The sequence below is a fragment of the Nocardiopsis sp. FR4 genome (assembly GCF_009830945.1).
Taxonomy (GTDB): Bacteria; Actinomycetota; Actinomycetes; order Streptosporangiales; family Streptosporangiaceae; genus Nocardiopsis.
Window position 1 is genome coordinate 57672 of the sequence record NZ_VWVV01000012.1, and the last position, 56285, is coordinate 113956.

General features: G+C 71.8%; 52 protein-coding genes and 1 pseudogene (2 of these 53 cut by a window edge). 27 read left to right on the forward strand and 26 right to left on the reverse strand.

All coding sequences use genetic code 11. The features are described from left to right. Together FYW95_RS13405 and FYW95_RS13410 are read left to right on the forward strand one after the other, a co-directional pair. On the forward strand, positions 1-100 hold the 3' end of the coding sequence (locus FYW95_RS13405; protein WP_159940909.1) for an HD-GYP domain-containing protein. Its footprint begins 1235 nt before the window's first position; 100 of the gene's 1335 nt are visible here — the last part of the coding sequence; the start codon falls outside the window, past its left edge; it ends in the stop codon at positions 98-100. Between the two features lie 141 nt (positions 101-241). Next, the gene (locus FYW95_RS13410) at positions 242-454 is read left to right on the forward strand and encodes a biotin/lipoyl-binding carrier protein (protein ID WP_159940676.1); all 213 of its coding nucleotides are present in this window, start codon (positions 242-244) and stop codon (positions 452-454) included. A gap of 81 nt (positions 455-535) precedes the next feature. On the opposite strand, the gene FYW95_RS13415 is transcribed toward FYW95_RS13410, so the two are convergent. After that, positions 536-1276 carry a GntR family transcriptional regulator gene (locus tag FYW95_RS13415; protein ID WP_159940678.1) on the reverse strand — a complete coding sequence of 247 codons (741 nt, stop codon included), beginning with the start codon at positions 1274-1276 and terminating at the stop codon, positions 536-538. A gap of 143 nt (positions 1277-1419) precedes the next feature. Here FYW95_RS13415 and FYW95_RS13420 point away from each other — a divergent pair, with 143 nt between their 5' ends. Next, positions 1420-2964 carry a sensor histidine kinase gene (locus tag FYW95_RS13420; protein ID WP_159940680.1) on the forward strand — a complete coding sequence of 515 codons (1545 nt, stop codon included), beginning with the start codon at positions 1420-1422 and terminating at the stop codon, positions 2962-2964. Between the two features lie 89 nt (positions 2965-3053). Here the strand turns inward: FYW95_RS13420 and FYW95_RS13425 are convergent, their stop codons facing one another. Both FYW95_RS13425 and FYW95_RS13430 read right to left on the reverse strand, forming a co-directional pair. Next, positions 3054-3311 carry a WhiB family transcriptional regulator gene (locus FYW95_RS13425; protein ID WP_159940682.1) on the reverse strand — a complete coding sequence of 86 codons (258 nt, stop codon included), beginning with the start codon at positions 3309-3311 and terminating at the stop codon, positions 3054-3056. Between the two features lie 305 nt (positions 3312-3616). Next, positions 3617-4549 carry a diacylglycerol/lipid kinase family protein gene (locus tag FYW95_RS13430; protein ID WP_159940684.1) on the reverse strand — a complete coding sequence of 311 codons (933 nt, stop codon included), beginning with the start codon at positions 4547-4549 and terminating at the stop codon, positions 3617-3619. A 130-nt stretch (positions 4550-4679) separates the two neighbouring features. Between FYW95_RS13430 and FYW95_RS13435 the strand changes: the two genes are divergently transcribed. Then, positions 4680-5069: a hypothetical protein gene (locus FYW95_RS13435; RefSeq protein WP_159940686.1), complete on the forward strand. Its 390-nt coding sequence runs from the start codon at positions 4680-4682 to the stop codon at positions 5067-5069. Between the two features lie 25 nt (positions 5070-5094). Here FYW95_RS13435 and FYW95_RS13440 read toward each other — a convergent pair whose 3' ends face one another. From FYW95_RS13440 to FYW95_RS13470, 7 genes are all read right to left on the reverse strand, one after another. Next, on the reverse strand, positions 5095-5826 hold the full coding sequence (locus FYW95_RS13440) for an RNA polymerase sigma factor SigF (RefSeq protein ID WP_159940911.1): 732 nt from the start codon (positions 5824-5826) through the stop codon (positions 5095-5097). Between the two features lie 68 nt (positions 5827-5894). Further along, complete coding sequence (locus FYW95_RS13445; RefSeq protein ID WP_159940688.1) at positions 5895-6320, reverse strand: ATP-binding protein; 426 nt, start codon at positions 6318-6320, stop codon at positions 5895-5897. Between the two features lie 165 nt (positions 6321-6485). Beyond that, positions 6486-6965 (reverse strand): GNAT family N-acetyltransferase, encoded by a 480-nt coding sequence (locus tag FYW95_RS13450; RefSeq protein WP_160050377.1) that lies wholly within the window; start codon positions 6963-6965, stop codon positions 6486-6488. 100 nt (positions 6966-7065) lie between these two features. After that, positions 7066-7653: a class I SAM-dependent methyltransferase gene (locus FYW95_RS13455; protein ID WP_159940692.1), complete on the reverse strand. Its 588-nt coding sequence runs from the start codon at positions 7651-7653 to the stop codon at positions 7066-7068. A gap of 219 nt (positions 7654-7872) precedes the next feature. Then, positions 7873-8694 (reverse strand): amino acid ABC transporter ATP-binding protein, encoded by an 822-nt coding sequence (locus tag FYW95_RS13460; RefSeq protein WP_159940694.1) that lies wholly within the window; start codon positions 8692-8694, stop codon positions 7873-7875. Then, on the reverse strand, positions 8691-9656 hold the full coding sequence (locus FYW95_RS13465) for an amino acid ABC transporter permease (protein WP_159940696.1): 966 nt from the start codon (positions 9654-9656) through the stop codon (positions 8691-8693). The genes FYW95_RS13460 and FYW95_RS13465 overlap by 4 nt, the downstream gene beginning before the upstream one ends. A gap of 33 nt (positions 9657-9689) precedes the next feature. Next, the gene (locus FYW95_RS13470; protein ID WP_159940698.1) at positions 9690-10610 is read right to left on the reverse strand and encodes an ABC transporter substrate-binding protein; all 921 of its coding nucleotides are present in this window, start codon (positions 10608-10610) and stop codon (positions 9690-9692) included. Between the two features lie 389 nt (positions 10611-10999). Here FYW95_RS13470 and FYW95_RS13475 point away from each other — a divergent pair, with 389 nt between their 5' ends. Then, a complete protein-coding gene (locus tag FYW95_RS13475; protein WP_159940700.1) occupies positions 11000-12181 on the forward strand; it encodes an NAD(P)-dependent malic enzyme in 1182 nt (393 codons plus the stop codon). An 80-nt stretch (positions 12182-12261) separates the two neighbouring features. Here the strand turns inward: FYW95_RS13475 and FYW95_RS13480 are convergent, their stop codons facing one another. Both FYW95_RS13480 and FYW95_RS13485 read right to left on the reverse strand, forming a co-directional pair. Beyond that, positions 12262-13242: a PadR family transcriptional regulator gene (locus FYW95_RS13480; RefSeq protein WP_160050378.1), complete on the reverse strand. Its 981-nt coding sequence runs from the start codon at positions 13240-13242 to the stop codon at positions 12262-12264. Next, positions 13243-14094, reverse strand: a complete 852-nt coding sequence (locus tag FYW95_RS13485) for a DUF4097 family beta strand repeat-containing protein (RefSeq protein WP_159940704.1) — start codon at positions 14092-14094, stop codon at positions 13243-13245. Positions 14095-14284: 190 nt separating this feature from the next. Between FYW95_RS13485 and FYW95_RS13490 the strand changes: the two genes are divergently transcribed. Continuing rightward, positions 14285-14806: a hypothetical protein gene (locus FYW95_RS13490; RefSeq protein WP_236567610.1), complete on the forward strand. Its 522-nt coding sequence runs from the start codon at positions 14285-14287 to the stop codon at positions 14804-14806. A gap of 54 nt (positions 14807-14860) precedes the next feature. Here FYW95_RS13490 and FYW95_RS13495 read toward each other — a convergent pair whose 3' ends face one another. Together FYW95_RS13495 and FYW95_RS13500 are read right to left on the reverse strand one after the other, a co-directional pair. Beyond that, a complete protein-coding gene (locus FYW95_RS13495) occupies positions 14861-15040 on the reverse strand; it encodes a DUF6104 family protein (RefSeq protein WP_159940706.1) in 180 nt (59 codons plus the stop codon). A gap of 269 nt (positions 15041-15309) precedes the next feature. After that, positions 15310-18954 carry a multifunctional oxoglutarate decarboxylase/oxoglutarate dehydrogenase thiamine pyrophosphate-binding subunit/dihydrolipoyllysine-residue succinyltransferase subunit gene (locus FYW95_RS13500; RefSeq protein WP_159940708.1) on the reverse strand — a complete coding sequence of 1215 codons (3645 nt, stop codon included), beginning with the start codon at positions 18952-18954 and terminating at the stop codon, positions 15310-15312. A 656-nt stretch (positions 18955-19610) separates the two neighbouring features. Here FYW95_RS13500 and FYW95_RS13505 point away from each other — a divergent pair. Then, a complete protein-coding gene (locus tag FYW95_RS13505) occupies positions 19611-19985 on the forward strand; it encodes a BlaI/MecI/CopY family transcriptional regulator (RefSeq protein WP_159940710.1) in 375 nt (124 codons plus the stop codon). Positions 19986-20110: 125 nt separating this feature from the next. Here the strand turns inward: FYW95_RS13505 and FYW95_RS13510 are convergent, their stop codons facing one another. Both FYW95_RS13510 and FYW95_RS13515 read right to left on the reverse strand, forming a co-directional pair. After that, the gene (locus FYW95_RS13510; RefSeq protein WP_236572185.1) at positions 20111-21253 is read right to left on the reverse strand and encodes an MFS transporter; all 1143 of its coding nucleotides are present in this window, start codon (positions 21251-21253) and stop codon (positions 20111-20113) included. A gap of 138 nt (positions 21254-21391) precedes the next feature. Continuing rightward, positions 21392-22477, reverse strand: a complete 1086-nt coding sequence (locus tag FYW95_RS13515; RefSeq protein ID WP_160050380.1) for a suppressor of fused domain protein — start codon at positions 22475-22477, stop codon at positions 21392-21394. A gap of 198 nt (positions 22478-22675) precedes the next feature. On the opposite strand from FYW95_RS13515, the gene rlmN reads away from it, so the two are divergent. Together rlmN and FYW95_RS13525 are read left to right on the forward strand one after the other, a co-directional pair. After that, positions 22676-23773, forward strand: coding sequence for a dual-specificity RNA methyltransferase RlmN (gene rlmN, locus FYW95_RS13520; RefSeq protein WP_159940716.1), 1098 nt, complete (start codon positions 22676-22678; stop codon positions 23771-23773). 31 nt (positions 23774-23804) lie between these two features. Continuing rightward, positions 23805-24275, forward strand: a complete 471-nt coding sequence (locus FYW95_RS13525) for a YqaA family protein (RefSeq protein ID WP_159940718.1) — start codon at positions 23805-23807, stop codon at positions 24273-24275. Positions 24276-24278: 3 nt separating this feature from the next. Here the strand turns inward: FYW95_RS13525 and FYW95_RS13530 are convergent, their stop codons facing one another. After that, positions 24279-25130, reverse strand: a complete 852-nt coding sequence (locus tag FYW95_RS13530; RefSeq protein ID WP_201294848.1) for an alpha/beta hydrolase — start codon at positions 25128-25130, stop codon at positions 24279-24281. Positions 25131-25271: 141 nt separating this feature from the next. On the opposite strand from FYW95_RS13530, the gene FYW95_RS13535 reads away from it, so the two are divergent. After that, a complete protein-coding gene (locus FYW95_RS13535) occupies positions 25272-25715 on the forward strand; it encodes a hypothetical protein (RefSeq protein WP_159940720.1) in 444 nt (147 codons plus the stop codon). Between the two features lie 27 nt (positions 25716-25742). Then, positions 25743-25871, forward strand: a pseudogene (locus FYW95_RS28180) (transcriptional regulator); the annotation flags it as partial. Positions 25872-26108: 237 nt separating this feature from the next. Here FYW95_RS28180 and FYW95_RS13545 read toward each other — a convergent pair. Genes FYW95_RS13545 through FYW95_RS13555 form a run of 3 tightly spaced genes read right to left on the reverse strand, consistent with a single transcriptional unit; the run spans position 26109 to position 29331 of the window. Then, positions 26109-27707 (reverse strand): ABC transporter permease, encoded by a 1599-nt coding sequence (locus FYW95_RS13545; RefSeq protein ID WP_159940722.1) that lies wholly within the window; start codon positions 27705-27707, stop codon positions 26109-26111. Then, complete coding sequence (locus FYW95_RS13550) at positions 27704-28627, reverse strand: ABC transporter ATP-binding protein (protein WP_159940724.1); 924 nt, start codon at positions 28625-28627, stop codon at positions 27704-27706. Before FYW95_RS13550 ends, FYW95_RS13545 begins: the two co-directional genes overlap by 4 nt. Further along, complete coding sequence (locus tag FYW95_RS13555) at positions 28624-29331, reverse strand: TetR/AcrR family transcriptional regulator (protein ID WP_159940726.1); 708 nt, start codon at positions 29329-29331, stop codon at positions 28624-28626. Before FYW95_RS13555 ends, FYW95_RS13550 begins: the two co-directional genes overlap by 4 nt. 129 nt (positions 29332-29460) lie before the next feature. On the opposite strand from FYW95_RS13555, the gene FYW95_RS13560 reads away from it, so the two are divergent. Both FYW95_RS13560 and FYW95_RS13565 read left to right on the forward strand, forming a co-directional pair. Further along, positions 29461-30273 (forward strand): carbon-nitrogen hydrolase family protein, encoded by an 813-nt coding sequence (locus FYW95_RS13560; RefSeq protein ID WP_160050381.1) that lies wholly within the window; start codon positions 29461-29463, stop codon positions 30271-30273. Between the two features lie 239 nt (positions 30274-30512). Then, entirely contained in the window at positions 30513-30755 is a 243-nt protein-coding gene (locus tag FYW95_RS13565) for a hypothetical protein (RefSeq protein ID WP_370462348.1), read from the forward strand. A 242-nt stretch (positions 30756-30997) separates the two neighbouring features. Here FYW95_RS13565 and FYW95_RS13570 read toward each other — a convergent pair whose 3' ends face one another. Next, on the reverse strand, positions 30998-32506 hold the full coding sequence (locus FYW95_RS13570; RefSeq protein WP_160050382.1) for a CoA-acylating methylmalonate-semialdehyde dehydrogenase: 1509 nt from the start codon (positions 32504-32506) through the stop codon (positions 30998-31000). 17 nt (positions 32507-32523) lie between these two features. After that, positions 32524-33813 carry an aspartate aminotransferase family protein gene (locus FYW95_RS13575; RefSeq protein ID WP_159940732.1) on the reverse strand — a complete coding sequence of 430 codons (1290 nt, stop codon included), beginning with the start codon at positions 33811-33813 and terminating at the stop codon, positions 32524-32526. Positions 33814-34009: 196 nt separating this feature from the next. Between FYW95_RS13575 and FYW95_RS13580 the strand changes: the two genes are divergently transcribed. Then, entirely contained in the window at positions 34010-35614 is a 1605-nt protein-coding gene (locus FYW95_RS13580) for a PucR family transcriptional regulator (RefSeq protein WP_159940734.1), read from the forward strand. 230 nt (positions 35615-35844) lie between these two features. Further along, positions 35845-36333: an Lrp/AsnC family transcriptional regulator gene (locus FYW95_RS13585; protein ID WP_159940736.1), complete on the forward strand. Its 489-nt coding sequence runs from the start codon at positions 35845-35847 to the stop codon at positions 36331-36333. A gap of 46 nt (positions 36334-36379) precedes the next feature. Here FYW95_RS13585 and gabT read toward each other — a convergent pair whose 3' ends face one another. Continuing rightward, a complete protein-coding gene (gabT, locus tag FYW95_RS13590; RefSeq protein ID WP_159940738.1) occupies positions 36380-37717 on the reverse strand; it encodes a 4-aminobutyrate--2-oxoglutarate transaminase in 1338 nt (445 codons plus the stop codon). A gap of 171 nt (positions 37718-37888) precedes the next feature. Between gabT and FYW95_RS13595 the strand changes: the two genes are divergently transcribed. From FYW95_RS13595 to FYW95_RS13640, 10 genes are all read left to right on the forward strand, one after another. Next, a complete protein-coding gene (locus tag FYW95_RS13595; protein WP_159940740.1) occupies positions 37889-39328 on the forward strand; it encodes a PucR family transcriptional regulator in 1440 nt (479 codons plus the stop codon). Between the two features lie 111 nt (positions 39329-39439). After that, a complete protein-coding gene (locus FYW95_RS13600; protein ID WP_159940742.1) occupies positions 39440-42541 on the forward strand; it encodes a DEAD/DEAH box helicase family protein in 3102 nt (1033 codons plus the stop codon). A gap of 125 nt (positions 42542-42666) precedes the next feature. Continuing rightward, a complete protein-coding gene (locus FYW95_RS13605; RefSeq protein ID WP_160050383.1) occupies positions 42667-43560 on the forward strand; it encodes an Fpg/Nei family DNA glycosylase in 894 nt (297 codons plus the stop codon). Positions 43561-43661: 101 nt separating this feature from the next. After that, positions 43662-44681, forward strand: coding sequence for a LacI family DNA-binding transcriptional regulator (locus FYW95_RS13610; protein ID WP_159940746.1), 1020 nt, complete (start codon positions 43662-43664; stop codon positions 44679-44681). Between the two features lie 491 nt (positions 44682-45172). Continuing rightward, positions 45173-46885: an ABC transporter substrate-binding protein gene (locus tag FYW95_RS13615; RefSeq protein ID WP_159940748.1), complete on the forward strand. Its 1713-nt coding sequence runs from the start codon at positions 45173-45175 to the stop codon at positions 46883-46885. Between the two features lie 179 nt (positions 46886-47064). Continuing rightward, on the forward strand, positions 47065-48060 hold the full coding sequence (locus tag FYW95_RS13620) for an ABC transporter permease (RefSeq protein ID WP_159940750.1): 996 nt from the start codon (positions 47065-47067) through the stop codon (positions 48058-48060). After that, positions 48057-48968, forward strand: coding sequence for an ABC transporter permease (locus tag FYW95_RS13625; protein ID WP_159940752.1), 912 nt, complete (start codon positions 48057-48059; stop codon positions 48966-48968). The genes FYW95_RS13620 and FYW95_RS13625 overlap by 4 nt, the downstream gene beginning before the upstream one ends. Further along, entirely contained in the window at positions 48968-49918 is a 951-nt protein-coding gene (locus FYW95_RS13630; RefSeq protein ID WP_159940754.1) for an ABC transporter ATP-binding protein, read from the forward strand. The genes FYW95_RS13625 and FYW95_RS13630 overlap by 1 nt, the downstream gene beginning before the upstream one ends. A gap of 8 nt (positions 49919-49926) precedes the next feature. Beyond that, the gene (locus FYW95_RS13635; RefSeq protein WP_159940756.1) at positions 49927-50835 is read left to right on the forward strand and encodes an ATP-binding cassette domain-containing protein; all 909 of its coding nucleotides are present in this window, start codon (positions 49927-49929) and stop codon (positions 50833-50835) included. A 689-nt stretch (positions 50836-51524) separates the two neighbouring features. Then, positions 51525-51728: a cold-shock protein gene (locus FYW95_RS13640; RefSeq protein ID WP_159940758.1), complete on the forward strand. Its 204-nt coding sequence runs from the start codon at positions 51525-51527 to the stop codon at positions 51726-51728. 133 nt (positions 51729-51861) lie between these two features. Here the strand turns inward: FYW95_RS13640 and FYW95_RS13645 are convergent, their stop codons facing one another. Next, positions 51862-53427 carry a glycerol-3-phosphate dehydrogenase/oxidase gene (locus tag FYW95_RS13645; protein WP_159940760.1) on the reverse strand — a complete coding sequence of 522 codons (1566 nt, stop codon included), beginning with the start codon at positions 53425-53427 and terminating at the stop codon, positions 51862-51864. 448 nt (positions 53428-53875) lie between these two features. On the opposite strand from FYW95_RS13645, the gene FYW95_RS13650 reads away from it, so the two are divergent. Together FYW95_RS13650 and FYW95_RS13655 are read left to right on the forward strand one after the other, a co-directional pair. Continuing rightward, on the forward strand, positions 53876-54730 hold the full coding sequence (locus tag FYW95_RS13650) for a helix-turn-helix domain-containing protein (protein ID WP_159940762.1): 855 nt from the start codon (positions 53876-53878) through the stop codon (positions 54728-54730). Between the two features lies 1 nt (position 54731). Then, positions 54732-54932, forward strand: coding sequence for a DUF397 domain-containing protein (locus FYW95_RS13655; RefSeq protein ID WP_159940764.1), 201 nt, complete (start codon positions 54732-54734; stop codon positions 54930-54932). 59 nt (positions 54933-54991) lie between these two features. Here FYW95_RS13655 and FYW95_RS13660 read toward each other — a convergent pair whose 3' ends face one another. Both FYW95_RS13660 and glpK read right to left on the reverse strand, forming a co-directional pair. Further along, positions 54992-55744, reverse strand: coding sequence for an MIP/aquaporin family protein (locus FYW95_RS13660; RefSeq protein ID WP_159940766.1), 753 nt, complete (start codon positions 55742-55744; stop codon positions 54992-54994). Positions 55745-55960: 216 nt separating this feature from the next. Next, positions 55961-56285: the final stretch of a glycerol kinase GlpK gene (gene glpK, locus FYW95_RS13665; RefSeq protein ID WP_159940768.1), read on the reverse strand. Its footprint extends 1175 nt past the window's final position; the window shows 325 of its 1500 coding nt (coding positions 1176-1500); its start codon lies beyond the right edge, outside the window; the stop codon is at positions 55961-55963.

Below are 56285 nucleotides of genomic sequence, written 5' to 3' on the forward strand. Positions count from 1 at the left end.
GCGCCGCGCCGCCGTCCTGGGGCGCCTGCGCATGGACACCGACAGCGAGTACGACCCCCGGGTGGTGGACGCGTTGGCCACCGTGCTCTCCCGGCTCTGAACACCGGAGCAACGTGTCCGAGCGCGCCGGTGAACCGGTGCGGTTACTTGCAAGTACTGGCTTAGGATCGGCTCGTCAGCCCCGGAAAATCCCCATTAGCGGACGAACCGGGCAGGTATTCGGTTGGAAGGGGCACACCCGATGGCGCAGATCCACGCCGAGATGGTCGCCAGTATCTTCGAGATCCAGGTCGCCGAGGGCGACCGGGTCGAGGCGGGGGACACCCTGCTGCTGCTGGAGTCCATGAAGATGGAGATCCCGGTCCTGGCCGAGGAGGCCGGCACCGTGTCCCGTCTGGCCGTCGCCAAGGGCGACGTCGTCCAGGAGGGCGACCTCCTGGCCGTCGTCGAGTAGCGGCGGCGGGGAGGCGGACCGCCCGGGGCCTCGGCCACCCCGGGTCGACTCCGTATCCTCGCCCGGCACGGCCCGGACCCCTCAGTCCGCGGGGGGACGCAGCCGTGTGACGAACTTGTAGCGGTCGCCCCGGTACAGCGAGCGCACCCACTCCACCGGGTGTCCGTCCCCGTCGAAGCTGTGCTGGCAGTGCAGCACCAGGGGCAGGCCCACGTCCACGCCCAGCAGGCGCGCCTCGTTGGGGGTGGCCAGGACCGTCTCGATCGAGGCCTCCGCCTCGGCCAGGGAGACCTCGTAGGCGCTCGCCAGGGCCTCGTAGAGCGAGGCGTAGCGGTCCAGCTGGCGCCGCAGGCCCGGAAAGCGCCGCGCGGCCAGGTGGGCGGTCTCCACGGCCATCGGCTCGCCGTTGGCCAGCCGCAGCCGCTCGATGCGCAGGACGCGCCCGCCCGACCGGATCGCCAGGAGCTCGGCGAGCTGGTCGTCGGCGTTGATGTAGCTCACGTCCAGGATGCGGGTGGCGGGGTGCAGCCCGTGCGCGCGCATCTCCTGCGTGTAGCTGGTCAGCTGCAGGACCTGCGCGACCTTGGGCTTGGCCACGAAGGTGCCCTTGCCCTGGATGCGGAGCAGGCGGCCCTCGACCACCATCTCGGTCAGTGCCTGGCGCACCGTGGTCCGCGAGGTCCCGAACTGCGTCGCCAGAGCCCGTTCCGGGGGGACCGGGTTGCCCGCGGGCATCGCCTCGATCAGCTCCAGGAGCTGCTTCTTCACTTGGTAGTACTTCGGCACCCGGGGGTTGCCGTCCAGTGTGCGCTGACCAGTCATCGGTCTCCTTCGCCCAAACGCGCGCTTGCCACACGCCCCTCCGGTGTGGTCGGCACGGCGGGTCCGCGGACCCCCGATTGGTGTGGACCACTGGTCGAGTGCGTATCCCTTGAGTATGCACGCCTTCATGGGATGATTTGTGAGTGCCTCACCTCAGTGATCTCATCAGACGTCACACGTCACTCAAGCCAGCCGATCTCGAATGGATCCACTCGCTGGTCTCGGACTGGCAGCTCCTGGCCGACCTGTCCTTCGCCGATCTCGTGCTGTGGGTGCGCCTGCGCGAGGACGACGGCTGGGTGGCGGTCGCCCAGATGCGTCCCACCACCGGACCCACGGCCTTCCAGGACGACCTGGTGGAGACCGTCCTGCGGGACGACATGACCGACGTCACGTCCCGATCGGTGCCGCGCGTGGTCGGACGACGGGCGCTGATCGACCGCGCCTGGGCCGAGGGGCGCATCTGCCGCGACGGCGACCCGGACTGGTCGGGTGGCGTTCCGGTGCGCGAGGAGACCATCCCGGTGCGCCGCCAGGACCGCCTCATCGGGGTCATCCAGCGCAGCACCAACCTCAGCTCCGCCCGCACCCCGAGCCGCCTGGAGCTGACCTACCTCCAGAGCGCGGGGGACCTCGCGCAGATGATCGCCGAGGGAGCCTTCCCGTTCAGCGACCAGGAACCGCTGATGGTGCGCTCGCCGCGGGTGGGGGACGGGTTACTGCGCCTGGACCAGAACGGTGAGGTGGTCTACGCCAGCCCCAACGCCCTGTCGGCCTACCGCAGGCTCGGCCTGACCGCCGACCTGGTGGGCGCCCGGCTGGACCGCACCACGCTGGAGCTGGCCGCCCCGGGGGAGGCGCGAGACGAGGCGCTCAACTACACCGCCAGCGGCCGGGCGCCCCAGGAGGCGGAGGTGGAGGCGCGCGGGGTGACCGTGCAGCTGCGGGCCATACCCCTGGTCATCGACGGGACGCGCATCGGCGCGCTGGTGATGGTACGCGACGTCACCGAGCTGCGCCGCCGTGAGCGCGAGCTCCTGACCAAGGACGCCACCATCCGGGAGATCCACCACCGGGTGAAGAACAACCTGCAGACGGTCGCGGCGCTGCTGCGCCTGCAGGCCCGGCGCCTGGACGTGCCCGAGGCGCGGGCGGCGCTGGACGAGGCCGTCGGGCGGGTGGGCTCCATCGCGATCGTGCACGAGATGCTCTCGCACACGCCCGACGAGGTGGTCGACTTCGACGACATCGCCGACCGGGTGATGCAGATGGCCGCCGAGGTGTCCTCCACCGGCACCGCGGTGCTGCCGCGCCGGGTCGGCGGTTTCGGCCTGCTCAACGCGCTGGTGGCCACGCCGCTGTCGATGGTCCTGGCCGAACTGGTGCAGAACGCCGTGGAACACGGGCTGGGGCAGGGGCCGGGCCAGATCGAGGTGCGGGTACGCCGGTTCGACGCCGGACCCGGGTACCCGGGCTCGGGCAGTCTGGAGCTGGCCGTGTCCGACGACGGCGGGGGGCTGCCGGAGGACTTCGACCTGGAGGGCACCACGAGCCTGGGCCTGCAGATCGTGCGGACCCTCATCGTGGGGGAGTTGGGGGGGACCCTGGCGATCAAGCCCAAGGAGAGCGGCGGAACCGAGGTGGCGATCACCCTGCCGCTGGAGCACGAGGAGGGGGCGCTGCCCTGAGGGCCGCTCCGGCCGAGGGCCGGGGACGGCCGCGTACGGGCCCGGGCGCCGGGGCGGGGCCCGTCAGGGGCGGTGCCGCGATCCGGCCGTCAGCTGCGCACCATGGTGCGGTAGGCGCTGCCGCGGCGCTTCTTGATCATGCGGCGCTCGTCCTCGCTGGTGCCGCCCCAGACGCCGCCGTCCTGGCCGCTCTCCAGGGCCCACTGCAGGCAGGCGGAGCTGACGGGACACCGACCGCAGACGGCCTTGGCCTCCTCGATCTGGATCAGTGCGGGGCCGAAATTGCCGATGGGGAAGAAGAGTTCGGGGTCTTCGTCACGGCAGGCAGCGTCGTGGCGCCAGTCCATGCGGTCCACTCCTCACAGTGAGGCGATCGGGGGCTTGTGAAGCTTTTCACGATCAGGCGCGCGCGGTTACGTTGCGAAGGCCGCCCGGCGGGGAGGTCTCCCACCGGGTGTCCTCCGCCGGGCCGAGGTCCCTCAGACGTCATCCCACGGCCACGTGGGAAGCCCCTGATTAACCCGCCCGTAACTCGCGGCGATAACTTGAGCGTGACAGGATCGAACGGCCCATGCAAGAGCTCCCGAGGCCAAAGGTCCTGATCGGCGTGTCGGGTGCGTCACAGTGGCTGTGAATACGCTCTTCCGCGGAATTAACAGATGATTCGTAATGCCTTCGGTACAGAGTGGAAGTTGACCTGTTCGCGCTCTCCCAGGTATTCACCGTCGATTTGGAACGCCCTGGGGTGGGACGACGTGATCTCCATGTGGTCCTGGTCATGCCAGGTCACGTAGCCGTCGCCGTGTGCGGGCAGGCCTTTGGGAAAGAACATCTGCGAAAGGATCCACCCCGTCAGCGGGGGTGAGGAGTGGGTCAGCGCGAAAGCGTCCAGGCCCAGCTCGAAACGCGAGGAGGGGGTCGGCTGAAGCGGCAGCGCACCCGCGTAGGTCCACGGCGTGGTGTTGGTGACCAGCGCGAAATAGGCGCCCACAAGCGATCTTCCGGGTGTGACCACGCTTAGTGACGGGTCCCGGATATCGCCCTGGAAGAAGAGCTTTACCGCCACTTCCGCGTACAGCGCCGGGGTCGCCCTGCGGCCGTTGGCCCGCTCGTTCTCCACCTGCTGGACCACGTCGGCGTCCCACCCGAACCCGGCACAGAACGTGAAGTACCGGTCGTCCCGGTCGCTGGTGATCCGTCCGAGGTTGATCTCGCGCTCGCGGCCCTCGCGCAGGGCCTCCAGCACCACGCCGGTGGCCTCGACCGGGTCTCCCGGGACGCCCAGCGAGCGGATGAAGACGTTGGCGCTGCCGCCGGGGATCACGGCGTACCGGGGGCGCTTGAGCTCGTCCGGGGTGCTCAGCAGACCGTTGACCACCTCGTTGACGGTGCCGTCGCCGCCGAGGCTCAGCACCAGGTCGTAGCCGTCGTCCGCCGCCGCCCGGGCCAGTTCGCCCGCGTGGTCGCGGTACTCGGTCGCGGCGACGGTGACGTCCAGCTCCGAGGCCAGGGCGCCCAGGATCACCTCACGCGTGCGTGACGTGGTCGTGGTCGCCTGCGGATTCACGATGAAAAGGGCGCGCACCAGGCCAGTGTAGGGCGTGTTCGGTGCGCGGGCCCGGCGGTCGGGGCGTGCGCCCCGCCGCATCGGGGCCGGGTGCGCGGAGGGAGCGGGCCCGGAGCCGGTCCGCGCGGGGCGCGTATAGGCTCGTCGGGTGCCTTCTCGTCCTATCACCATCGTCATCGCCGCCGCGCTGGAGGCCCTGGTCGGGCTGGCCGCGGCGGTCGGCGGGCTCTACAGCCTCTTCAACACCGTCACCGGACGGGCCTCCGAGCTGACCAGCGCCCTGTCCCTGACCGCGCTGGGACTCGGAGTGGGCGCCCTGCTGGTCTTCGTCGCCCGCGGCCTCTGGCAGCTGCGGGACTGGGCGCGCACGCCGGTGTTCGTCACGCAGATCTTCCTCGCCGTGGTCGCCTACTACATGTTCACCAGCGGGCAGTACCTGTACGGCGCGGTGCTCCTGGTCGTGGCGGTGTGCGCCTCGGCGGCGGTCCTGTCGCCGCCGACGACCGCGGCGCTCTTCCCCGAGGAACGGGGGAAGTAGCGCCACGGTCGCCCGCGGCGGCGGGTCAGTCGTCCGTGGTCAGCGCCTGGCGCAGCTGCGCCAGGGTTCGGGCCAGCAGACGGGACACGTGCATCTGCGAGATCCCCAGCTCCTGGGCGATCTGGGACTGCGTCATGTTGCCGAAGAAGCGCAGCAGCAGGATGCGCTTCTCCCGGGGCGGGAGCTGTTCCAGGAGCGGCTTGAGCGACTCCCGGTACTCCACGCCCTCCAGGGACTCGTCCACGATGCCCAGGGAGTCGGCCACCGCGGGGGCGTCCTCGTCCCCGCTGTCGGGCGCGTCCAGGGACACGGTGGAGTAGGCGTTGGCGGACTCCAGGCCCTCCAGCACCTCCTCCTCCGACATCTGCAGGTGCGCGGCGAGCTCGGCGACGGTCGGGGAGCGCCCCTCCCGCTGGGACAGGTCGCTCACCGCCTTGGTCAGCGAGAGCTTGAGCTCCTGCAGGCGGCGGGGTACGCGGACCGCCCAGCCCTTGTCGCGGAAGTGCCGCTTGATCTCACCGACGATCGTCGGGGTCGCGTACGTGGAGAACTCCACCCCGCGCTCCAGGTCGAACCGGTCGATCGACTTGATCAGTCCGATCGTGGCCACCTGGGTGAGGTCGTCCAGCCACTCGCCGCGGTTGCGGAAGCGGCGGGCGAGGTACTCCACCAAGGGCAGGTGCAGCTCCACCAGTTCGTCGCGGATCCGCCGGCGCTCCTCGGAGTCGGCGTCGAGTTCCTTCAGGCGCTCGAACAACTCCCTGGCGCGGGCCCGGTCGGGTACCGCGTGCTCGGTCTTCGCTGTCAGAGCGGGCCCCCTTTCGCTCACACCGACTCCAGGGTGCCGCGGCGCTTGTACAGGACGATGTGGACGCGGTCGTCGGGGCCGACCCCCGCGTCGACCTCCCCTGCGAGGGCGGACAGCACGGTCCAGGCGAAGGTGTCGCGTGCGGGGAGGCGTCCGTCGGCGGTGAGTACCGAGACGGAGATGCGCATCCCCTCAGGGGTGAGTTCGAACTCGGTGGTCAGTTCCGTGCCGGGCAGAGCCTGGGAGAGGAGCATGGCGCAGGCCTCGTCGACACCGATCCTCAGGTCCTCGATCTCGTCGAGGGTGAAGTCGAGTCGCGCGGCCAGTCCCGCCGTCGCCGTTCGCAAGACGGACAGATAGGCGCTGTCCGCGGGCATGTTGACGGTGACAGCGTCCCGAACGCCGATGGCGTCGGCCGTGGGCACAGCGGTTTCTTCGGTCACGTCCCTCCTTCGGGGCGGGGTTGCCGCTTGAGAGCAATGTATCTCGTTTCACCACTGGGCAGCGAGGATGCGCGAAGGCCCGCGCCGGAACGGAACCCGTTCCACGGCGCCGCGGCGCGCGCCCGCCCTCCCGTGGCGTGGACCGACGCCGGTCCCGGTGGAGCCTCAGGCCTCGGCCGAGCCCAGCGCGGCGAGCGCGTCGCCGTCCAGGCGCCGGACCGTCCAGCCGTCCATGGGCCGCGAGCCCAGGGCCTCGTAGAACCGGATCGAGGGCTCGTTCCAGTCGAGCACCGACCACTCCAGCCGCCGGTAACCGCGTTCCACGCAGATCCGCGCCAGGGCCCGCAGCAGCGCCAGCCCGTGCCCGGAGCCGCGCGCCTCGGGGCGCACGAACAGGTCCTCCAGGTAGACGCCGTGCCGACCGGTCCAGGTGGAGTAGTTGCGAAACCACAGGGCGAACCCGACCACCCCGCTCCCGTCCTCCTCGGCGACGTGCGCGAACACCGCGGGCTGGGGACCGAACAGGGCCTCGCGCAGGTCCCGCTCGGTGGCCACGACCGCCTCCGGCTCCTTCTCGTACTCGGCGAGCTCACCGATCATCGCGTGGATGACGGGAACGTCGTCGGGCAGGGCGGGACGGATCATCGGACCACCTCAGGAGCGGGAACGGGGGCTCGGTCCCCTCCAGGGTATGCGCTGGCCGCAGGGGGCGTCCCGGCGCCGAGGCCGGGGAACGGGGCCCGCGTCAGGGGCGGTGGGCGACCACGCGCTCGACCATGCCGAGGAAGAGCCGGTCGTGGTGGCCGACCTCGAAGCCGGCCTCGACGGCCACCTCCCGGGGAAGGCGCCGCGGGTGCTCGCGCAGCCGTTCCACGAGCCGTCCGGGCAGGCGGGCGTACTCGATGTGGTCGACCATCAGGAGTCTTCCGCCGGGGACCAGCACCCGGTACATCTCCGACAGCGCCCGGCGCTGGTCGGCCACGGCGCACATCGCCAGGGTGCACAGCACGGTGTCGAAGCTCTGGTCGGGGAACTCCAGGTTCTGCGCGTCGCCCTCCAGGAAGCGGGCGACCACGCCCAGCCGCCGGGCCCGCTCCCGGGCGCGGTCGAGCATCTCCGGGCTGGTGTCGATGGCGGTGAGGCGGATCTGCGGCGGGTAGTGGGGCAGGTTCGCCCCGGTACCCACCGCCACCTCCAGGGTGTCGCCGCGGGCCCCGGCGCACAGGATCTCGCGGGTGCGGCGCATGACCGGGCTCTGGAACCGCTCGCTGTGCTCCACGTGGGAGGCCACGCGGTCCCAGCGCCGGCGGGTGTGCTCTGTGCGCGCGTCCATCTCTCTCCCCACGGGCGGGTTCCTACCCCACGAATGTGGGTGTACGCCGCCGCGCGGTCAAGAGGTTCGGACCGCGTTTCCTCACGGCCGCCGCGGCCGGTACGGGACGCCCGCGGGCCCGCACCCGCGGAAATCCGGACGGTCGCCGCCACCGGATCCGGACGACCGGTGCCCCGCGCTCCGGGGGAGTGCGGGGCACCGGTCCCGGCCCGGGAGCGCTCAGAGCACCTTGGACAGGAAGGCCTGGGTGCGTGCCTGGCTCGGGCGGGAGAGCACCTCGGCGGGCACGCCCGACTCCACCACCATGCCGTCGTCCATGAACACCAGGGAGTCTCCGACCTCGCGGGCGAAGCCCATCTCGTGTGTGACGACCATCATCGTCATACCGCCCCGGGCCAGATCGCGCATGACGTCCAGGACCTCGCCGACCAGCTCCGGGTCCAGGGCGCTGGTGGGCTCGTCGAACAGCATCAGGGACGGCTCCATGGCCAGCGCCCGGGCGATGGCCACGCGCTGCTGCTGGCCACCGGAGAGCTGGTCGGGATAGGCCTTCGCCTTGTCCGGCAGGCCCACCCGCTCCAGCAGCTCCATGGCCTTGGCGGTGGCCTCGGCCCGCGGCATCCGCTTGACCTGCACGGGCGCCTCGATGACGTTGCCCAGCACGCTCAGGTGCGGGAACAGGTTGAAGCGCTGGAAGACCATGCCGATGTCGCTGCGCTGCAGGGCGATCTCGTTGTCGCGCAGCTCGTAGAGCCGCCCGCGCTTCTGCCGGTACCCCATCAGCTCGCCGTTGACCCACAGGCGGCCCGCGGTGAGCTTCTCCAGGTGGTTGACACAGCGCAGGAAGGTGGACTTGCCCGACCCCGACGGGCCGATGATGCACATCACCTCGCCCCGCCTGACCTGGAGGTCGATCCCCTTGAGGACCTCCAGGCGTCCGAAGCTCTTGTGCACGTTCTCGGCCACGACCAGCGCGTCCGCGGGCAGTTCGGTGCCCTCGGCGGTCTCCACCACGCCCGTGGCCTCGGTCCGCTCGCTCATCTGTGCGCCCCTCCGACGATGCGGTCCCGGATGCTGCCGTACTGCCCGGGGTTGAACCTGCGCTCGATGAAGTACTGGCCGACCATCAGCACGCTGGTGATGGCCAGGTACCACAGGCACGCCGCGACGAGCATCGGGAAGATCTGGTAGGTGCGGGCGCCGATCGCCTGGAGCTGGTAGAAGAGCTCGATGGTGACCGGCACGTAGGCCAGCAGCGCGGTGTCCTTGAGCATGGCGATGGTCTCGTTGCCCGTGGGCGGGATGACCACGCGCATCGCCTGGGGGAGCGTGATCCGGCGCAGGACCTTGCCCCGGCTCATGCCCAGCGCCTGCGCGGCCTCGGTCTGGCCCTTGTTGACCGACTGCAGGCCCGCGCGGATGATCTCGGCCATGTAGGCGCCCTCGGACAGCGACAGGGCCAGCAGGCCCGCCGTGTAGCCGCTCAGCATGGTGCGGGCGTCGATCTCGAAGAAGCGGGCGTCGCCGTCCAGGCCCAGCCAGGGCATCCAGTAGTTGTCGAACGGCAGGCCGATCTCGATCGTCGTGTACAGGATGGCGAGGTTGCCGAAGAGCACCGCCAGCACCAGGCGGGGCACGCCGCGGAAGAACCAGGTGTACAGCCAGGAGACCGTCACCAGCACGGGGTTCCCGGACAGCCGCATCACCGCCAGGACGATGCCCAGCACGACGCCGATGATCATCGACAGCACGGTGGCGCTGAGGGTGATCCACACGCCGCGCACGACCGGTTCCGAGAACATGTGCTCGTACATGAACGGCCAGTTGAACGCGTCGTTCGTGAACAGCATGTGCACGAACATGGCGGCGAGGACGAGGATGAACCCCGCGGCGATCCACCGTTCGGGGTAGCGCACGGGGACGGCGGTCACGGGTTCGGCCGAGCGGTCCGGGGCCGCCTTGGGCGCTTCCGGACCGCTCGCCGGTGCGGTCTGTGGGGACAACGGGTCAGTCTTTCGCTCGGTGGGTGGCGGGCACTACTCCGAGAGGGAGGGGTTCACCTCGGCGCTCTCCAGGCTGCCGGCGTCCACGCCCCACTCCTGGAGGATCTCGTCGTAGGTGCCGTCCTCCATCAGGGCGTTGAAGGCGGCGGCGACGGCCTCGGCCAGCTCCTCGTTCTCCTTGTGGGTGAGGATGCCGTACGGGGCGGCGTCGTACTGCTCGCCGACGAACTCCAGGACGCCCTCGCCGGTCTGCTCCAGCGCGTAGGCCGCGGTGGGCATGTCGGCGAGCGAGGCGTCGTTGACGCCGGACACGACGGTCTCGGTGGCCAGCGGCTGGTTCTCGAACTTCTGGATGGTGATGGGCTCCTCGCCCGCCTCCTCGCAGGCCGCGCTGCGCGCCTCGATGTCCTCGTCGTGCGTGGTGTCGGCCTGCACCGCGACCCGCAGGCCGCAGGCGTTGTCGGGGTCCACGTTCTCGGGGTTGCCCGCCTTGGTGAACCACTGCGTGCCCGAGGAAAAGTAGCTCACCATGTTGACCTGCTCCATGCGCTCCTCGGTCACGGTGAAGGAGGAGGAGCCGAGGTCGTAGGTGCCGGTGTCCACGCCGATGATGATGGAGTCGAACGCGGTGGGCTCCCACTCGCCCTCCAGGCCCAGCTTGGCCAGGGCGGCGTTGAGCAGGTCCACGTTGAAGCCGAGGACGGTCTCGCCGTCCTCGTCCAGGAACTCGCCGGGCGGGTAGGAGGCCTCGACGCCGACCTTGACGCTTCCGGCCTCGGCGATGTCGTCGGGGACGAGCGCGGCCAGCTCCTCGTCGGCCTCGACGCTGGGAGCCTCCGGGGCCGCGGTCTCCTCCGTGCTCCCGCCACCGCCGCAGGCGGACAGCGCCAGGACGCCGGCGAGGGACAGCGCGCCGAGGGCGAACGGCGCGGTCTGGTGCTTGTGCAGGACCATCGTGGGGTCTCCTTCAGGGGCACGGAGTGCCTGGTCGGAGGCGGGTTCGTGACCTCGCCGGCCGAGCCAAAACGACATTCAGGACATTATGCTTCAAAGGTTCATAAGCCGGTGCCGTCCCATGGTGCCGACCCGCGATTTTCCTGCGGTCACCGTTGTGAGAGGATTGCGTAACGGGTCATCCCCGTGAGAGCGACCGCGCAGCAACTCGCATAGGAGTCCGGCGAAGACCGACTCTCCCGGCGACACCACCGGTCATGGCCGACCGGCGCCAGGAGGAGTCCCCCTAGCACCGTCACGTCTTCGCGCGCGGCCCGCGCCCACCGCCGATCCGCCCGTCGTCATGGCCGACGCCGAGCGGAACACGCAAGACCTGAGGGGTTTCAGCAGTGACCACCGTTTCGCGTACCCAGAACCTGGACGAGGATCCCGCCTTCGCGCTGCACCGCGGCGGCAAGCTCCACGTCACCTCCTCCGTCGACGTCCACGACCACGAGGGGCTCTCCCTCGCCTACACCCCCGGCGTCGCCCGCGTCTGCGACGCCATCGCCGAGTCCCCCGAGCTCGTCGGCACCTACACCTGGAAGAACAACCTGGTCGCCGTCGTCACCGACGGCACCGCCGTGCTGGGCCTGGGCGACATCGGCCCCGAGGCCTCGCTGCCGGTCATGGAGGGCAAGTCGCTGCTGTTCAAGCAGTTCGGCGACGTCGACTCCGTGCCGATCGCGCTGGGCTGCACCGGGGTCGACGAGATCGTCGAGACCGTCGTGCGCATGGCACCCTCCTTCGGCGGCATCAACCTGGAGGACATCGCCGCGCCGCGCTGCTTCGAGATCGAGCGCCAGCTGCGCGAACGCCTGGACATCCCGGTCTTCCACGACGACCAGCACGGCACCGCCATCGTCACCGTCGCCGCGCTGCACAACGCCGCCCGCCTGACCGGGCGCACCCTGGGCGACCTGCGCGCCGTGGTCTCCGGCGCGGGTGCCGCGGGCGTGGCCGTCACCAAGATGCTCGTGGACGGCGGGATCGGCGACATCGCCGTGGCCGACTCCAAGGGCATGATCCACGAGGGCCGCGAGGGCCTGACCCCGGTCAAGCGCGAGCTGGCCGCGATCAGCAACAAGGCCGGCCTGAGCGGCTCCATCGAGAGCGCCCTGGAGGGCGCGGACGTGTTCATCGGCCTGTCCGCGGGCGAGGTCCCCGAGCCCGTGGTCGCCACCATGGCCGAGAACGCGATCATCTTCGCCATGGCCAACCCCAACCCCGAGGTGCACCCCGACGTCGCCCGCAGGCACGCGAGCGTCGTCGCCACCGGGCGCAGCGACTTCCCCAACCAGATCAACAACGTGCTGGCCTTCCCCGGCGTGTTCCGGGGCGCCTTCGACGCGGGCGCCACGGACATCACCGAGAACATGAAGCTGGCCGCCGCCACCGCGCTGGCCGACCTGGTCGGCGACGACCTGTCCGCCGACTACATCATCCCCAGCTCCTTCGACGAGCGGGTGGTGCCGGCCGTGGCCGCCGCGGTCGCCGCCCAGGCCCGCGAGGACGGCGTCGTGCGCGGCTAGTACCCCGCACGCGCCGGTCGGACCGCGACGAGGCCCCGGAGGACGCGCCCCTGCGGCGCCCTCCGGGGCCTCTCCCGTCGCTACCTGCCGTCGCCGGGGTCGTCGACCGCCCGGCTCCAGGGGTCACCGCCCGCGGGCGGCCCCGGACGCGGCTTCGGCTCCTCGGCGGGACCGTCCCCGGGAGCGGCCTCCTGGTCCCGGGCCGCCTCCGGCGCGCTGGCGGGCTTCTCCCCGGACTCCGGGGACTCGCCCTCGGCGGGTTCGGCGCGCTCGCTTCCGGCGGGCGGGCCCCAGTGCCGCATGTCCCGGCGGATCACCTCGACCGTGTCGTCCAGGATGCGCCGCAGGTCGGTGGCGGCGGCCTCGCCCACGTGGCCCGCCTCGCGGACCACGTCGCGCACCCGGTCGCCGAAGTCGTGCAGCGCCCGCTCGAACTCGGTGGCCTGTCCGGTCCGCTCGGACTCGCCCCGGCCCCACACGGAGCCGAACGCGCCGAAGCCGTGCGCGAAGCGCTCCCACTCGCGGGCCCACCGCGGGCCGTCCTCGCAGCCGTGCCCGCCCTTGGCGGCGCGCTCCTCCTCGGAGCCCCTCCCGGCCTCCTCCGAGTCCGCCGCCGGGGCGCCCTCGTCCGCGGGCTCGGACTTCCGGCCCGGCGCCTCCTCGGCACCGGGACGGCGCGCGCTGCCGGAGCCGAACTTCAGCTCCTCGCGCAGCGAGCTGATCGTGGCGCGCACGTCCTGTTTGACCGCGCGGGCGATGTCACGCACCGAGTCGGTGATCTCGCGCTCCAGGTCGTCCAGGTCGCCCTCGCGCTCGCGCAGCTCCTCCCGGCCCTTGTCGGTGAGGCGGTAGACCTTGCGCCCGCCCTCCTCGGTGTGGGTGACCAGCCCCTCCTCCTCCAGCCGCGCCAGCCGGGGGTAGATGGTCCCGGGGGAGGGCGAGTACACCCCGAGGAAGCGGTCGCGCAGCAGGCTGATGATCTCGTAACCGTGCCGCGGGCTCTCGTCCAGCAGCTTGAGCAGGTAGAGCCGGAGTCGTCCGTGGCCGAAGATGGTGCTCATTCAGGCCCCCTCGGGGATCGCGGCCGGAGCCTCGGGCGCGCGCCGCAGCAGCGCGGTCCGACCGGACGCGGAGTTGGTGGTGATGGACGCGGGGTCGACGCCGCTGCCGATCTTCCCGCTCAGGATGGTCCTGGCCGGCGCGCTGCGGCGTTCCAGGCCGAAGTCAGACTCCACCGGGGCCTTGGCGGTGCGCAGCTCGACGGTGGCGGAGGTGTCGGCGGGCACCCGCAGCGCGATCTCGCCGGCGACCGAGTTGAGCCGGACCCGGCCGGCCGGGGTGATGTCGGTGTCGGCCAGCAGCTGTCCGGACACCGTCTTGGCGCGCAGCGCCGAGAGCCGGCCGCCCGCCACGGCCAGCTGGCCGCTGACGCTGGTGAACCTCAGGCTGCCCTGGGCGCCCCGCACGGCGGTGCTGCCCGAGACGGTGTTGATGTCGGTTTCGCCTGAAGTGTCGTCGAGGGTGATCTCGCCCGTGGCGGTCCGCAGCTGGCTGCGCGCGCTGAGCCCGGCGGCCACGATCGAGGCGCTGACCGTGGTGACCTCGACCGGGCAGTCCCTGGGCACCCGCAGGTTCACGGTGGCGCTGCGGTGCTGCACGCGCTTGTAGCCGCTGAGCTGGACCGGGCGCAGCCGCTCCAGCAGGCCCTGGCTGGTGAGGTCCTCGTAGTGGATGGTGAGGATGCCCGCCTCCTGGGTGACCAGGAGGGGTTCGCCGACGATGTCGGCGACCTCGAAGGTGACCGGGTCGTCGGTCGGCAGGATGTTGACGTGGCCGCCGATGATCCGGACCCGCAACGCGACAATGCCGTCCAGTGTCTGGGTCATCGGCCTGTCGATGGTCCAACGCGCCATCGTGGTGGCCCCTTTCGCTCGCTCCGTGGTTTCACGATATGTCGCGTCTTCGGCGAACTCAAGATATGTCGCGGGTTTGCGGGGTGTTTCAGGGAGCGGTCGGGGCAAACCCCGAGGCGGGGCAGCCTCGGCCGTGCGCTTCAATGAGTCCGGCCCGACCGGGCCGTTCCCCCGCACGGAGGACCCGAGGATGCGGCATCCCCCGGAACCGATCCTCCTCCAGCCGCCGGAGGCGGCCGGAGCCCCGCGTATGCCGCTCGCCCTGCGGGCCCTGCGCGTGCTGTTCAGCCTGTCGGGCACCTTCTCCGCGATAGCCGCCCTCTACTACGTGTTCCTGCTGCTCATCCGCTACGTGTACCCGTACCCCGGGCTGGAGGAGTGGCTCGCGGCCCAGGGGCACTTCACCGCCGAACTCTCGGCCATGCCGCTCATACACGGCCTGCGGACCGTCTTCTACGGCCTAGGGGCGGTCCGGCTCGGCCGGGGCGGACGCTTCGGCCGCATGCGGGCGCGCGTCGCCCTGGGCGTCGAGGCGGGTGCGCTCGTGGCCGGGTCCCTCCTGGGGACCGCACTGATCCTTCCCGAGGAGGGCCTGCTCATCGCGGTGGAGGCCATGCTGCTCGAGCTCGTCGTGGCCGCGGTCTTCCCCGGGCTCCCCCTGCTGCTGTGCGTGCGCTCCAGCCGGGAGTGGTCCCGCGCGACCGGGGCCTGACCGGCACACGCGAGGGGCCCGGGCCGCGATTGACCCGGGCCCCTCGCGGTGGACCTACTCTTCGTCCTCGTCGTCCAGCCGCGCAAGCCAGGTGGCGAGCCGGTCGACCGGAGTCTCGAACTCGGGGTGCATATCGGTGAACGCCCTCAGCTGCTCGGCGAGCCAGGCGAAGCTGACCTCCTCCTCGCCGCGGCGGTTCTCCAGCTCCTCGATTCCGCGATCGGTGTAGTACATGCTGTTCCTTTGCGTGCTCGCAGGCTCGCAACGGGGCTCGGAGCGCGGGGTACCGGGCCCTTCGTCGTCGCTGGCGCCTGGCTCGTTCCTCGCTGGCGGCGCCGACTCCTCCTGCAGGGCCCGGTGCGCTCCTCGCTGTTCCTTTGCGTGCTCGCAGGCCTGGAACGGGGCTCGGAGCGCGGGGTACCGGGCCCTTCGTCGTCGCTGGCGCCTGGCTCGTTCCTCGCTGGCGGCGCCGACTCCTCCTGCAGGGCCCGGTGCGCTCCTCGCTAGTCGGCGGGCGGGAACACCGTGTCCACCAGGGCCCGCTGCTCGGCCTCGTGGCGCTTGGCCGAACCGGCCGCGGGCGCGGAGGAGGCCGGACGCGAGATCCGGGTGAACGGACGGTCGAGCTGCTCGGAGAAGACCAGCGCGACGAAGGGCCACGGGCCCATGTTCGCGGGCTCCTCCTGGACCCACAGGACCTCGCCCGCGTTCGGGTAGGCCTTGAGCTGCTCGCGGATCTCCTCGATCGGCAGCGGGTAGAGCCGCTCCGCCCGGATGATCGCGGTGTGCTTGTCACCGCTCTTGCGGCGCGCCGCGTCCAGGTCGTAGTAGATCTTGCCCGAGCACAGCACCACCCGGCGCACCTTCTCCGGCGCGATCGAGTCGTCGGTGATCAGCGGCCGGAAGTGGCCCGAGGTGAAGTCCGCCGCGGCCGAGGCGGCGGCCTTCAGGCGCAGCAGCGACTTGGGCGTGAACACCACCAGCGGACGCTGGAGCGGCGACTTGGCCTGCCAGCGCAGCAGGTGGAAGTAGCTCGCCGGGGTGCTGGGGTTGGCCACCGTCATGTTCTCCTGCGCGCACAGCTGCAGGAACCGCTCGATACGGGCGGAGGAGTGGTCGGGCCCCTGGCCCTCGTAGCCGTGCGGCAGCAGCAGGGTCACGCTGGAGCGCTGCCCCCACTTCTGCTCACCCGCGCTGATGTACTCGTCGATGACGGTCTGGGCGCCGTTGACGAAGTCGCCGAACTGGGCCTCCCACATCACCAGCGCGTCGGGGCGGGTGAGCGAGTAGCCGTACTCGAAGCCCAGCGCCGCGTACTCGCTCAGCAGGGAGTCGTGCACGTGGAACCGGGTGATGCCGTCGTCGAACTGCTTCAGCGGCGTGTAGGTCTCGCCGGTCTCGCGGTCCATCAGCGTGGCGTGGCGCTGGCCGAAGGTGCCGCGGCGGCTGTCCTGACCGATCAGGCGGACCGGGTGGCCGTCCAGCAGCAGCGAACCGAAGGCGAGCAGCTCACCGGTGGCCCAGTCGATGGCGTCGGACTCCACCATCGACACGCGGCGGGCCAGCTGGGGCGCCAGTCTCGGGTGCGGCGTGAAGCCCTCGGGCAGGGACACCTGGGTGTCCACGACCCGCTTGACCGTCTCGGTGCTGATCGCGGTCTCGACCGCGGAGTGGTCCAGGCGGCTCTCGGTGAACACCTCGGGCTTGACCACGGCGCCCGGCTCGATCGGCTTCTTCTCGACCTCGCGGGTCTCGGTGAAGGCGCGCTCCAGCTCGTTCTGGTAGTCGCGCAGCGCCGACTCGGCCTCCTCCACGGTGATGTCGCCGCGGCCGATGAGGGCCTCGGTGTACAGCTTGCGCGTGGAGCGCTTGGCGTCGATGACGTCGTACATCAGCGGCTGGGTGAAGGCGGGGTTGTCGCCCTCGTTGTGGCCGCGGCGGCGGTAGCACACCAGGTCGATGACGACGTCCTTGTTGAACGCCTGGCGGTAGGCGAAGGCCAGGTGCGCGACCCGGACCACGGCCTCGGGGTCGTCCCCGTTGACGTGGAAGATCGGCGCCTGCACCATCCGGGCCACGTCCGTGGCGTAGACGCTGGAGCGGCTGTCGGAGGGCGAGGTGGTGAAGCCCACCTGGTTGTTGACGATGACGTGCACCGTGCCGCCGGTGCGGTAACCGCGCAGCTGCGACAGGTTCAGCGTCTCGGCGACCACGCCCTGACCGGCGAAGGCGGCGTCACCGTGGATCAGGATCGGCAGCACCGTGAAGCCCTGCGGGCCCTTGTTCAGCACGTCCTGCTTGGCGCGCACGATGCCCTCGGCGACCGGGTTGACCGTCTCCAGGTGGGACGGGTTGGCCGCCAGCGAGATGTTGATCTTGTCGCCGTCGCGGGTCTGGAAGACGCCCTCGGTACCCAGGTGGTACTTGACGTCGCCCGAGCCGTGCGCGCTGCGCGGGTCGAGGTTGCCCTCGAACTCACCGAAGATCTGCGCGTAGGACTTGCCGCAGATGTTGGCCAGCACGTTCAGGCGGCCGCGGTGGGCCATGCCGATGACGGCCTCGTCCAGCTCGGCCTTGGCCGCCCGGGAGATCACGCCGTCCAGCAGCGGGATCAGCGACTCGCCGCCCTCCAGGGAGAAGCGCTTCTGACCCACGTACTTGGTCTGCAGGAAGGTCTCGAAGGCCTCGGCGCTGTTGAGCCGGTGCAGGATGTGCAGCTGCTCGTCGCGGTCGAGCTTCTCGTGCTCGCGCTCGACGTGCGACTGGATCCACTCCCGCTCCTCCGGGCTCTGGATGTGCATGTACTCGATACCCACCGTGCGGCAGTAGGTGTCGCGGAGCACGCCCAGGACCTCGCGCAGCTTCATGACCTGCTTGCCGCCGAAGCCCCCGGTCGGGAACTCGCGGTCCAGGTCCCACAGGGTCAGGCCGTGCTCCAGCACGTCCAGGTCCGGGTGCTTGCGCTGCTCGTGGTCGAGCGGGTTGGTGTCGGCCATCAGGTGGCCGCGCACGCGGTAGGCGTGGATCAGCTCCTGGACCCGGGTGGTCTTGTCGAGCTGGGTGGCCTTGTTGACGTGGATGTCCTGCACCCAGCGCACCGGCTCGTAGGGGATGCGCAGGGAGTGGAAGATCTCGTCGTAGAAGCCGTCCTCGCCCAGCAGCAGCTGGTGGATCCGGCGCAGGAACTCGCCCGACTGCGCACCCTGGATGATGCGGTGGTCGTAGGTCGAGGTCAGCGTCATGACCTTGCTGATGCCCAGCTCGGCCAGTGTGTCCGAGGAGGCGCCCTGGAACTCGGCCGGGTACTCCATCGCGCCCACGCCCAGGATCGTGCCCTGGCCCGGCATCAGGCGCGGGACCGAGTGCACTGTGCCGATACCGCCGGGGTTGGTGAGGCTGATGGTGGTGCCCTGGAAGTCCGGCACGCCCAGCTTGTTGTTGCGGGCCTTGCGGACCAGGTCCTCGTAGCCGCTCCAGAACTCCTTGAAGTCCATCTCGTCGGACTTCTTGATGGAGGGGACCACGAGCTGGCGCGATCCGTCCGGCTTCTGCAGGTCGATCGCCAGGCCGAAGTTCACGTGTTCGGGCTTGGCGACGCCGGGCTTGCCGTCGATCTCCACGTAGGAGTAGTTCATCTCCGGCATGGCCTTGAGGGCCTTGACCATCGCGTAGCCGATGAGGTGGGTGAAGGAGACCTTCCCGCCTCGGCCGCGCCGGAGGTGGTTGTTGATGACGATCCGGTTGTCGAAGAGCAGCTTGACCGGCACCGCGCGCACACTCGTGGCGGTGGGCAGCTCCAGGCTCGACTCCATGTTCGTCGCGGTCCGCGCGGGTGCCCCGCGCAGGCGCTCCTGCTTGACCTGGAGGGCGTCGTCGCCCTCCTTCTTGCCGCTGTCCTTCGACGCCGGGGCGGCGGGGGCAGTCGGCTTCTTCTTCGGTGCGGAGGGTGCGGGGGCCTTGTCGCTTCGCGCCTTCGCACCGCCCCCGCCCTTCGCGTCAGTGCTCTCCGCGGGCTTGTAGTCCGCGAAGAAGTTCCACCAGGCCTTGTCAACGGAGTTCGGGTCGTTCAGGTACTTCTGATAAAGCTCCTCGACCAACCACTCGTTGGGACCGAAATCTGTCAGGGGTTGAGACGCCTCAGACGACACGGCGGAGATCGCCCACTTCCGCAGCTCGCTTGTGAATGTGTATGAAGACGGGTGGCTGCTGGCAAGGCGGGCTCAAGGAACGTGGGAGCAGTCCCGCGCACGCGGGAAGCATCTGGCCTGGCCAGCACTCGTCGGGTACAAGGCTACTTGTAGCCGCCTCCCCACGGGGAACACGGGCGTTGGTGAAACTAGGAGATAGGTAACAATCTTTCACATCTTCGTTGCCTCTACGTGTAGGTAACCAAGCACTGCGTACTTAGAGTGACTGGTTTGTTCGTGTTTATAGGGATTTCTGGATGTGAAGATCATGACCGCCTCCGGACACCGCGAGTGTGGCGTGTAACACGGCCGCCCGGGGGGAACCCGCCCGGGCGGTTCCGCGTCGGAGGGGGTGTGAGCGGCCGGGCAGGACGGCCGGGCCTCCTCCGCCGGTTTCCCAGCGGGGATGGGGGAGGTCCGGGCCCGGCCGCGGACCCCGCTTCCCCGGGCGCCTGTTTCTCTCGTCCGCCGCGCCTCCCGGCTCGTGAAACGCCGGTCGACGGCACCGGGCGTGGACGTATCTGTGCGCTCTGCGGAGTTCTCCCACGCGGAGGGGCCCGCCGTGTCTACGATCGCGGCGACATCACTCCGGGACGAATGACGGGTGGGAGAGACCCATGAAGGGGCTGGGGGAGCTGGAGACGGCCATCATGGACGCGCTGTGGCGGTCCGACGAGCCGCTGTCGGTGCGCGGGGTCCGCGAGACCATGGTCTACGACCGCGAGGTGGCCTACACGACCGTCATGACCGTGGCCGACATCCTCTTCCACAAGGGGCTGCTGGAGCGGGAGAAGGCGGGCCGCGCCTGGACGTACTGGCCGCGCGAGACGCACGCCGAGTACACCGCCAGGATGATGGACGAGGTGTTCAGCACCGGCCCGGACCCCGGGGTCACCCTGCTGCGCTTCGTGGAGCGCTTCAGCGACGAGGACATGGCCCGCTTCCACCGCGTGCTGGCCCAGGTCCGCGACCGCCGGGGCATCGCCAGCTAGGACGGACGTGACGACGGGGCCGGCCCTGCCCCGGACGCCGCCCAGGACGCGGATCGGCGCGTCCTGGGCTCGGCCGCCGTGCGAGGCGCCCGGGAGCGCCGTCGACGGCCGGTGAGGGGAGGTCCTCAGGTGCGGCGCAGGGTGCGCACGCTGCGCGAGGAGACCGCGGCCAGCGTGGCCAGCACGGTCAGGGCCGACACCAGGACCAGCGCCGCCGCCGGGCCGAACGCCTCGGCGAACGGACCGACCGCGACCTGCCCGACGGGCGTCGCCACGAAGGAGCCCAGGGCGTCGTAGGAGTAGACCCGCGACAGCCTCTCCTCGGGGACGTTCTCCTGCACCGACACCTCCCAGGCCACGGTGAACTGCTCCACGGCCACGCCCGCGAGGAACATCGCCGCGAACAGCACCGGCAGGGGGGAGGGGCCCGCCAGCGCCAGGAAGGGCAGCGCGTGCGCCGTGACCAGGGCGGTGCCGTAGACCAGCGCCCGCCGCGGCTGCCAGCGCGCCGCGAGCACACCGCCGACCAGCAGCCCCACGCTGTTGGTCGCCATGAGCAGCCCCCACGCGGTGCGGCCGAAGCTCTGGTCCGCGATCGCCGGGCCCAGCACCGCGGTGGCCGCCGACCAGCCCGCGTTGACCACCATGAACTGCGCCACGATGATCCACACCCAGGGGCGCGAGACGAACTCGCCCCACCCCTCGCGCAGGTCGTGCAGCACGTTCGCGCGCCCCGTGTCCACGGGCCGACCCGTCCGGGCGACCCGCACGGTGAGGAAGGCCGCGCCGGCGCAGGCGAACAGCGCCGCGTCCGTGGTGATCGCCCAGCCCGCGCCCAGCAGGCCCACCACCAGGCCGCCCGCCGACATCCCCAGGAACATGCCGGCCTGGACTCCCACGCCCATGGCGGCGTTGGCCTGGCGCAGCAGGTGCCGGGGCACGGTCTGCGGGGTCAGCGCCGCCGAAGCGGGCAGGTTCACGGCCGCGGCGGCGCCGTTGACCAGGCTCAACAGGACCATCAGCGGCAGCGAGGCCGCCCCGGACAGCAGGGCCGCCCCGAGGAGCCCCTGGGAGAGCGCGGCCAGCCCGCAGCCGCCCTGGAGCACCAGTGCCCGGGGCAGCCGGTCGGCGACCACCCCGCCGAGCAGCAGCGACACGTTCGCCACCGAGCGGGCGCCCACCACCAGCCCCACGCTGGTCAGGGAACCGGTCACGTCGAGCACCGCGAAGGCCAGCGCGACGGAGGCCATGCCGTTGCCGAGGGACATCAGGGCCCGGCCCAGGGCCAGCCCGCGGAAGGCCGGATACGCCAGTGGCGCGCCGAAGCCGCTGTGCGCCACCCCGTCCCCCCGTTCGGCCGCCCCCGGGAACGGTCCCGGTCCCGGCGCGGGGGAGTCAACCGGTTTTCAGCCCAGCACCCAGCTGCGCCCCTCGGCGGCCAGCTTCTCCACCAGGGTGGCGCTGTCGTGCTCCTTGGCGAACAGGTGCTCGGGGCGGGTGATGGGCACGATCCACAGCCAGCGCACCGGGTCGCCCTGGAAGGAGAGCCCGGAGGTGTCCGGCGGCCGGTGCCGGGGGTCGGTGACCAGGGCGGAGGGGTCCTCCAGGAGCAGGACGGCGCCCGCGCCGCCGCGCATGGCCCGGTCCTCGGGGTTGTCCAGCCACTTGACGGTGTGGCCGGTGCCGAACCAGGTCACCGCCCGCCAGGGGAAGGCGCCGATCCACCGGAAGACGCGGGCGGCGTGGTGCGCTGGCAGGGTCGTGGCCAGGGCCAGCTCCACCCGGGCGTACTGGGAGGTGTCGGCCATGTACCGGTCCAGGGTCGGCATCCGCTGGCCGCACATCCCCACCGTGGACAGCACCGTGAACGGGCGCTCGGGGGCGGGCGGGCGCTCCGAGACCCGCAGCAGCGGCGGGTGGCCGTCGGAGACGTCCCAGTAGTGGCCGGGCTCGCCCACCGTCCGGTTGAGGTGGCTGAGCACGGTGCGCTGCACGCTGCGCCAGGCGCCCGAGGCGCGGCGCCAGTCCCAGTAGGCCTCGGCGTGCACCACGCGCGGCCACAGCTGGTCGCGCACCGAGTCCAGCTCCCAGGCGTAGGCGCTGCGGCCGATCGCCTCGCGCGCGTACCCGGGCAGTCCGCTGTCGGCCTCGGCCCAGCCGGGAATGACGGCGAGCAGCCCCTCCTCGTCCACGAGGGCCACCCCGTCGCCCTCCTCGAACCACACGGCGCGCAGATGGTCGGGGTCGAAGCGCGGACGGCCCTGGGGGTGCTTGGTGTAGGCCTCGGGCATGAGCGGGGCCCGGCCCTCGTAGAGGCTCCCGGAGTCGCTGGTGCGTGGGGCGATCTCGTGGTTGGCCAGCCACACCGGGACGCGGATGCGGCCGCGCGCGTCCAGCAGGTAGGCGGCCGTGGTGTGGGAGTCGCACTCGACGACGACCCTGCGGCTCTGGTAAGGGCTGATCTCGTCGAGCAGGACGTCGATCCCTGTCACCGGCCCTCCCACACGCCGATCCCGGTTGTCGCGATCCGGCGGACCCGTCCGGTCCGTCCGCGCAGCACGTAGAATCGACGGTAGTGCCCTGACAGGCGGAGCTGCACCGCGGCGGCGTATAGGTCGTATAACGACCCGGGCCGCCGCCGTCCCGCGCCGGGCGCGCAGACCACCGACTCCACGTTCTACGGATTGTCTATGCCCGCCGAGCTCACCTTTGTCGCCCCCCGTCGCGCCAAGCCGCCCCGGCACCTGGCCGACCTCAGCCCCGAGGAGCGGGCCGACGTCGTCCGTGAACTGGGCGAGAAGCCCTTCCGGGCCAAGCAGCTCGCCCAGCACTACTTCGGTGGCCTGGAGTCGGACACCGCGGCGATGACCGACCTGCCCGCCGCCTCCCGGGAGAGGCTGGGCGAGGCCCTGCTGCCCACGCTGCTCACGCCGGTCCGGCACATCACCTGCGACAACGGGATGACCCGCAAGACCCTGTGGAAGGCCTTCGACGGGGTGCTCTTCGAGTCGGTGCTCATGCGCTACCCCGACCGGGTCACCCTGTGCATCTCCTCCCAGGCCGGGTGCGGCATGAACTGCCCCTTCTGCGCCACCGGCCAGGCGGGCCTGACCCGCAACCTCTCCACCGGGGAGATCGTCGAGCAGGTGGTGGCCAGCGCCCGCGACCTGGCTCGCGGCGAGGTCGCCGGGGGGCCGGGGCGGATCAGCAACATCGTGTTCATGGGCATGGGCGAGCCCATGGCCAACTACAAGCGCGTGCTGCAGACGGTGCGCCGGATCACCGACCCCGTTCCCCGGGGCCTGGGCATCTCCCAGCGTGGCGTGACGGTGTCCACGGTCGGCCTGGTGCCCGCGATCGACAAGCTCATCGAGGAGAGGATGCAGGTCCGCCTGGCGATCTCCCTGCACGCCCCCGACGACGAGCTGCGCGACGAGCTGGTGCCGATCAACACCCGTTGGAAGGTCGCCGAGGTGCTGGACGCGGCCTGGCGCTACGCCGGGACCACCGGCCGCCGGGTCTCGATCGAGTACGCGCTGATCAAGGACATCAACGACCAGGCGTGGCGGGCCGACCTGCTCGGCAAGCTCCTCAAGGGCCACCTGGTGCACGTCAACCTCATCCCGCTCAACCCCACCCCCGGCTCCAAGTGGACGGCCTCGCGTCCCGAGGACGAACGCGAGTTCGTCCGGCGGCTGCAGTCGCACGGCGTGTCGGTGACCGTCCGCGACACCCGCGGCCAGGAGATCGACGGGGCGTGCGGGCAGCTCGCGGCGGCCGAGAACTGACCGGCCCGGCGACGGCACCCGGGGGGACGGCGTGATCGAGACCGCGTTGGCCTTCGCGGTGGCCCTCGTCTCCGGGCTCGTCCCCTTCATCAACATCGAGGTCTACCTCGTGGGCGCCGTCGTCACGCTGGACGACGGCGCCCTGGCCGCCATGGCGGTGGCGGCGGGCGCGGGGCAGACCCTGGGCAAGGTGCCCTACTACTACGCGGGCCGCGGCACCCTCTCCGCGCCGTGGATCCGGCGCAGGGCCCAGACGCCGGGCAGGTGGGCCGCGCGGGTCGAGGGGTGGCGCCGCAAGGCGCAGGAGCGCCCGGTGTGGGGCGCGGGGCTGGTGGCGCTGAGCTCCTTCGCCAGCATCCCGCCGTTCGTGGTGGTCTCGGTGCTGGCCGGAATGGTGCGGATGAACCTCCCGCTGTTCTGCGCGGTCACCTTCGCCACCCGCACCGCGCGCTTCCTCATCGTGGTCTTCGCCCCCGCCTGGGGGCTGTCCCTGCTGCCCTGAGGCTCACAGGACGCGGTCGGCCAGACGGGTGAACGCGGCCACCACCTCCGGCCCGTGCACCAGCTCCGCGTCGTTGTGTCCGACGCCCTCCACGACCACCTCCTCGACGAGGTTCGGGCTGGCCGCCGCCACCTCGCGGCTCTGCCCGGCGGGCACGATCGTGTCGGCGGAGCCGAGGACGACGGAGGTGGGCGCGTCCAGCCCGGCGACGGTCTCGGCCACCGGGTAGGAATCCCTGAGGAACCAGCGCGGCACGAACGGGTAGTGCGCGCGGGCCATGTCGGCCAGCGAGCTGAACGGCGAGCGCAGGAACAGCCCGGCGGGCGGGCGCTCGGCGGCGAGGCCGACCACGACGGCGGCGCCGAGGCTCTCGCCGAAGTAGAGGACGCGGTCCGGGCCGTGGCCGCGTTCGGCCAGGGCGTCGGCGGCGGCGCGCGCGTCCGCGGCCAGCCCCCGCCCGGTGGGGGTGCCGGGGTTGCCGCCGTAGCCGCGGTAGTCGAACAGCAGGACGGAGAACCCCTCCCCGGACAGCGCCCGGGCCAGGGGGGCGCGTAGTGCGCGGTTCCCCGCGTTGCCGTTGGCGACCAGCACCGCCGCCCCGCGGTCGGGGCCCCGGGCGGGGACGTACCACGCGCCGAGTTCCAGTCCGTCCTCCGTGCGCAGGCGCACGTCCTCGGCGCCCTCGACCACCTCGTCCGCGGGCGGCGGTCCGCCGTCCGTCGGCAGGTAGACCAGCGAGCGCTGCAGTCCCCACACGGCTCCTCCCAGCAGAACGAGGGCGACGGCCGCCAGGGCGGCCGCGGTCAGCGCGCGTCCCCTCCGGGGCCCGGGGGCTCGGGCGTCGGCACTGGTCACGGCGGGGCCTTCCGGGAGCGCGGTGTCCTCACGGTGTGCACTACCCGCTCCCGGTCGGGACACCCTCGTGGTCTGCGTCGCAAACCGGACTGCTCCCGGCTGCGGTGGCAGAAAGGTCTGCACTGCAAACCGGAGGTTCGGATGACCACCCCCCACGACCTCGACCGCCTGGAGCGGATCTGTGCGGTGACCGCCCGCTACCGCGACTACCAGGGGCTCAACCTCGTCCCCCTGGGGCTCCTCCTGATGAGCCTGGCCCTGCTGGGCGGACGCGGCGCCGAGTCGCTGTTCGCGGCGCTGCCCGTGGCGGTCGTCCTGGCCTTCGCCGCCGCCATCGCCCTGTGCGCCTTCCCCGACTGGCGGCCGCGCGCGCACCACCTGGCGGTGGCCGCCCTGCTCGCGGCCGTGAGCCTCACCCCGATCGGTCTGTGGACGCAGACGGGCGCCCACCCGCTGGGCTTCACCTCCGTGGCCTCGCTGCTGGTGGTCGGCGGCGCCGCCGTGTGCCTCGCCGGGGTACTGGACCACCTGGTGCTGGTGCGGACCCTCCCGTCCGCCCGGCCCGCGACGAACGGAACGGACTGACCAGCGATGGGCACGCCCTTCGAGGACATGGCGGAGATCGACCGCCTGGTGCACGAACCCGCGCGGCTGGCGATCACCAGCGCCCTGCTGTCCTGCGAGAGCGCCGACTTCCTCTTCCTCCAGCGCATCACCGGGCTGTCCAAGGGCAACCTGTCCAGCCACCTGTCCAAGCTGGAGCGGGGCGGCGTCGTGGAGACCACCAAGACCGCGGGGGGGCCGTCCCCGCACCACCGTCCGGCTCACCGAGGAGGGCCGCACCACCGTCGCCGGGCACTGGGAGCGGCTGGTCCGGCTGCGCGAGGCCGCGCGGCGGTGGGACGGCGACCGGGCCTGAACGCGGGGACGGGCGCGCCGCCGGATCCTCCGGCGGCGCGCCCGGGCGGGTGTCCCGCCTCAGACGGTGGCCAGGTCCCGGCGGCGGAACCCCGCCAGGGCCAGGGCGTTGGCCGCGACCACGGCGGCCAGCGCCAGGGCCACCGGGAGGAGCTCGAACTCCTCGCCCGGCAGCTTGGGTAGCAGGTCGAAGGCGCTCAGGTTCAGCAGCCACTCGTCCAGGCCCAGCACGGGCCCGAGCATCGACACCAGCAGGCTGTAGCCCAGCCACGCCCACACCAGCGGGATCAGCCGCGGGGCCGCCCCCACCAGCAGCGCGGCCAGGGCGGCGAAGAGCAGGGCCACCGGCAGCTGGGCCAGGGCCGCCCCGGTCATCGTCCCCACCCAGGAGGAGTCCTCCAGGGCCGCGGCCGCGCTCAGGCCCATGCCGACGCCGCCCAGCACCACGATCAGCGTCGAGGACAGCACGCTGACCAGCAGGGCGTTGCCGAACCAGCGCACCTGGCCCACGGCGGCGGACAGGGTGAGCTCGGCGCGTCCGGAGGTCTCCTCGGTCCGCGTCCGCAGCACCGACAGGACCGCGTAGGCCGTGGCGGCCATCAGCACGTAGCCCGACATGACGCCGAGGAAGCCCTCCACCGGGTTCGCGCCCTGCTCGCCGAGCATGGCCACCAGGTCGGGGTTCTCCGTCAGCAGCCCCTCCACCTCGGTCGCCAGCGAGCCGAACGACAGGGCGAAGAGGAAGGTGGCGGCCGACCAGGCCAGGACCGACCCGCGCTGCTGGTGCAGGTGCAGCGCGAACGTGCCGTTGAGCAGCCGGCCCGCACCGGCCGGGCCGGGCCGGGAGGCCACCAGGCCCGCGCCGAGGTCGCGCCGGCCGGCCAGGGCGTAGGTCAGCGCGAACAGGGCCGCGATCAGGACCGCGTAGGGCAGCAGCGGCCACCAGCGCAGGTCGTGGAACACCCGGGTCTGCTGCACCCAGGCGAAGGGCGACAGCCAGGACGGCCAGGTGCCGCCCTCCTCGGCCATGTCGCCCACGACCCGGGCCATGAACAGCACGCCCAGGACGAGGAAGGCCAGCCCGGCGGCGCCGCGCCCGTGCTCGGTGACCTGCGCGCACACGGCGGTGAGCGCGCCGAAGGAGATCCCGGCCAGGGCCAGGCCCAGGCCGTAGGCGACCGAGTCGGCCGCCTCCAGGCCGTTCCCCGCCAGGGCCAGCGCGGTCAGCCCGCCGATGAGCAGGTTGACGAGCGAGACCGTGACCAGGGCGGCGGTCACCTGGGCGCCGCGGCCCAGGACGGCGGCGCGCAGGAGCTCGGCGCGCCCGGTCTCCTCCTCGGCGCGGGTGTGCCGGACCACGTGCAGGATGCTCATGACCGCCAGCGCGATGAGCACGCTCATGGTCAGCTCGTTGACCACCATCGGACCGAGCCGGTAGTCGTCCAGCCCGTACCCGGGGCCGCCGAAGACCACTCCGGTGGGGGTGTCCATGATCGCCGCCCGGGCCTGGCGCTGGGCCTCCGTGGAGAACATGTCGTTGAGCGTGGGAACCGTCGCGAACACTGTGCCCGCCAGGGCCAGGACCCAGACCGTCAGGCGGACGCGGTCGCGGCGCAGGATGAACCTGACGAGGGTTCCGGTACCCGTGAACGCGCTCATGCCGCCGCGCCCCCGTTGCCGTTGAGGGCGGCCAGCTCGTCGCCGTAGTGGCGCATGAACAGCTCCTCCAGGGAGGGCGGGTTGCTCACCAGGGAGCGGACCCCCAGGCCGGTGAGCGTGCGCAGGGCGGCGTCCATGTGGGTGTCGTCGACGTCGAAGGCCACGGTGTCGCCGTCCACGCGCAGGTTGTGCACGCCCTCGGAGCCCTCCAGCGCCCGGGCGTCGCCGGAGACGGTGGCGCGCACGGTGGAGCGGGTCAGGTGGCGCAGGTCGGCCAGGGTGCCGGACTCCACCGCGCGCCCCTTGCGGATGATGGTGACGGTGTCACACAGCTTCTCCACCTCGGACAGGATGTGGCTGGAGAGCAGCACTGTGCGGCCGCGGGCCCTGGCCTCCAGGACGCACTCGGTGAACACGGCCTCCATGAGCGGGTCCAGGCCGGAGGTGGGCTCGTCCAGGACGAGCAGCTCGGCGTCGGAGGCCAGCGCGGCGACCAGGGCGACCTTCTGCCGGTTGCCCTTGGAGTAGGTGCGCGCCTTCTTGGTGGGGTCCAGCTCGAAGCGGGACAGCAGGTCCTTCTTCCGGGCGGGGTCGAGCCCGCCGCGCAGCCGCCCCAGCAGGTCGATGGCCTGCCCCCCGGTGAGGTTGGGCCACAGGGTGACGTCGCCGGGCACGTAGGCCAGGCGGCGGTGCAGGGTGACGGCGTCCTTCCACGGGTCGCCGCCCAGCAGGCGGACCGACCCGGCGTCGGCCCGGATCAGGCCGAGCAGGACGCGGATGGTGGTGGACTTGCCCGAGCCGTTGGGCCCGAGGAAGCCCGCGACCTGGCCCGTGGGCACGGTCAGGTCCAGCTTGTCCAGGGCCTGGAAACGGCCGAAGTACTTGTCGACGCCGCGGACTTCGATGGCGGTGGTGGTCATGGGGGTCCCTCTGTACGTGGTTCGGGGGGCGGGGAGCTGTCAGCGGGTTTCCGGGGCGGGTCGCTGACGTACAGGAGGTAGGCGTCGAGCATGGTGCGTTCGGTCAGCAGGCCCTCGGTGTACAGCTCCAGGGCCGGAAGCGTGTACTCCCGCGACCACTCGCGCATGAGCCGGGCGAAGTCGGTCCTCTCCCCGGGCGGGTGGAGGGCGACCTGCAGGAGCATCGCCCCGACCGAGTTGGCCGCCAGGTAGCGCGCCCGCCTGGCGGGATCGCGGCTGGGCCGGATGGTGCCCGCGGCCTCGCCCGCGGCGAGGTAGCGCTCGACGTCGGCGACCATGCGCTCGTAGAACGACACCGCGAAGGCGCCCCCGGTCTGCACCGACCGGAAGAGGTAGGCCAGGAGCGGGGTGTGCTCCTCCATCGTCGCCAGCTGGTGCAGGAAGGTCTGGCTGTCGTGGCTGGTGATCGTCTCCTGCTTGAGCTCGTTGATGAGCCCGAGGACGTGGTCGTCACAGGCCTCGCGTAGCCGCTCCTTGGAGCCGAAGTGGTGGATCACCAGGCCGGGGGAGACCCCGGCCTCCTCGGCGATCGCGCGCACGGTCACGCCGAACCCGTTCTGGCCGAAGCACTCGATGGCCGCGTCGCGGATGCGGGCGCGGGCCGTCAGGTCCGACCCGGCGTCGGATGGCTTGGCTGAACTCATGTTCAATAGATTAAACATGCGTTCAGTCCTCTGGCAAGCGTCCGGAACCAGGTCGGCCGGGCGGGAGGACGGGCCGTACACTCGGGCACGGCGCCCACCGGGGCGCCCACGCCGACGAGGAGAGGTCCGATGGTGCACGTCGCGGTCGCCCAGTTCGCCCCCGGCCAGGACAAGGCGGAGAACCAGCGCTCGGTGGCCCGGCTGACCGCGCGCGCGGCGGCCGGGGGCGCGCGCGTGGTCCTGCTGCCCGAGTACGCGATGTTCACCGCGCCGCGGATGGACCGGAGCTACGTGGCGGCGGCCGAGCCGCTGGACGGGCCCTTCGTCTCCGCCGCGGCCGACACCGCCCGCCGCGAGGGCGTGCACCTGGTGCTCGGGGTGGGAGAGAGTGAGGGCCCGGACGCCACGCACTTCAGCAACACGCTCGTGGCGCTGTCGCCGGAGGGCGAGCTGGTCGCGCACTACCGCAAGATCCACCTCTACGACGCGTTCGGGGGCAGGGAGTCGGACGTGCTGCGGCCCGGGCCGATCGAGGAGCCGCGCACCTTCACGGTGGACGGGGTCGTGTTCGGCCTGCAGACCTGCTACGACCTGCGCTTTCCCGAGGTCACGCGGCGGATCGCCGACGCCGGGGCGCACGTGGTCCTGCTGGCCGCGCAGTGGGTGCCGGGTCCGCTCAAGGAGGAGCACTGGCGGACCCTGCTGCGGGCGCGGGCGATCGAGAACACGCTGTACGTGGCGGCCTCGGGCCAGGCGGCGCCCCGGGGCGCGGGCAACAGCATGGTGGTCGACCCCATGGGGACCCCCGTCGCGGCCCTGGGGGAGCAGGCCTTCGCGGTCGCCTCGGCCGAGGTTTCGGATGCTCGCGTGAAGGAGGTGCGGAACCTCAACCCGGCACTGTCCCTGCGCCGTTTTTCGGTCTCCGAGCGCTCGCGGGACTGAGGTCCCGGATCCCTACTGCTCAGTAGATAATCCGACAAAGCGGATGAACGGCTTCGGAGTGGGCAGGGTCTTCCCAGGGTTCGTTACTTACGGTTATGATTCACCTGCATGATGTGATCTAGAACGGTCCGGACCCTTCCAGGCGCCACAAGCTTCTGATTCAATAAAGAGCCGGTAACTATCGGCCCGCCAGACTGTCCTAAACCACGGGGGGAGCAAGGACATTGCGCGGAACGAGCATGATGTGCGAACCAGACACGCCGCCTGCCACAGACGCCTACGTCTACGATCCGGGTTCGCTGAGTTGGGCGCAGTGCATGGGGGATGCCTGCGTCGTCTGCCACACCAAGTGGCCCCGGCCCCGCCGGGTCCTCGGCGAACTGCCGGACGGCAGTCACGTGTTCGGTTGTGAGGAGTGCGCGGAGATCATCGACGCGGAGTCCCGGGCTCCGGTCGAAGAGCGCCTGATCGCGGCTCGCTAGCGGTGCGGTCGCGCTCCGGGTCCAGGGGGAGAGTCGGACCCGGAGCGCTTCCGTCGGCGCGCCCGCTTCCATCGGGGAGGAGGGGAAATGAGCGCGCCTTTTCCGGGATGGCTCTGTCGGTCGGCGCCGCCGACCACGCCCCGTGAGGGGTGCCTTAGCTAACAATACTCCGTGTCGCCCATGGTCGACTGACGGTGAGACAGATCCATCCCTTTCCATCCCTTATTTCCGTGAACTCCTCGCTAACCGTTGGTGGGGAAGCCCAGATTGACGCCCCCCTCGGGCCTGTGTCCCGGGTCGGTCCAGCGTGCCGTGACCGCCTTGGTGCGGGTGTAGAAGTGGACACCCTCCGTGCCGTGCGCGTGGGAGTCGCCGAACAGCGACTGCTTCCAGCCGCCGAAGGAGTAGTAGGCCATCGGCACCGGGATGGGCACGTTGATCCCCACCATGCCGACCTGGACCTCGTTCTGGAACCGCCGGGCGGCGCCGCCGTCGTTGGTGAAGATCGCCGTCCCGTTGCCGTACGGGTTGTCGTTGACGAGCCGGACCGCCTCGTCGTAGTCCTCCACGCGCACCACGCTGAGCACAGGTCCGAAGATCTCGTCCCGGTAGCAGGACATCTCCGGGCCCACGTGGTCCAGCAGCGACGGGCCCAGCCAGAAGCCGTCCGAGGCCCCGCCCAGCACCGGGTGCACCCGGCCGTCGACGGCCAGGGTCGCGCCCTCGCGCACCCCCGACTCCAGGTAGGAGGCCACCCTGTCCCGGTGCTCCCGGGTCACCAGCGGTCCCATCTCGCTGCGGTCGTCGTCGCCGGGGCCCACGCGCAGGCGGGAGACCCGCTCGCGAATCCGCGCCACCAGCTCGTCGGCCACCGACTCCACCACGGCCACCGCCGAGATGGCCATGCACCGCTCGCCCGCCGAGCCGAACCCGGCCGAGACGGCGGCGTCCGCCGCCAGGTCCAAATCGGCGTCGGGCAGCACCACCATGTGGTTCTTGGCCCCGCCCAGGGCCTGTACGCGCTTGCCGTGCTCGGCCGCGGTCCGGTAGACGTACCGGGCGATCGGGGTGGAGCCCACGAAGCTGACCGCGGCCACGTCCGGGTGCTCCAGGAGGGCGTCCACCGCCGTCTTGTCGCCGTGCACCACGTTGAACACGCCGTCCGGCAGCCCGGCCCCGGCCCACAGCTCGGCCAGGGCCACGGACGCGGAGGGGTCCTTCTCGCTGGGCTTGAGCACGAACGTGTTGCCGCAGGCGATGGCCACCGGGAACATCCACATCGGCACCATCGCCGGGAAGTTGAACGGCGTGATGCCGGTGACCACGCCCAGCGGCTGCGGGATCGAGTAGGCGTCCACGCCCGTGGACACGTTCTCGGAGTAGCCGCCCTTGAGCAGGTGCGGGATGCCGCAGGCGAAGTCCACGACCTCCAGACCGCGCGAGACCTCGCCCAGGGCGTCGGAGTGGACCTTGCCGTGCTCGGCGCTGATCAGCGCTGCCAGGCGGTCCTTGTCGTTGTTGAGCAGCTCGCGGAAGCGGAACAGGATCTGCGTCCGCTTCGACAGCGAGGTGTCGCGCCACCCCAGGAAGGCCGCCCGGGCCGCGGCCACCGCCGCGTCGACCTCCTTGGGCCCCGCCAGGTCGACCGTGCCGGTGACCCGGCCGGACGCCGGGTTGTAGACGTCGCCCCGGCGCTCGGAGGGCCCCTCGTGCGCGGCTCCGCCGATCCAGTGGGTGACGTGCTTGCCCATACCGTTCTCCTCCATGTTCACCGGGCCTCCGCGTCCACCGCGCGCACCGCGTCCAACAGCACGTCCCGGCCCTCCACGGCCTCCTCGCGGGACAGCGTCAGCGGGGGCGCCATCCGCAGCACGTTGCCGTGCACGCCGCCCTTGCCCACCAGCAGCCCGCGCTCGCGCGCGGCCTCCAGCACCTTCCCGGCCAGCTCGGAGGACGGCTCGCCGGTGGCGGGGTCCGCCATCTCCACGGCGAACATCAACCCTTTGCCGCGCACGTCCCCCACCGTCGGCAGCGCGGTCAGCTCCCGCAGGCCCTCCAGGATCAGCGCGCCCTGGCGCCGGGCGTTGCCCTGCAGGTCGTGCTCCAGTACGTAGTCCAGCGTCGCCCCGGCCGCGGCCATCGACACCGGGTTGCCGCCGAAGGTGGCCACGCCCAGTGCGCCCAGGCGGTCCATCAGGTCGCCGCGGGCCACCACGCCGCCCACGGCGAAGCCGTTGCCCAGCCCCTTGGCGAAGGTCATGGCGTCCGGGGTCACCCCGTGGTTGCCGATGCCGAAGAAACTCGTTCCGGTGCGGCCCCAGCCCGTCTGGACCTCGTCGGAGACGAAGAGGATGCCGTGCTCGTCCAGCACCTCCTTGTAGGCCGCGTACAGGCCGTCCGGCGGCATCGCGAACCCGCCCACCCCCTGGACCGGCTCCGCGATCAGGCAGGCGACGTTGGGCGCGGTGGTGTCCAGCACGTCGCGCAGGTCGGCCACACAGGCCTCGACGTACTCCCGGTCGGTCATCGCGCGGAAGGCCGGGGACGCGTGGTCGGTGCCGTGCAGGTAGTGCACGTTCAGCGGGGACAGCGAGGAGTTCTTCCAGGCCCGGTTGCCGGTCACGGCCACGGTGCCGAACGAGCGGCCGTGGTAGCTGCCGCGCATCGCCAGCACCTCGTCGCTGCCGCGCGCGAACGTGGCCAGCAGCAGGGCGGTCTCGTTGGCCTCGGTGCCGGAGTTGGTGAAGAACACCTTGGCGTCCGGGATCCCCGACAGGCGGGCGATCTTCTCGGCCAGCTCGACCTGGCCGCGGATGAGGTACAGGGTGGAGGTGTGCACGACCCCCTTGGCGATCTGGCGCTCGACGGCCTCGCGCACCTCGGCCACGTCGTAGCCGAGCATGTTGGTCACGATGCCGGTGAAGAAGTCCAGGTAGGTGGTGCCGTCGGCGTCGGTGACCCGGGAGCCCTTGCCGCTGACGATCTCCAGCGGGGACTCGTAGTACAGGGGTAGCCATGAGGGCATGACCGCGCGGTGGCGCGAGAGAAGTTCGGACATGCCCCCAGTCTCGCCGGGCTCCCGGGGCTTGGCCAGAATCACCATGTTGACAACATGGCGGGCGAACTTACGGAGTGTAAGGGAACCGGGGCGGCGCTCCCACCTGCGCCCGCGCTTCCCGGCGGCGGACACTCTGTCAGTGTGCGGGTCCGATTCCTGACACTTCGTCCCGGGACGCGGCTCCTAGAATGGTTCCGTGCTTCCCACCCTTGCCGAGGTCCTCCAGCTGCCCGCCCTCCAGCGCGCCCGCCCGCGGGTCGTCGTGGGCTCCGAGCGCCTGGACGTGGCCGTGCGCTGGGTCCACATCGCCGAGGTCACCGACCTCGCCCATCTGCTCCGGGGCGGTGAGCTGGTGCTCAGCACCGGTATCGCCATGCCCGAGGACCCCGACGCGCTGCGCCGCTACATCGACGACCTCGCGGCCGTCGGGGTCAGCGGTATCGCGGTCGAGCTCGGCCGCAAGTACCACGCCGAACTCCCGCCCGCCTTCCTCGACGCCGCCCGCGACGCCGGGGTGCCCGTCATCCTGCTCGACCGCGAGGCCCGCTTCGTGGAGATCACCGAGGCCGTGCACATCCGCGTGGTCAACGAGCAGCTGGAGGAGCTGCGCGAGTCCGAGAAGCTGCACTCGGTGTTCACCCAGCTCTCCGTGGAGGGCGCCGACACCGGGCGCATCCTGCACGAGGTCGCCCAGCTCTCCGGCTGCCCCGTGGTCCTGGAGAACCTCACCCACCAGGTGCTGGCCTGCGACCTCAACGGGGAGGACCCCGGCACCCTGCTCACCTCCTGGGAGAGCCGCTCGCGCGCGGTCCGCTCGGGTTCGCGCACCGTGCACGCGCCCGCCACCGGCTGGCTGGTCACCATGGTCGGCGCGCGCGGCCAGGACTGGGGACGGCTCATCCTCATCGCCGGGGCCAACCCGACCCCGCGCCAGAGCATGCTCATCGAGCGCGCCGCCACCACCCTGGCCCTGGGGCGCCTGCTGGAGCGCCACCAGGAGAGCCTGGAGCGCCAGACCCACCGCACGATCATCGCGGGCATCATCGACCGCGCCTACTCCGACCCCGAGGAGGCCCTGGTCCGGGCCCGCGCGGTCGGCGTACCGCTCAACGGCCGCGAACTCGTGGGGCTGGTGCTGCGCCTGCGCGAGAGCGGCACCGGCCTGGCCGCCCAGGCGCGCCTGTCCGACACGGCGGAGGGGGCCGCGCGCGCCTGCCGCGAGCTGCGCCTGCCCGCCCTGGTGGGCTCCCTCGACGACCTGCGCGTGGGCATCCTGCTGGCCCTGTCCAGCCGCCAGCGCCTGGACCCGACCCTGCACCTGCTCGCCGAACGCGTGCGCGCCACCGTGGGCGACGCCGCCGTGCTCGCGGTCGGCTCCTCCGCCGACGGCGTCCGCGAGGTGCGCCGGTCCTTCCTGGAGGCCCGCCAGGTCGGCGACGTGGCCATCCGCCAGAGCGACCGGCGGCCCTTCTACCGCCTGCCCGACCTGCACCTGCGCGGCCTGCTGCACCTGTTCCGCGACGACGAGCGGCTGCAGACCTACGTCGAGCGCGAACTCGGCGCGCTGCTGGACCACGACGCCCGGCACGGCAGCGATCTGACCGACATGCTCCGCCACTACCTGGGCGCGGGCCGCAACAAGGCCCTGGCCGCCGGGCGCGCCCACCTGTCGCGGCCCGCCTTCTACGACCGGCTGCGGCGGATCTCCCACGTGCTCGACGCCGATCTGGAGTCGGTGGAGACCTGTCTGTCCCTGCACGTGGCGCTGCTGTCGCTGGACTCGGTCCGCGACGACCGCTGACCCTGCGCCCGAACGCGTCCGTCCGGCCGCCTCCGCCCGCACGCGCCCGGCCCCGGACGCCCGGCAGCCGCGCCGACCAGGGGCGACGCGGTTCGCGGGGTCGCTTCGACAGCCCGGCCCAGGTGTGCAGTACCTTGGAATCCGTTGTTGTGTGCGCGAACAGCGATGAAATCCGCTGGTCCGCGCACCTACTGAAGCCGGTTTCCAGTGAGTGAAAGCCGAGGGACCCCGTGACCGAGCACCCCGACCCCCACACCACGCGCAGGGGAAACGGGGTCGTCCTCGACGACACCGCCAAACGCATCATCGAGGTCCTGCAGGAGGACGGCCGCCGGTCCTACGCGGCCATCGGCAAGACCGTGGGCCTGTCCGAGGCGGCGGTGCGCCAGCGCGTGCAGCGCCTGCTGGAAGCCGGGGTGGTCCAGGTGGTGGGCGTCACCGACCCCATGATGCTGGGCTTCAACCGCCAGGCCATGATCGGGGTGCGCACCAACGGCGACCTCAACACCGCCGCCGACGCCATCTCCGACATCCCGGGGGTGGAGTACGTCGTGATCACGGCGGGCTCCTTCGACCTCATGGTCGAGGTGGTGGCCGAGGACGATCCCAAACTGCTGGACATCCTGGCCGGCATCCGCGCCGTCGACACCGTGGTCACCACCGAGACCTTCCTCTACCTCAAGCTGCGCAAGCAGACCTACGCCTGGGGTACCCGGTAGGGGGAGCCGAAGGGGCCGGTCCGCGCGGATCCGGCCCCCGCCCGCCTCACAGCCGGGCGAAGGCCTCCTCCAGGATGTCCAGGCCCTCGTGCAGCAGCTCGTCGCCGATCACCAGCGGCGGCAGCATCCGGATCACGTTGCCGTAGGTGCCCGCGCTCAGCAGGATCAGCCCCCGGGAGTGGCAGAAGGACAGCACCCGGGCCAGCGACTCGGGGTCGGGGGTGCGGTCGGCGTCCCGGACCAGCTCGATCGCGACCATCGCGCCGCGCCCGCGCACGTCACCGATCACGTCGTACTTGGCCGCCAGGTCGCGCAGGCGGCCCAGCATGAGCTCGCCGATGGCGCGCGCCCGCTCCACCAGGCCGTCGGACTCGATCGCCTCCAGGGCGGCCAGCGCGGCGGCGCACGCCGCCGGGTTGCCGCCGTAGGTGCCGCCCAGGCCGCCGCCGTGCACGGCGTCCATCAGCTCGGCGCGGCCCGTGACGGCGGCCAGCGGAAGACCGCCCGCGATGCCCTTGGCGGTCGTGATCAGGTCCGGGACCACGCCCTCGTGGTCGCACGCGAACACGTCGCCGGTGCGAGCGAAGCCGGTCTGCACCTCGTCGGCGACGAACACGATGCCGTGCGCGCGGCAGAACTCCGCCAGCGCGGGCAGGAACCCGGGTGCGGGCTCGATGAAGCCGCCCTCGCCCTGGATCGGCTCGATCACCACGGCGGCGACGTTCTCGGCGCCGATCTGCTTGGTGATCTGGTCGGCCACCATCGCCGCCGCCTCGGGGCCGCAGTTGCCGGCGCCGGTCGGCCAGCGGTAGGGGTAGGCCATCGGCATCCGGTAGATCTCGCCGGCGAAGGGGCCGAAGCCCTGCTTGTAGGGCATGTTCTTCGCGGTCAGGCCCATGGTGAGGTTGGTGCGGCCGTGGTAGGCGTGGTCGAAGACCACCACAGCCTGGCGGCCGGTCGCGCTGCGGGCGATCTTCACCGCGTTCTCGACCGCCTCGGCGCCCGAGTTGAGCAGCACGGAGCGCTTCTCGTGGTCGCCGGGCGTGATCCGGTTGAGCGCCTCGCACACGTCCACGTAGGCCTCGTAGGGGTTGACCATGAAGCAGGTGTGCGTGAAGCGGCCGAGCTGCTCGGCGGCGCGCTCGACCACGCGCGGGTCGGCGTTGCCGACGTTGGTCACCGCGATGCCGGAGCCGAAGTCGATCAGGGCGTTGCCGTCGACGTCCTCGACGATGCCGCCGCCCGCGCGCTCGACGTAGACGGGCAGGACACTGCCGACGCCCTGGGCGACGGCCGAACGGCGGCGCTCCTGGATCGCTCGGGACTTGGGGCCGGGGATCTCGGTGACGATCCGGCGGGACTGGGCGACCTCGGTCGCGGCCATGCGGCTGCCTCCTTCTGCGGTGGGCGGGGGGAGCGGAAGGGCCGGAGGTGGGCTCTCCGGCCTCGCCTGACACTAGGGCGCGCACGGCACGGCACACATGGACACAGTGGATAATCGACACAGGGCCTTGCGCCAACGCGGCAGGGTCCGTCGGAACAGGAGGGAACGCCGATGCCGCCGACCCTGGGCGCGCTGACCCGCACACCGGGCCTGCGGCTGCGCCCGCTCACCGGACAGGACCGCCTGGACCGCCGGGTGGAGTGGGTCGCGGTCAGCGAACTGGAGGACCCCACCCCCTACCTGGCGGGCGGGGAGCTGCTGCTCACCACCGGGGTGCGCTGGGCCTCGGGGGTCCCCGACCTGCGCGACTACGCGCGCCGCCTGGCCGGGCGCCGCGTGGCCGGACTCGGCTTCGCCGTCGGCGTCGTCCTGGAGCAGACCCCGCCCGAGCTGCGCGAGGCCGCCGCCGAGTGCGGCCTCACCCTGCTGGAGGTCGCCCGCGAGACCCCCTTCATCGCGATCGGCAAGGAGGTCTCCCGCCTCCTGGCCAAGGAGGAGTACGAGGGGCTCACCCGCGCCTTCGCCGCCCAGCGCGGCCTCACCCGCGCCGCGCTCACCGGCGCCCCCGCGATCGTGGACCGCCTGTCCCGCGACCTCGGCGCCTGGGTGCTGCTGCTGTCCGCCGACGGCGCCGCCCGGCACGCCGCCCCCGCCCCGGCCGCCGCGCGCGCGGCCGGCCTGGAACGCGAACTGGAACGGCTGCGCGAGGCGGGCCCGCGCGCCAGCGCCTCCCTCACCTCCGGCGGAGAACAGGTCTCCGTCCAGCCCCTGTCCACCGGCCGCCAGGTCCGCGGCTTCCTCGCCGTGGGCGCCGGGGGGCGGCTTGGCGCCGAGGAGCGCACCCTGGTCAACGCCGCGGTGTCGCTGCTGTCCCTCGAACTGGAGCGCACCGCCCACGACCTCACCTCCCGGATCAGCGAGGGGGTGCTCACGGCCCTGCTCGCCGGGGCACTGGACCCCGAGCACCCCGGGGCCGGGCGGCTGCGCCAGAGCCTGCCCGGCGCACCCGTCGTGGTGGCGGTGGCCGACGGGGTCGGGGCCGCGCACCCGCCGGAGGGCGTCCTGGTCACCGAGCATGAGGGACGGGCCCTGCTGCTGGCCCCGGCGGGGACCGGCGCGATCGGCGAACTCCTGGAGGGCCCGGTGGGCGTGAGCGACCCCTCCGCCTACGCCCAGCTGCCGGCGGCGCTGTCCCAGGCCGAGCGCGCGCTGGAGGCGGCGCGCGGCGCGGGGGAGCGCCTGCTGCGGTTCGGCGACCTGCCAGGCGGGCTGCTCGGCCTGGCCCGCACCCCCGCCGGGAGCCGCCTGGCCGAGGACATGCTCGCCCCGCTCCTGGAGCAGCGCACCTCGGCCGAGCTGCTCGCCTCCCTGCGCGCCTACCTGGCCGCGGCGGGCCGGTGGGACGCCGCCTCCGAGGCCCTGGGCGTGCACCGCCACACGCTCCGCTACCGCATGCGGCGCATCCGCGACCTGCTGCCCGGAGACCTCGACGACCCGGACTACCGGGCCGAGCTGTGGATCGCCCTGCGGGTCCTGCCCCACGGAGAGTGAAAGTCCGCACGGGTTTCAACGTTCGGAGGGCCGACGGCCCCTCCATCCACCACAATGGGCCTTGCTGTCAGCGGGTAATCAGTTGATTACCACATCGGGGGCGGGGCGACGTTGAGGTCACTGAGGGACGACGAGTACGAGATCGGGTACGCGCCGGGGGCGCCCGGGGACCCGCCGACGGCCCTCGGCGGCCGCTCGGGGGTCGGCGCCGCATCACTGCGCTGGAAACCGCCGATCGACCGTTCGGAGGTGCGCTCCCTCCTGGCCTACCTGCGCGCCTGCCTGCGCCGCGAGGCCGTGCACACCCACACCGTGCGCGCCGACGACCTGGACACCGACCTGTGCGCCTGCCTGCCCGCCGGTCCCGAGGCCCTCTTCAGCGGGGCCCGGGAGACCCTCCCGCTCCCGCCCAAGGCGGCCCGGGTCCTGCGCCTGGCGCAGCACCGGGGACAGGCCCCGCGCTACGGCTACCCCCTGGTGTTCCTGGGCCCGGAGGAGGAGCGCCTCGCCCTGCCCCTGCTCACCGTCGACGTGATCGCGGTGGACGACGCCGCGGACCCCCGCCCGGACCCCGCCTACGCGGCGGTGCGCGCGGTCGGTCCTCCCGACGTCAACCCCGCCCTGCTGGAGCGGCTCGGCGTCACCGATCCCGAGGACCTGTTCGAGCTGCGCACCCGCCTGCGGGCCGGGGCGCCCGACCCCTCCCGCCGCCCCGGAGCCGTGGCCGACCTCGCCGCCAAGGTCCGCGCGCTGCTGGCCCGGCTGGAGATCGAGAGGGTCGACGACATCGCCCCGCTCGGAACCCGGGGAGCTCCGCGCACCGACGGCGACGGCGCCCACAACGTCGCCGTCCTCTGGCGCGCCGGACCCGGCGGACACCACGAGGCCGACGAGTACGACCCCGGCGGCGTCGAGGGCGTCCTGGCCGACCTCGACCCCTCCGACCGCGACGGCCTCAACCCCGACGACGTCAGCGGCACGGCCCTGGAGTCCCTCCTGGGCCAGGCGGCCGCGAGCCGGGGAGCGGAGGAGGGCGCCTCCGCGCGGCTCTTCCGCGGCGGCCGGGCGGGCCTCCGGCGGATCGGACGCGGGGGCTCCTCCCCGCTCCCGGACGACGGCACCGACGAACCCATCGTCCCCCTCTCCACCACCCCGCTCAACCAGTCCCAGTACGCGGTCCTGCGCGCCGCCATGCGCGAGCAGCTCACCGTGGCCGCGGCCCCGCCGGGCTGCGGCGCGCACGAGCTGGTCGACGCCCTCGTGCGCACCGCCGTGGGCAACGGACAGCGCGTGCTGGTGTGCGGGCACACCGAGGACGACGTCGTCCAGACCCTCGCCCGGGCCGACGCCTCGCCCGCGCACCCCCTCGTCCGGGTGGGCGTGCGCGAACACCGCTCCGCCGAGGTGCTGCTGCTCACCCGCCTGCTCACCGAGCACACGCACGGCCTGCCGATCGGACCCCCGGGCACGGACGGCGGGGACCCCACCGCCCACCGGGCGGAGCTGTCCGAGGCCTGGTCGCGCGTCCGCCGGGCCTGGCGGGCCATGGACACCATGGCCTCGGGCGGCCACGCGCTCGCCTCCCTGGCCGAGGAGCGCGAGCGCGTCATCGCCCAGGGCTGGGACCCCGACGCCCTCTTCACCCCCGAGCGGGGCGGCCCCGAGTACTGGCTGCACCGGGCCGAGCGCGCCAGCGCGGGCGGCCTGGCCGGGCTGCACCACCGCGGTGCGATCCGCCGCGAACTGGGCGTGGCCACCGACCCCGACAGCCTCGCCCTGCTGTGCGTGGTCGCCCGGTTGGAGAGCGAGTGGCGCTCGGCGGTGGACCGGCGCACCCGCGGCGCCCCCCTGGGCCAACTGACCGCCGAGCTGGCCGACGCGCTGGCCCGGCACCGCAGGGCCAGCGCGGGCTGCCTGCGGGCGGTCTGTGAGCCCCGCCTGTGGCGCGGGCGGGCCGCGATCGAGAACCGCCTGGAGACCCTCAACTGGCACCACGGCAACGGGTGGCCCGGTCTGGGCAACCTGTTCGACACCCTGCCCGCGTGGGTGTGCCGCACCGACCAGATGCGCGCGCTGCCGCCCCAGGCGGGACTGTTCGACCTGGTCGTCGTGCTCGGAGCGGAACTGACCCGGGTGGCCGAGCTGCTGCCCGCGCTCTACCGGGCCAACCGCGCGGTGGTCCTGGGCGACCCCGCCCACCCCGGCCCCACGAGCGCGCTGGAGCCGGAGGAGGAGCGCCGGGCCCTGGCCGTCGCGGGGCTGGCCGCCGACCAACTCGACGACCGGGGCCTGCGCTACAGCGCGGGTTCGGCGATGCGCGCCCTGTACCGGGCCGTGCCGCCCCTGCTCTGGCTGGACGAGCACGACGGAGCGCCGCCCCGGCTCGCCGAGGTGGCCTCCCGGCACTGCTACGGGGGCAGGATCGCGGTGCGCACCACGCCCGACCCCACCGCGGGGCCCGCCTTCGAGTGGCGCGACGTCCCGGGGGTGTGCGAGGCGGCGCCCGGCGCCTCCTACGTCAACCGGGAGGAGGCCTACCGGGTGGCGGTGGTGGTCGACGAGATCGACGAGCACCTGCCGCGCGGCCGGGTGATCGGCGTCGTCGCGCCGACCCAGCCCCAGGTGGCGCTCATCCGCCGCCTGCTGCGCACCCGCGCACCCCGGCACGAGGTACGGCTCGGCGGCCCCGACCTGCTGGCCCGCGACGGCGACGCGGTGGACGTCACGGTGCTCTCGCCCATGCTCACCTTCGGGGCGCCCGCCATCGCCGAACGCCGGATCCGCCGGATGGCCCACCTGTGGTCGTCGGTGCTCACCCGCACCCGCCAGCGCCTCGTGGCGGTGGGGGACCGCCGCTACTGGTCGGGGGACGACGGCCCGCTCGGCGACCTGGACGCGCTGGCGGCGGGCACCCTCGCGCCACGGGCGGACCCGGCCGCGGCCACGCTGGTGGAGGAGCTGCGCCGGGTCGGTACCGGGGTGACCCTCCAGCAGACGGTCGAGGGCTGGACCGCCGACATGGTGGTCCGGTTCGGCTCCCGCCGCCTGCTGCTCCTGCTCGACCGCGAGCCCGACGGGCGCTCCCTGCGCCACCTGCTCGCCCGCGGCCACTCCCTCAACCGCGCCACCGGGGACCCGGTCGTGGTGGTCCCGGCCTGGCGGTGCCTGGCCGATCCGCGCGCCCTGGTGGAGGAGATCCTCTCCGCGCACTGAGGACGGTCGGGCCGCGCCCGCCCGGGCCGGTGCCCGGGTCCGGCGGCGGCGAAATACCCTGGAGCGGGATGCCCGGAACGCGGTGGCTCGCCGCTGGCCGGGGCGCGGTTGAGAGGGGAACACGGGTGCCTGAGGGCCACACGCTGCACCGCCTGGCGGCGCACTTCGACAAGACCTTCGGCGGCGCGGCGGTGCGGGCCAGCAGCCCGCAGGGCCGCTTCGCCGACGGCGCCGCCCGTGTGGACGGCCGGGTGATGACCGGGAGCGAGGCGCACGGCAAGCACCTCTTCCTGGGCTTCGACTCGGGGGAGTGGCTGCGGGTCCACCTGGGCCTGTACGGGGCCTGGACCTTCGGCGACGCCGACGGGGAGCGCCACCTGGGCGCCCCGCGCGCCGAGGGCGGATCCCGCCCGGACCTGGTCCGCGACGGGGAGGGCTTCGTCGTGCCGCCCCCGCCGGTCGGCGCGGTGCGCGCCCGCCTGGTCAACTCCTCCGGCTGGGCCGACCTGCGCGGGCCCTCGGCCTGCGAGGTCGTCACCGAGGAGGAGAAACTCGCCGTCCAGGACAGGCTGGGCCCCGACCCCCTGCGCGCGGACGCCGACCCCGAACGCGCCTGGCGCGCGGTCAGCCGCTCCCGGACCAGCGTCGCCGCGCTGCTCATGCGCCAGGACGTGGTGGCGGGGATCGGCAACATCTACCGCGCGGAGTCGCTCTTCCGCGCCGGCCTGGACCCCCTGACCCCGGGCCGTGACCTCACCCGCGACCAGTGGGACCGGCTCTGGGCGGACCTCTCCGCGCTGCTCCGCGACGGGGTGCGCGACGGCTACATCATCACCACCCGGCCCGAGCACCGACCGGACCCGGCCGCGCGCCCCGTCCCCCGGCCGGACACCCTCTACGTCTGCTACCGCACCGGGGAGCCCTGCCGGGTGTGCTCCTCACCCGTGGCCTCCCGGGAACTGGCGGGGCGTACGCTCTACTGGTGCCCCGGGTGCCAGCCGGGCTCCCCGCGGAGCTGAGGTACCGGCCCCGGGGGCTTCCCAGGTGATGGAGTACAATCCCCAACCGTCTACTTAACCGGTTCAGTTGTCTGTGGTCAGGGGGACGGATGGGGGGTCTGATGCGGCGTCCGACCATCATGGACATCGCCAAGGCCGCAGGTGTGTCCAAGGGCGCCGTGTCGTACGCCCTCAACGGTCGTCCCGGAGTCTCGGAGGAGACCCGCGGGCGCATCCTGGCGATCGCCCGCGACCTGGGCTGGGCGCCCAGCAGCCCCGCGCGGGCGCTCTCGCCCGGAGGGCGGGTCGGCGCGGTCGGCCTGGTGGTCGACCGGCCCGCGCACTCGCTCGGCGTGGAGCCCTTCTTCATGCAGCTGGTCTCGGGGATCGAGACGGAGCTGGCCTCCTCCGGGGTGGACCTGTTGTTACAGGTCACCGAGGACACGGGCGCCGAGATCGCGGCCTACCGCCGCTGGGCGGCCGAGCGCCGGGTCGACGGCGTGATCATGGTCGACCTGCGCGTGGAGGACCCCCGGGTCCCGGTCGTGGAGGGGCTGGGCCTGCCCGCCGTCGTCCTGGGCGGCCCCGAGGGCGCGGGCTCCCTGCCCTGCCTGCACACCGACGACGCCAGCGCCGTGCGCGAGGTGGTCCACTACCTGGCGGCGCTCGGCCACCGGCGGATCGTCCAGGTGGCGGGTCCGCCGGAGTTCATGCACACCGGGGCGCGGACGCGTGCCTTCCGGGAGGCGGCCGAGCAGGCCGGGCTGGACGGGGCGCGCTCGGTGCACGCCGACTACACCGGAGAGGCGGGCACGCGGACCACGCGCAGACTGCTGGCCGCCACCGACCGGCCGACCGCCCTGGTCTACGACAACGACCTGATGGCGGTGGCCGGGCTGGGCGTGGCCCACGAGATGGGCATCGAGGTGCCCTCGCAGCTGTCCATCGTGGCCTGGGACGACTCGGTGCTGTGCCACCTGGTGCGCCCCTCCCTGACCGCGATCGTCCGCGACGTCGTCTCCTACGGGCGCCAGGCCGCGCTCATGCTGGCCGAGGCGGTCGAGGGCCGGACGGTGGCGCACCAGAGCACCTCCCGGGGCGAGCTGTACCCGAGGGCGAGCACCGGCCCCCTGGGGGCCTGAACCGACCCCCTCCAACCGACACCCCTCCCGCCGGGCTCCGCGCCCGGACCGGGAGCTCGGCCGTGCCCGGGGTTCCTTCGTAGTGCGGGCGGGGTCTTTGTTGTCCCTGTGGCCACGTAGAACGTGCGGGGCCGGACGAACGCCCGGCCCGGGTGACCGGAAGGTGGCCGCGGGGCGAAGCCGGGCCCCCTCCGGGCGGGCGGTTCCCCCGTGCGCGGCGTCCCGGCGCCGACCGCGCCCGACGGGTGCGAAACCCCGTCGCAGAACCGGTTCAGTGCGGTCCAACTAGCTGACATACCCGCATCTGTGCTGTTACAAGCGAATAACAGCGAAGTGTCGGGGATTGACGGGCTTCCAGCGAACGTGTTGTTGTTAACGTCACTTACCCGGTTCAGCAACGGTCCTGCGCGCTCCCCATTGGGAGCGCTCCCACTCCTCCGGTTTCCGGAGGGGTCCCCCCACAGGCCGGCCGGGTGGAAGGAGGAGTCGAGATGAGAAATCTGCGGCTTCCCGCAGCACTCGCGGCCCTGGCCATCGCGGCCACGGCGTGCTCGGGTGACGGCGGGGACGGCAGCGGCGCTTCCGGAGGGCAGTACCCCCGGAACGAGACCCTGTACACGACCGGTACCGCGTGGGGCCCGCCGACCAGCTGGAACCCCATGATGCGGGGCCAGTACGCGGTCGGAACGATCGGCCTGGTCTACGAGCCGCTCTTCCTCTTCGACCCGGACGCGGGCGAGTACGTCCACTGGCTCGCCGAGAGCGACGAGTGGACCGCCGACAACGTCCACCAGATCACCCTGCGCGAGGGCGTCACCTGGACCGACGGCGAGCCCCTGGTGGCCGAGGACGTCGTCACCACGATGGAGCTGGGCCAGCTCGACGGCTCCCCCTACAGCAACCTCTGGACCTACGTCGAGAGCGTCGAGGCCACCGACGAGCGCACGGTCGAGGTCACCTTCTCGGACAGCCGTCCGCAGGAGTGGATGAACTGGGCCTACACCTCCCCGATCGTCCCGGCGCACATCTGGGGCGAGATGTCGGAGAGCGACGTCCTCGACAGCGCCAACGAGAACCCGGTCGGCACCGGCTCCTACGTCTACGAGTCGCACTCCGACGACCGCATGGTCTGGGAGCGCAACGACGACTGGTGGGCCACCGAGGCGCTCGACCTGGACATGGACGCGCGCTACATCGTCGACATCGTCAACGCCTCCAACGAGGTGACGATGGGCATGCTGAACCAGAACGAGGTCGACCTCTCCAACAACTTCCTCCCGGGAATCGACCAGGTCCTCAACAGCGACGGCAACGTCACCAGCTTCTACGACGGCCCGCCGTACATGAGGAGCGCCAACACCGCCTGGCTGGTCCCCAACCTCACCAAGGCGCCGCTGGACGACGTGGAGTTCCGCCAGGCCCTGGCGCACGCCATCGACCTCCAGCAGATCGTCGAGGGGCCCTACTCCAACCTCGTCGAGCCCGCCAACCCCACCGGCCTGCTGCCCGAGTGGGACGCCTACATCGACCACGAGCTGGTCGAGACCGAGGGCTTCAGCTACAACGCGGACGAGGCCGTGGCCATCCTCGAGGAGGCCGGCTACCTGGACCAGGACGGCGACGGCTTCGTGGAGACGCCCGACGGCGACCCCATCAGCCTGACCCTGGAGGTCCCCTCCGGCTGGACCGACTGGATGGAGTCGGCCCGCCTCATCGCGGAGAACGCCAAGGCCGTCGGGATCAACGTCGAGGCGCAGTTCCCCGAGTTCGACCTGCTGGTGGACAACCGCAACGCCGGTGAGTTCGACCTGATCATCAACAACGAGCGCCAGCTGAGCAACACGCCCTGGACCTACTACGACTACCTCTTCCGTCTGCCGATCAACGACCAGCAGACCACGGTGAACTTCCACCGCTACGAGAACGAGGAGGCCTGGGAGCTCACCGAGCAGCTCGCCGCCGTCCCCGTGGACGACGTCGAGGCCGCCGCCGAGATTACCTCCCAGATCCAGGAGATCCAGCTGGCCGAGCTCCCGGCCATCCCGCTCTGGTACAACGGCCTCTGGTCGCAGTCCACCAACCAGCACTGGACCAACTGGCCCAGCGAGCACAGCGACACCCCGAACAGCCCGGCCACCCTCTGGAACGGCTGGCTGGAGCTGGGCGCCATCACCACCCTCGCGGAGATCGAACCGGTCGAGTAGGGGCCAGGGGGAGCCACACCTCCCCCTCCCCCCGACCGCTCCCACCCCGGCCGCGGCCCGGCGCGCAAGAGGCCCGGCCGGGGACGCCCCGGGCGGGCGGGCGCGGTACGGACCCCCGGTCCGCACCGCGCCCCCGCCGGGGCCACTCGACTGTCCGCCGCCATCACCTGGAGGAACGTGTGTGGCGCTACATCGGTCGTAAGCTCTTCGTCTACCTGCTTACGTTCATCGTCGCGGTCACCATCAACTGGATGATCCCGCGCTTCATGCCGGGCGACCCCGTCCGGAGCATGCTCTCCCGCGCCCAGGTCAGCAACCCCGAGGCCCTGGAGCGCATGACGACCTACTACAACGAGGTCTTCGGCCTCGACCGCTCGCTTCCCCAGCAGTACCTGAGCTTCTGGTCGGGACTGCTGCGCGGGGACCTGGGCATCAGCACGATGCTCTACCCCGAACCGGTCCTGGACATCATCCTGCGGGCCGTCCCCTACACCCTGGGCCTGCTGCTGCCCGCCATCCTGCTCAGCTGGATCATCGGCAACCGCTTCGGCGCCTTCGCCGCCCGCAGCAAGGTCCTGGACAACACGGTCCTACCGGTCGGCTACGTCCTGACCGCCACCCCGTACATGTGGCTGGCCCTGCTGCTGGCCTGGAGCCTGGGCATCGTCGCCGGGGTCTTCCCGGTCGCGGGAGGCTACAGCTACTCCCTGCGCCCCGACTTCAGCTGGATGTTCATCTCCAGCCTGCTCTCCCACTGGGTGCTGCCGTTCCTGTCGCTGTTCATCGTGGCGCTCGGCGGCTGGGCGATCGGCATGCGCAACATGATCATCTACGAGCTGGAGGCGGACTACGCCAACTACCTCCAGGCCCTGGGCGCCCCGCGCCGCCTGATCCGCCGATACGCGTTCCGCAACGCGATGCTGCCGCAGATCACCGGCCTGGCGGTCCAGCTCGGCACGCTCATCGCCGGTGCGCTGCTCACCGAGATCGTCTTCAACTACCCGGGCCTGGGCACCCTGATCCTCAGCTCCCTGAACAGCCGGGACTTCTTCCTGCTCCAGGGCATCTTCCTGTTCGTGGTCATCGGGGTGCTGATCGCCAACTTCATCATCGACATCGTCTACGTGCTGATCGACCCGCGCACCCGGGTCCAGATGACGGGAGGCTCCTCATGACGAACGTCTCCGGAGCACCGGGAACCGCGGAGAAGGCGGGCACCCCCGAGCCGGCCGGCGAGCGCAGGGGTTCCGAGACCCTCCACTTCGCCCGGCGCAACCCCAAGCTGCTCATCGGCCTGGGCATCGTCCTGGCGTTCCTCCTGCTCGGGATCATCGGCCCCTTCTTCGTGGACCACGACCCCAACCAGTACGTCGGCCCCCGCAGCCAGCCGCCCAACGGCGAGTACTGGCTGGGCACCACCACCTTCGGCCAGGACATCTGGGCGCAGTTCGTGTACGGGGTGCGCTCCACGTTCCTCATCGGCACGTTCGGCGGCGGCGTCGCCTTCCTCATCGGGACGACGGTCGGCTTCGTCGCCGGGTACAAGGGCGGGATCGTCGACGAGATCCTCAACATGCTCACGAACGTCGTGCTGGTGCTGCCCGCCCTGGTCGTGCTCATCGTCGCGATCGCCTACCTGGACGTGCGCGGCCTCTTCATCCAGGGCGTGTTCATCGGCCTGACCACCTGGCCGTGGGCGGCGCGCGCGGTCCGCTCGCAGGCCCTGTCCCTGGCCACCCGCGACTACGTGGACCTGGCCCGGCTCAGCGGCCGGCGCACGTGGAAGATCATCACCACCGAGATCGCTCCCAACATGAGCTCCTACCTGGTGATGTCCTTCATCCTGCTCTTCGGCGGGGCCGTGCTCACCGCCGCGGGCCTGGACTTCATCGGCCTCGGCCCCTCCAACGGCGTGTCCCTCGGCCTGATGCTGGAGAGCGCCGTCGCCTGGAGCGCGCTGCAGCTGGGCATGTGGTGGTGGTTCATCCCGCCGGGCCTCGGCATCACGATCATCGTGGGTTCGCTGTACATCCTCAACGTCGGGCTGGACGAAGTGTTCAACCCCAAGCTGCGGGAGCTGTAATGACCCTGCGCGTCAACGACCTGAAGGTCTACTACCAGACCCTGCGCGGGGACGTCCACGCCCTCGACGGCGTCTCGTTCGACCTCGCGGACGGGGAGATCATGGGCCTGGCCGGCGAGTCCGGCTGCGGTAAAACCACCCTGGGCAAGAGCCTGATCCGCCTGGACTCGCGGATGCGCCACGTGGGCGGCACCGTCGAGCTGGACGGCAAGGACGTCCCCATCGGGGACGACGAGGCCATGGTCCCCCTGCGCTACCACGAGATCTCGCTCATCCCGCAGTACGCGATGAGCGCCCTCAACCCCACCCGCAAGATCGGGCGGATGGTCAACGAGCTGCTGCGGGCCCGCGGGATCCGCTTCGCCGACGTCTCCGAGGAGTTCAACCGCCGCCTGGAGCTGGTCGGCCTGGACACCGACGTGCTCAACCGGTTCCCGATCGAGCTGTCCGGCGGCATGAAGCAGCGCGTCGTCATGGTGATCTCCACCCTGCTCAACCCGTCGCTGCTGATCGCCGACGAGGTCACCTCGGCCCTGGACGTGTCCACGCAGCGCTCCGTCGCCGAGTCGCTGGTGGAGTTCCGCGACCGCGAGTACGTCAAGAGCATGGTCTTCGTGACCCACGACATCTCGCTCGTGTACCAGATGGCCGACACGATCATGGTGATGTACGCGGGCCGCATCGCGGAGAAGGCCCCCGCCAGCACCATCATCAACAGCCCCAGGCACCCCTACACCCAGATGCTCATCGGTGCGCTGCCCGAGGTCGGGTCCACCACCGTGCAGGGCCGCCTGGAGGGCATCCCCGGTACCCCGCCGGGGCTGCTGAACCCGCCCACCGGCTGCCGGTTCAAGGACCGCTGCCCGTTGGCGTTCTCCAAGTGCTCCGAACAGCCGCCGCTGGTGGAGATCGAACCCGGCCACTGGGCCGCCTGCTGGAAGACGGGGTGAGGTAGACCGTGCTGGAACTCAGTCACGTGCACAAGGTGTACAGGGTCGGCGCCTTCGGCGGCGGCCGCCTGCGCGCGGTCCGCGACGTCAGCCTGACGGTGAAGCCGGGCGAGGTCGTCTCGCTCATCGGCGAGAGCGGCAGCGGCAAGAGCACCATCGGCAAGATGGTGCTGGGCCTGTTCAGGCCCTCCTCGGGCAGCATCACCTTCGAGGGCACCGACATCACCACGATCCGGGGCCACGCGGCGCGCAAGGAGTACTACCGCCGCGTCCAGGGCGTCTTCCAGGACCCGTTCAGCTGCTTCAACCCGATCTTCAAGGCCGACCGGGTCTTCGAGATGGTGCGCACCTCCTACTTCCCGCGCACGCCGGCCAAGGAGTGGCACGGGAAGGTGCTGGACGCGCTGGCCACGGTGCGCCTGGACCCGGGCAACGTCCTCAACAAGTACCCGCACCAGCTCAGCGGCGGCCAGCTGCAGCGGCTGCTGATCGCGCGGGCGCTGCTGCTGGACATCAAGCTGCTGGTGGCCGACGAGATCATCAGCATGCTGGACGCCTCCACGCGCATCGACGTGCTCAACCTGCTCAGCGACCTCAAGGAGCGCGGGCTCGGCATCCTGTTCGTCACCCACGACCTGTCGCTGGGCAACTACGTCAGCGACAAGTCCGTGATCCTGCGCAAGGGCGCGATCGCGGAGATGGGCCCCACGGCCCGGGTGTTCGACAACCCGCTGCATCCCTACAGCCGCCACCTGCTCTCGTGCGTACCGCAGCTGCACCGCACCTGGGCCGAGGTCGACGCCGAACTGGCGGCCAACCCGCCCGAGGACGTCGTCCTGCCGACGGCGCCCGACGAGGAGTCGGCACCGCTCATCGAGGCCGAGGAGGGGCACTTCGTGGGGATCGACCAGGGCTGAGCACCCGTCCGCCTCCCCCTGCCCGGCGCCCGTCGACCCCCCGCGGGCGCCTCGGCGTGTCCTCCTCCGGCGTGTGCCCGGGGCGTGTCGGCGCGGTTCCGCGCCGCTTCGCGGCGAACCCGGCGGGACTTCGTGGGCGAACACGACAGCGGTCCGGGAAAATTCCCATTTCCTGGAGAAAACTTGGTGTTCGGCGCTGATTTGCGGGCGTGTGCACGGGCTCGCGGGATCTCGCGCGGAACCTCCCGGAACCGGGGTGCCGGGGCGGGTCGGCCTCCGTTCCGGCGCTCCGCGGCCCGCGGGCGGTACACCTCCGGACGCGGGCACGGTACGCGTGCCCGTGGGCCCGCTCCTGCGGTGGGACCCGTTTTGACGTGCGAGAACGACGCCTTGAAAGCCTGCGGGTGAACACGGGGTGACTCCCCCGTGTATGTAATGCGGATCACATCTCTACCCCATGGAGGCCACAAGTATTCCCCTGCGGGCCGTGCGTGTCGCCACACCGGAATCCCTTGCGGAGCTCACAGGCTGTGGTAGGTTCGAAGAAGATTGTTAGTCGTTGAATTTCGCAGTTGGTGTCTTGCCCGCGGAGTTTGTGACCGGCGGGCGGTTTCTTCATGAGAGTCCGGCTCGCGGCAATTGTGCGGACGTGAGTATCCGTCCGTATACACCGAGCTGAAGGAGAGAACATGGCTCAGGGAACTGTGAAGTGGTTCAACGGCGAGAAGGGCTTCGGCTTCATCTCCCCCGACGACGGTGGCCCCGACGCCTTCGTCCACTACAGCGCGATCCAGGGTAGCGGCTTCCGCAACCTCGAGGAGAACCAGCGCGTGGAGTTCGACGTCGTCGACGGCACCCGCGGCCCGCAGGCCGAGAACGTCGTCGCCCTCTAAGGCACGTACGTCACCGAGCGCCCCGGAAGGCACCGCCTTCCGGGGCGCTCGTGTGTGTGCCCCCGTCGCCGGGCGGGGTCCCGTGCCGGAGGGCGGGCCCGTCAGGGACGGGACCCCGCCCGGCGGGGCGGGCTCAGCCCTCCAGCAGCTCCCGGGTGCGCTGGCGCACCTCGGGGGTGTCCAGGCCGCGCACGGTCACGGTGGTGCGGCGGCGCAGCACGTCTTCCGCGGTCACGGCCCACTCGCGGTCGCGGGCGAACACCACCTGCGCCCAGATGTCGGGCCCGTCGGGGTGGATGCGCTCGCCCAGCTCGGGCGCCTCGCGCACCAGCGCCGCGATGTCCATCGCCAGGCTCCCGTAGTGGGAGGCCAGGTGGCGGGCGACCAACGGGTCCAGCCGGGTGCCGGGGGAGCGGTCGATGATCAGCCGCTGGGTCACCGCGTCCGGGCTGGCCAGACCGGGCAGCGGCACCGTGCGCAGCGGTGTGGCCATGTCCTCGGCCAGCGGCACCGCGCTCACCCGGCGCAGCTCCTCCAGGACGGTGCGGCCGATGTGCCGGTAGGTCGTCCACTTGCCGCCCGCCACCGAGAGCATGCCGCCCCGGCCCTGGGTGACCACGGTCTCCCGCTTGGCCGCGCTCGTGCCCCCGGGGCCGCCGGGCAGCACCCGCAGGCCCGCGAACGAGTAGTCCACGTGGGCGGCGTCCAGGTAGGGGGCGTCGATGCCCAGCGCCGCCTCGCCCAGGATCTGCTCCACGTCCGAGGGCAGCACCGACACCTCGGCCGGGTCGCCGGTGTACTCCTCGTCGGTGGTTCCCAGCAGCAGCCTGCCCTCCCACGGGATGGCGAAGGACACGCGGTACTTGTCCACCGGGATGGTCAGCGCGGCGCGCCAGGGCTCCGGCGTGCGCAGCACCAGGTGGGCGCCCTTGGACAGGCGGACGCTGGGGGCGGCGGCGGGGTCCTCCATGCGGCGCAGCCGGTCCACCCAGGGACCGGTGGCGTTGAGGACCAGCCGGGCGTCGATGCCGAACTCGCGGTCCTCGACCCGGTCGCGCAGGTCGGCCCCGGTGACCCGGCCGCCGGTGGTGCGCAGGCCCACGACCTCGGCGTGGTTGAGGACCACGGCCCCCGCGTCCACGGCGGCGCGTACGGTCATGACGGCCATCCGGCTGTCGTTCATCTGGTGGTCGCTGTAGGCGGCCACCGACTTCAGGCCCTCGGTGCGCAGGCCCGGGGCGAGCCTGGCGGCCTGGGCGGGGGAGAGGAGGCGCCCCATACCGTCCCCGAAGGCCGACAGCGCCGAGTACAGGAACACCCCGGCGCCCATCTTGGCCGCCCCGTGCGGTCCGCCGGAGTAGACCGGGACCAGGAACGGCATGGGGTTGACCAGGTGGGGGGCCACGTCCGAGGCAAGGGATCGGCGTTCGCGGTGGTTCTCCGCCACCAGGCGGACGTTGCCGGTCTGGAGGTAGCGCAGTCCGCCGTGCACCAGCTTGGAGGACGCGCTGGAGGTGGCTCCGGCGAAGTCGCCGGCGTCGACCATGGCCACGCGCAGGCCCGCCTGGGTGGCGGTCCAGGCGACGGACGTGCCGAGGATGCCGCCGCCGATGACCAGGAGGTCGAAGGTTCCCCGCGTGAGCTCCTCCCGGCTGCGGGAACGCTCGGAGGTGATGCGGTTCGGGCTGGTGGTGGTCATGGCGGTGCTCCGTCCGTTCGGAGGGATGGCGGGGGTCTCGCGTGCAGCCGAACGGGCTCCACATGTCAAGCGAGTACCAGGCACATGATACGACAATGCCGCACGTTGGGAAAGAACGGGTCCGGTTCTGGCCTCTGTGAGGGCACCCCGTTCCGGGCAGGCTGTCAAAAAGAGAGACTGGCGTTGCTGAGGGGGTTGGTGTGAGCGCACGGTGTACATGGGGTTCGGCATTGTCGAACATTGCGGGGCGAGGTGCGGCGCGCTCCGCGCCGGAGCGCCCGCGGCCCGGGCCCGTGGCGGGGCGGAGGAAGGGACCGCAGACCCGCGAAGCCTCGAAAATCTGGATTCCAGCTTTTTCTTAGCTGGAATCCGGCTCAGCAAAAGTGGGAAGGGGTCTGGAATTCGGATTTGGCGGATTGTCCCCCGTGTCGGGCCTGCCGGTTCTACGATGAGCCCCATCATGGCGACCAGGTACTCACCCACGATCCGGCGGCGCCGTCTCTCAGCCGAACTCCGGCGGGTACGGCTTGCGGCGAAGAAGACCAGCGAGGAGGCGGCCGCCGCCGCGGGTCTGTCCAGGTCCACCTACTCCAACATCGAGTCGGGGGTCAAGAAGCGCCCGCGGCTCACCGAGGTCCGGGCCATCCTGGACGCCTGCGGGGTCGCGCCCGGACGGGAGTACGAGGAGATCCTCGACCTGTGCCGCCAGTCCCTGGACCGGGGCTGGTGGACCCGCTACCGGGACGTCCTCGCGGCCCGCTACGTCGGCTTCGAGACCGAGGCCCGCTCCATCACCACCTGGCAGCCGGTGGTCGTGCCCGGACTGCTCCAGGTGCCCGAGTACATGCAGGTGACCGCGCAGGCGTGCCTGGTCAGTCCCCAGGACATCCGCCGCGTCACCGACGCCCGGATGACCCGGCAGCGCATCCTGGACGACGAGGACCCCCCGGAGCTGTGGGCGATCTTCGACGAGGGGGCGCTGCTCCGTCTGGAGGAGTTCCCCGAGGCCAAGCACACCCAGGTCAAGCACATCCTGGAGATGGCCCGGCGGCCCCACGTGACCATCCAGATGACTCTGGCCTCCCGGCTCAACCCCGGCTCCGGCGGCCCCTTCGTCATCATGGAGTTCCCCACCACCATCGACCCCACGGTCGTCTACCTGGAGACCGCCACCGACGGTATCTACCTGGAGGAGGCCGACGACGTGGCGCGCTACCAGAACCTCATCAACCACCTGCGCCTGGTCGCCCTGCGCCCGGGGGAGACCCTCGACTACCTCCAAGAAGTCCACGCGGGGCCCTGACGTGGACGACGATCCCCTCGATCGCCCCTACCGTTCGTCCTCGCACAGCCAGCCCGACCAGGGCGAGTGCGTGGAGGTGGCGGACCTGCTCGGCGGTGTCCACGCCGTGCGCGACAGCCGCCACCCCCGGGGGGCGGTGCTGCGCTTCTCCTCCCGGGAGTGGTTCGCCCTCGTGGCCCTTCTGCGGGGCGGCGGCCGTTGACCCGGCCGCCGCCCCGGGGTCGGAGAACTCCGGCGGGGCCGGAGGAGCTCCGTCCGAGCTCAGCCGCCGAACCCGGTCAGCTTCCAGATCCAGGCGCCGATCACACCGCCCACCAGCGGAGCGACGACGGGAACCCAGGCGTACCCCCAGTCCGAGGGACCCTTGCCCGGGATGGGCAGCAGGGCGTGCGCCAGGCGCGGTCCCAGGTCGCGGGCCGGGTTGATGGCGTAGCCCGTGGGCCCGCCCAGCGACAGGCCGATCGCCAGCACCAGCAGGCCCACCAGCAGCGGGGCGATGCCGGTGGTGAACAGGCCGCTCAGGTCCACGCCGCCCTCGACCGAGACGTGCCCGGAGTTGGCGCCGATGCCCAGCACGCCCAGGAGCAGCACCGCGGTGCCGATGACCTCGGTGGTGAAGTTGGCGACGGTGTTGCGCACGGCCGGGGCGGTGCTGAACACGCCCAGTTTCACCTCCGGCTCCTCGGTGACCCCCCAGTGCGGGAGGTAGACCAGGTAGACCAGGACGGCACCGGTGAACGCGCCCGCCGTCTGCGCCGCCATGTACCCGGGCACCAGGGCCCAGTCGAACTCGCCGATGCTGGCCAGGCCCAGGGTGACCGCCGGGTTGATGTGGGCGCCGCTGGTGGCGCCGACGACGTAGACGGCCATCGCGACCGCCATGCCCCAGCCGAACGTGACGACGATCCAGCCGCCGTTCAGGGCCTTGGAGCGTGCGAGGGAGACGCCGGCGACCACACCGCCGCCGAGCAGGATCAGGATCGCCGTGCCGAGGAACTCTGCCAGATACACCATGGGGACCTCCGCCCCGTGAGGGGGATAACGGGTCACGGGGGTCCGACCCGCACGGGCGTGCCGAGGCGGCGGCGCGCACGGGATGATCAGGACACACCCGTCACAGGAATGGGGTGGGGGCGGGGCATTCGCGACGCCCCGCGAACCGCCCCCGGGGGCCGTGGATGGCAGCCGGGGCCCCCGGGGGCGGTGGTTCGGTGGGGTGCGCGCCCCGTACTAGCGCTCGTCCTCGCGCTCGACCCAGTCCAGGGTGCGGCGCACGGCCTTCTTCCAGTTGCGGTACTCGCGCTCGCGGACGGCGGACTCCATCTTCGGGGTCCACTCGGCCGCCTTGTGCCAGTTGACGCGCAGGGTCTCGACGTCGGGCCAGTAACCCACCGCGAGCCCGGCGGCGTAGGCCGCGCCCAGGCAGGTGGTCTCGGCGACCATCGGCCGCACGACCTCGGTGTCGAGCACGTCGGACAGGATCTGCATGAGCAGGTTGTCGGCGGTCATGCCGCCGTCCACCTTCAGGGTGGTCAGTTCCATGGGCGCGTCGGCG

What these genes read in the sequence shown, in the direction of transcription:
- FYW95_RS13410 (WP_159940676.1), top strand. Translation starts at nt 242, where the DNA reads ATGGCGCAGATCCACGCCGAGATGGTCGCCAGTATCTTCGAGATCCAG.
- FYW95_RS13415 (WP_159940678.1), bottom strand. Translation starts at nt 1,276, where the DNA reads ATGACTGGTCAGCGCACACTGGACGGCAACCCCCGGGTGCCGAAGTAC.
- FYW95_RS13425 (WP_159940682.1), bottom strand. Translation starts at nt 3,311, where the DNA reads ATGGACTGGCGCCACGACGCTGCCTGCCGTGACGAAGACCCCGAACTC.
- FYW95_RS13450 (WP_160050377.1), bottom strand. Translation starts at nt 6,965, where the DNA reads ATGATCCGTCCCGCCCTGCCCGACGACGTTCCCGTCATCCACGCGATG.
- FYW95_RS13455 (WP_159940692.1), bottom strand. Translation starts at nt 7,653, where the DNA reads ATGGACGCGCGCACAGAGCACACCCGCCGGCGCTGGGACCGCGTGGCC.
- FYW95_RS13460 (WP_159940694.1), bottom strand. Translation starts at nt 8,694, where the DNA reads ATGAGCGAGCGGACCGAGGCCACGGGCGTGGTGGAGACCGCCGAGGGC.
- FYW95_RS13470 (WP_159940698.1), bottom strand. Translation starts at nt 10,610, where the DNA reads ATGGTCCTGCACAAGCACCAGACCGCGCCGTTCGCCCTCGGCGCGCTG.
- FYW95_RS13480 (WP_160050378.1), bottom strand. Translation starts at nt 13,242, where the DNA reads ATGAGCACCATCTTCGGCCACGGACGACTCCGGCTCTACCTGCTCAAG.
- FYW95_RS13485 (WP_159940704.1), bottom strand. Translation starts at nt 14,094, where the DNA reads ATGGCGCGTTGGACCATCGACAGGCCGATGACCCAGACACTGGACGGC.
- FYW95_RS13490 (WP_236567610.1), top strand. Translation starts at nt 14,285, where the DNA reads ATGCGGCATCCCCCGGAACCGATCCTCCTCCAGCCGCCGGAGGCGGCC.
- FYW95_RS13495 (WP_159940706.1), bottom strand. Translation starts at nt 15,040, where the DNA reads ATGTACTACACCGATCGCGGAATCGAGGAGCTGGAGAACCGCCGCGGC.
- FYW95_RS13505 (WP_159940710.1), top strand. Translation starts at nt 19,611, where the DNA reads ATGAAGGGGCTGGGGGAGCTGGAGACGGCCATCATGGACGCGCTGTGG.
- FYW95_RS13510 (WP_236572185.1), bottom strand. Translation starts at nt 21,253, where the DNA reads ATGTCCCTCGGCAACGGCATGGCCTCCGTCGCGCTGGCCTTCGCGGTG.
- rlmN (WP_159940716.1), top strand. Translation starts at nt 22,676, where the DNA reads ATGCCCGCCGAGCTCACCTTTGTCGCCCCCCGTCGCGCCAAGCCGCCC.
- FYW95_RS13535 (WP_159940720.1), top strand. Translation starts at nt 25,272, where the DNA reads ATGACCACCCCCCACGACCTCGACCGCCTGGAGCGGATCTGTGCGGTG.
- FYW95_RS13545 (WP_159940722.1), bottom strand. Translation starts at nt 27,707, where the DNA reads ATGAGCGCGTTCACGGGTACCGGAACCCTCGTCAGGTTCATCCTGCGC.
- FYW95_RS13550 (WP_159940724.1), bottom strand. Translation starts at nt 28,627, where the DNA reads ATGACCACCACCGCCATCGAAGTCCGCGGCGTCGACAAGTACTTCGGC.
- FYW95_RS13555 (WP_159940726.1), bottom strand. Translation starts at nt 29,331, where the DNA reads ATGAGTTCAGCCAAGCCATCCGACGCCGGGTCGGACCTGACGGCCCGC.
- FYW95_RS13560 (WP_160050381.1), top strand. Translation starts at nt 29,461, where the DNA reads ATGGTGCACGTCGCGGTCGCCCAGTTCGCCCCCGGCCAGGACAAGGCG.
- FYW95_RS13565 (WP_370462348.1), top strand. Translation starts at nt 30,513, where the DNA reads ATGATGTGCGAACCAGACACGCCGCCTGCCACAGACGCCTACGTCTAC.
- FYW95_RS13570 (WP_160050382.1), bottom strand. Translation starts at nt 32,506, where the DNA reads ATGGGCAAGCACGTCACCCACTGGATCGGCGGAGCCGCGCACGAGGGG.
- FYW95_RS13575 (WP_159940732.1), bottom strand. Translation starts at nt 33,813, where the DNA reads ATGTCCGAACTTCTCTCGCGCCACCGCGCGGTCATGCCCTCATGGCTA.
- gabT (WP_159940738.1), bottom strand. Translation starts at nt 37,717, where the DNA reads ATGGCCGCGACCGAGGTCGCCCAGTCCCGCCGGATCGTCACCGAGATC.
- FYW95_RS13595 (WP_159940740.1), top strand. Translation starts at nt 37,889, where the DNA reads ATGCCGCCGACCCTGGGCGCGCTGACCCGCACACCGGGCCTGCGGCTG.
- FYW95_RS13610 (WP_159940746.1), top strand. Translation starts at nt 43,662, where the DNA reads ATGCGGCGTCCGACCATCATGGACATCGCCAAGGCCGCAGGTGTGTCC.
- FYW95_RS13615 (WP_159940748.1), top strand. Translation starts at nt 45,173, where the DNA reads ATGAGAAATCTGCGGCTTCCCGCAGCACTCGCGGCCCTGGCCATCGCG.
- FYW95_RS13625 (WP_159940752.1), top strand. Translation starts at nt 48,057, where the DNA reads ATGACGAACGTCTCCGGAGCACCGGGAACCGCGGAGAAGGCGGGCACC.
- FYW95_RS13630 (WP_159940754.1), top strand. Translation starts at nt 48,968, where the DNA reads ATGACCCTGCGCGTCAACGACCTGAAGGTCTACTACCAGACCCTGCGC.
- FYW95_RS13640 (WP_159940758.1), top strand. Translation starts at nt 51,525, where the DNA reads ATGGCTCAGGGAACTGTGAAGTGGTTCAACGGCGAGAAGGGCTTCGGC.
- FYW95_RS13645 (WP_159940760.1), bottom strand. Translation starts at nt 53,427, where the DNA reads ATGACCACCACCAGCCCGAACCGCATCACCTCCGAGCGTTCCCGCAGC.
- FYW95_RS13650 (WP_159940762.1), top strand. Translation starts at nt 53,876, where the DNA reads ATGAGCCCCATCATGGCGACCAGGTACTCACCCACGATCCGGCGGCGC.
- FYW95_RS13660 (WP_159940766.1), bottom strand. Translation starts at nt 55,744, where the DNA reads ATGGTGTATCTGGCAGAGTTCCTCGGCACGGCGATCCTGATCCTGCTC.